This window comes from Blautia sp. MSK18_10, from assembly GCF_020553185.1.
In the GTDB taxonomy this organism is placed as follows: Bacteria; Bacillota; Clostridia; order Lachnospirales; family Lachnospiraceae; genus Blautia_A; species Blautia_A wexlerae.
The window spans coordinates 173,015-219,088 of the sequence record NZ_JAJCGT010000002.1 but is presented as its reverse complement, the minus strand read 5'-3'; the positions used below and the strand labels follow the sequence as shown (position 1 = coordinate 219,088).

At 40.7% G+C, this 46,074-nt stretch carries 41 protein-coding genes (1 of these 41 running past the window's edge); 5 read left to right on the top strand and 36 right to left on the bottom strand.

Annotation, left to right across the window (positions count from 1 at the left end; all coding sequences use genetic code 11):
* Positions 1-219, top strand: a 219-nt coding sequence (locus LI074_RS02130) for a hypothetical protein (RefSeq protein ID WP_207718427.1), incomplete at its 5' end; no start/stop codon positions are given.
* Between the two features lie 742 nt (positions 220-961).
* Here the strand turns inward: LI074_RS02130 and LI074_RS02125 are convergent.
* The 27 genes from LI074_RS02125 to LI074_RS01995 form a co-directional block, all read right to left on the bottom strand.
* A complete protein-coding gene (locus LI074_RS02125) occupies positions 962-2,419 on the bottom strand; it encodes a lipopolysaccharide biosynthesis protein (RefSeq protein ID WP_173697767.1) in 1,458 nt (485 codons plus the stop codon).
* Positions 2,420-2,428: 9 nt separating this feature from the next.
* A complete protein-coding gene (locus tag LI074_RS02120) occupies positions 2,429-3,223 on the bottom strand; it encodes a glycosyltransferase family 2 protein (protein ID WP_118521056.1) in 795 nt (264 codons plus the stop codon).
* Positions 3,216-4,430 (bottom strand): O-antigen ligase family protein, encoded by a 1,215-nt coding sequence (locus tag LI074_RS02115; RefSeq protein ID WP_265107629.1) that lies wholly within the window; start codon positions 4,428-4,430, stop codon positions 3,216-3,218. The genes LI074_RS02120 and LI074_RS02115 overlap by 8 nt, the downstream gene beginning before the upstream one ends.
* Entirely contained in the window at positions 4,427-5,326 is a 900-nt protein-coding gene (locus tag LI074_RS02110) for an acyltransferase family protein (protein ID WP_173697766.1), read from the bottom strand. The genes LI074_RS02115 and LI074_RS02110 overlap by 4 nt, the downstream gene beginning before the upstream one ends.
* A gap of 313 nt (positions 5,327-5,639) precedes the next feature.
* Complete coding sequence (locus LI074_RS02105) at positions 5,640-6,464, bottom strand: glycosyltransferase family 2 protein (RefSeq protein WP_173697765.1); 825 nt, start codon at positions 6,462-6,464, stop codon at positions 5,640-5,642.
* Between the two features lie 21 nt (positions 6,465-6,485).
* Positions 6,486-7,733, bottom strand: coding sequence for a glycosyltransferase family 4 protein (locus tag LI074_RS02100; RefSeq protein ID WP_173697764.1), 1,248 nt, complete (start codon positions 7,731-7,733; stop codon positions 6,486-6,488).
* Entirely contained in the window at positions 7,727-9,040 is a 1,314-nt protein-coding gene (locus LI074_RS02095; RefSeq protein ID WP_173697763.1) for a hypothetical protein, read from the bottom strand. The genes LI074_RS02100 and LI074_RS02095 overlap by 7 nt, the downstream gene beginning before the upstream one ends.
* A 13-nt stretch (positions 9,041-9,053) precedes the next feature.
* Complete coding sequence (locus LI074_RS02090) at positions 9,054-9,944, bottom strand: phosphotransferase (RefSeq protein WP_173697762.1); 891 nt, start codon at positions 9,942-9,944, stop codon at positions 9,054-9,056.
* Positions 9,945-11,126, bottom strand: coding sequence for a glycosyltransferase family 4 protein (locus LI074_RS02085; protein ID WP_173697761.1), 1,182 nt, complete (start codon positions 11,124-11,126; stop codon positions 9,945-9,947).
* A 10-nt stretch (positions 11,127-11,136) separates the two neighbouring features.
* The gene (locus LI074_RS02080; RefSeq protein WP_173697760.1) at positions 11,137-11,904 is read right to left on the bottom strand and encodes a WecB/TagA/CpsF family glycosyltransferase; all 768 of its coding nucleotides are present in this window, start codon (positions 11,902-11,904) and stop codon (positions 11,137-11,139) included.
* Between the two features lie 335 nt (positions 11,905-12,239).
* On the bottom strand, positions 12,240-13,694 hold the full coding sequence (locus LI074_RS02075; protein WP_173697759.1) for a sugar transferase: 1,455 nt from the start codon (positions 13,692-13,694) through the stop codon (positions 12,240-12,242).
* A gap of 84 nt (positions 13,695-13,778) precedes the next feature.
* A complete protein-coding gene (loaP, locus tag LI074_RS02070) occupies positions 13,779-14,153 on the bottom strand; it encodes an antiterminator LoaP (protein ID WP_265107628.1) in 375 nt (124 codons plus the stop codon).
* Positions 14,154-14,546: 393 nt separating this feature from the next.
* Positions 14,547-15,158: a phage tail assembly chaperone gene (locus LI074_RS02065; RefSeq protein ID WP_118338469.1), complete on the bottom strand. Its 612-nt coding sequence runs from the start codon at positions 15,156-15,158 to the stop codon at positions 14,547-14,549.
* A 98-nt stretch (positions 15,159-15,256) separates the two neighbouring features.
* The gene (locus LI074_RS02060) at positions 15,257-16,294 is read right to left on the bottom strand and encodes an LCP family protein (protein WP_226852964.1); all 1,038 of its coding nucleotides are present in this window, start codon (positions 16,292-16,294) and stop codon (positions 15,257-15,259) included.
* Between the two features lie 30 nt (positions 16,295-16,324).
* A complete protein-coding gene (locus tag LI074_RS02055) occupies positions 16,325-17,287 on the bottom strand; it encodes a hypothetical protein (RefSeq protein ID WP_226852962.1) in 963 nt (320 codons plus the stop codon).
* 63 nt (positions 17,288-17,350) lie between these two features.
* Entirely contained in the window at positions 17,351-18,061 is a 711-nt protein-coding gene (locus LI074_RS02050) for a polysaccharide biosynthesis tyrosine autokinase (protein ID WP_118338467.1), read from the bottom strand.
* Positions 18,062-18,082: 21 nt separating this feature from the next.
* Positions 18,083-18,862, bottom strand: coding sequence for a YveK family protein (locus LI074_RS02045; protein WP_118338466.1), 780 nt, complete (start codon positions 18,860-18,862; stop codon positions 18,083-18,085).
* Between the two features lie 140 nt (positions 18,863-19,002).
* Complete coding sequence (locus LI074_RS02040) at positions 19,003-19,749, bottom strand: CpsB/CapC family capsule biosynthesis tyrosine phosphatase (RefSeq protein ID WP_055052994.1); 747 nt, start codon at positions 19,747-19,749, stop codon at positions 19,003-19,005.
* A gap of 147 nt (positions 19,750-19,896) precedes the next feature.
* Positions 19,897-20,973 carry a 30S ribosomal protein S1 gene (rpsA, locus tag LI074_RS02035; RefSeq protein WP_055052980.1) on the bottom strand — a complete coding sequence of 359 codons (1,077 nt, stop codon included), beginning with the start codon at positions 20,971-20,973 and terminating at the stop codon, positions 19,897-19,899.
* Positions 20,954-21,832, bottom strand: coding sequence for a 4-hydroxy-3-methylbut-2-enyl diphosphate reductase (gene ispH / locus LI074_RS02030; protein ID WP_173697758.1), 879 nt, complete (start codon positions 21,830-21,832; stop codon positions 20,954-20,956). The genes rpsA and ispH overlap by 20 nt, the downstream gene beginning before the upstream one ends.
* 156 nt (positions 21,833-21,988) lie before the next feature.
* Positions 21,989-22,660: a (d)CMP kinase gene (gene cmk / locus LI074_RS02025; RefSeq protein ID WP_173697757.1), complete on the bottom strand. Its 672-nt coding sequence runs from the start codon at positions 22,658-22,660 to the stop codon at positions 21,989-21,991.
* A gap of 162 nt (positions 22,661-22,822) precedes the next feature.
* The gene (locus LI074_RS02020) at positions 22,823-24,187 is read right to left on the bottom strand and encodes an NAD(P)/FAD-dependent oxidoreductase (protein WP_173697756.1); all 1,365 of its coding nucleotides are present in this window, start codon (positions 24,185-24,187) and stop codon (positions 22,823-22,825) included.
* A gap of 216 nt (positions 24,188-24,403) precedes the next feature.
* A complete protein-coding gene (locus LI074_RS02015) occupies positions 24,404-25,816 on the bottom strand; it encodes an oxaloacetate decarboxylase subunit alpha (protein ID WP_008704465.1) in 1,413 nt (470 codons plus the stop codon).
* A 142-nt stretch (positions 25,817-25,958) separates the two neighbouring features.
* The gene (locus tag LI074_RS02010; RefSeq protein WP_008704466.1) at positions 25,959-27,107 is read right to left on the bottom strand and encodes a sodium ion-translocating decarboxylase subunit beta; all 1,149 of its coding nucleotides are present in this window, start codon (positions 27,105-27,107) and stop codon (positions 25,959-25,961) included.
* A gap of 16 nt (positions 27,108-27,123) precedes the next feature.
* Positions 27,124-27,492: a biotin/lipoyl-binding carrier protein gene (locus LI074_RS02005; protein WP_008704467.1), complete on the bottom strand. Its 369-nt coding sequence runs from the start codon at positions 27,490-27,492 to the stop codon at positions 27,124-27,126.
* A gap of 27 nt (positions 27,493-27,519) precedes the next feature.
* Positions 27,520-28,275, bottom strand: coding sequence for an OadG family transporter subunit (locus tag LI074_RS02000; protein ID WP_173697755.1), 756 nt, complete (start codon positions 28,273-28,275; stop codon positions 27,520-27,522).
* Positions 28,276-28,289: 14 nt separating this feature from the next.
* Positions 28,290-29,726, bottom strand: a complete 1,437-nt coding sequence (locus LI074_RS01995) for an acyl-CoA carboxylase subunit beta (protein ID WP_173697754.1) — start codon at positions 29,724-29,726, stop codon at positions 28,290-28,292.
* A 662-nt stretch (positions 29,727-30,388) separates the two neighbouring features.
* Between LI074_RS01995 and LI074_RS01990 the strand changes: the two genes are divergently transcribed.
* From LI074_RS01990 to aroD, 3 genes are read left to right on the top strand one after another with little or no spacing between them, the layout of a single operon-like run.
* Positions 30,389-32,389: an oxidoreductase gene (locus LI074_RS01990; protein ID WP_118616847.1), complete on the top strand. Its 2,001-nt coding sequence runs from the start codon at positions 30,389-30,391 to the stop codon at positions 32,387-32,389.
* A gap of 36 nt (positions 32,390-32,425) precedes the next feature.
* Positions 32,426-33,304 carry a shikimate dehydrogenase gene (locus LI074_RS01985; RefSeq protein WP_008704474.1) on the top strand — a complete coding sequence of 293 codons (879 nt, stop codon included), beginning with the start codon at positions 32,426-32,428 and terminating at the stop codon, positions 33,302-33,304.
* A gap of 45 nt (positions 33,305-33,349) precedes the next feature.
* Complete coding sequence (gene aroD, locus LI074_RS01980; protein ID WP_173697753.1) at positions 33,350-34,111, top strand: type I 3-dehydroquinate dehydratase; 762 nt, start codon at positions 33,350-33,352, stop codon at positions 34,109-34,111.
* A 152-nt stretch (positions 34,112-34,263) separates the two neighbouring features.
* Here the strand turns inward: aroD and LI074_RS01975 are convergent, their stop codons facing one another.
* The 5 genes from LI074_RS01975 to LI074_RS01955 form a co-directional block, all read right to left on the bottom strand.
* On the bottom strand, positions 34,264-35,652 hold the full coding sequence (locus LI074_RS01975) for a hypothetical protein (protein WP_173697752.1): 1,389 nt from the start codon (positions 35,650-35,652) through the stop codon (positions 34,264-34,266).
* 232 nt (positions 35,653-35,884) lie between these two features.
* Positions 35,885-37,084: an MFS transporter gene (locus LI074_RS01970; RefSeq protein ID WP_118633081.1), complete on the bottom strand. Its 1,200-nt coding sequence runs from the start codon at positions 37,082-37,084 to the stop codon at positions 35,885-35,887.
* A 20-nt stretch (positions 37,085-37,104) separates the two neighbouring features.
* A complete protein-coding gene (aroE, locus tag LI074_RS01965; protein WP_022381139.1) occupies positions 37,105-37,989 on the bottom strand; it encodes a shikimate dehydrogenase in 885 nt (294 codons plus the stop codon).
* A 229-nt stretch (positions 37,990-38,218) separates the two neighbouring features.
* Complete coding sequence (locus LI074_RS01960) at positions 38,219-40,144, bottom strand: oxidoreductase (protein WP_173697751.1); 1,926 nt, start codon at positions 40,142-40,144, stop codon at positions 38,219-38,221.
* 134 nt (positions 40,145-40,278) lie between these two features.
* Positions 40,279-41,121 (bottom strand): sugar phosphate isomerase/epimerase family protein, encoded by an 843-nt coding sequence (locus LI074_RS01955; RefSeq protein WP_022381137.1) that lies wholly within the window; start codon positions 41,119-41,121, stop codon positions 40,279-40,281.
* Positions 41,122-41,419: 298 nt separating this feature from the next.
* Between LI074_RS01955 and LI074_RS01950 the strand changes: the two genes are divergently transcribed.
* Positions 41,420-42,328, top strand: a complete 909-nt coding sequence (locus LI074_RS01950; protein WP_173697750.1) for a LysR family transcriptional regulator — start codon at positions 41,420-41,422, stop codon at positions 42,326-42,328.
* Positions 42,329-42,479: 151 nt separating this feature from the next.
* Here LI074_RS01950 and LI074_RS01945 read toward each other — a convergent pair whose 3' ends face one another.
* The 4 genes from LI074_RS01945 to scpB form a co-directional block, all read right to left on the bottom strand.
* Positions 42,480-43,268, bottom strand: a complete 789-nt coding sequence (locus LI074_RS01945) for a shikimate kinase (RefSeq protein ID WP_022381135.1) — start codon at positions 43,266-43,268, stop codon at positions 42,480-42,482.
* Positions 43,269-43,700: 432 nt separating this feature from the next.
* Positions 43,701-44,933 (bottom strand): D-alanyl-D-alanine carboxypeptidase family protein, encoded by a 1,233-nt coding sequence (locus LI074_RS01940; protein ID WP_227218190.1) that lies wholly within the window; start codon positions 44,931-44,933, stop codon positions 43,701-43,703.
* A 180-nt stretch (positions 44,934-45,113) separates the two neighbouring features.
* Positions 45,114-45,908 (bottom strand): zinc dependent phospholipase C family protein, encoded by a 795-nt coding sequence (locus LI074_RS01935; protein WP_119252691.1) that lies wholly within the window; start codon positions 45,906-45,908, stop codon positions 45,114-45,116.
* Between the two features lie 18 nt (positions 45,909-45,926).
* Positions 45,927-46,074, bottom strand: partial view of an SMC-Scp complex subunit ScpB gene (gene scpB / locus LI074_RS01930; protein ID WP_008704505.1) — the end only. 422 nt of this gene lie beyond the right edge of the window; only the last 148 of its 570 coding nucleotides appear in the window; its start codon lies beyond the right edge, outside the window; its stop codon occupies positions 45,927-45,929.

Below are 46,074 nucleotides of genomic sequence, written 5' to 3'. Positions count from 1 at the left end.
TTCTATGAGACTGGAATTTACTCTTGCCAACTGGAAGTTAAAAATACATTTAAGTATGATACCATCATATCAAAAATTTCGCAACAAAATATCGAACATATTTTCTTTTTTATAATGCTGGATACAGCTTTTTATAGGGAGAAATTGAATGAAAACCGTTTTGTTATTTTTATTTATTATGAGTGCAGATATGCACAGTTTGCGCTTTCATATCGGTAATTGAATTGCCGAGGATTCCCACTTATTATCCTAAAAATTCATATTATACTTTTTTTAGAAAGCTTTTAGGATATGTTCACTCATTTTATCGGTATTTCATAGAGTCTGACCCCGGAGTATTCACAGCATAATATCCTGAAAGGGACGTTATTGTTTCCCTCTCCAATACATACTTTGATATATTTTTTTACTTTCAGATTTTATTTACTCAACTTTCCCAGCTAATATCTCTAAATAAAGTCTGAATAAATGCGGCTTGAGATGCAATCCATTCACTTACCTATAAATGAGCAAGTTCGTGATTTTGCATAAAAGAAAGACACCTTGATTCCGTGTGTTGTATAATGAAAGTGCCTAAACAAACATTTGCAACATTTACGAAAGAAGGTGTCTCTCGCAAATACTATACATCATTCTACATTCATATACAACCAGCTTAAGAAATTAAACTTATGCAAATTTTATTCCAATCGAGTAATAAATCATCTTATAAGCATTCTGATCAGCATATTTCTTTTAGTGTGAACTCTGCAAAAAAGTTACACTAAATCCGCTACGCCGTATAAATACTAGATTTTCATGGATGATTTTAGTGTAACAGTTACACTAAAACCAATTTGGAGAAAATAACTTGTTTTCAAGCTTTTTAGCTATTTAGTGTAACTTTTATGAAAAGTTCAGATATATACCCTTAGCTGGACGCACGGTCAGATTCCAATGTTCCTCAACTGTGAAAGTAAAATCATTTTATTTTTTTCTTAACTATAGATAAAATATATTCAAATGATTCAACCTTGAATACATATGAGATTCCTACATAAATTATAGCACCAAATATAATCTGTACAGCAAACTGAATTATAACAGGCAAGGATAAATATGATATAAAATAAACACCGACTCCCATTATAACAGCGCTTATCAAAGCCGGAAAGATATCTAATAACTGTTCCTTTATAGAATAATCAATTAAGCTTTTATTTGGCAAAATGTTAATTACCATTGAAATAATTCCAAATATCGCGGCTGAAACGGCAATAGCAAATACACCAAAGTACATCGCAATAACCACCATTGTAATTCCTATCGCTTTTTTTAAAATTTCAAGCTTTAAACATAAGTCGCTTCTTCCAATAGCTTTAATGATTTGCCAATTTGTAGTCTGTATTGGCTGAGTCATCCAATACAAACACAAAATTTGCATGTAAATAATGCTATTGCTCCACTTATCTGTCAATAATAATAGAATAAGAGGTCTAGACACCACTATTAATCCGATCATTATCGGAAAAATAATATAAGAAGTTGTTTTCATAGCTCTTCTTCCTATAGCCTTCAGTCTTTCTTTATCTTCTGCTGCTGACATAGCAGGAAAAACTACATTGCCAATTGCTGTATCAATATTTGTAATTGCCAAAGATGGTATTTGATTTCCCTTATTATAATAAGCAAGATCTGCTGATGAATAAGAACGTCCAATAATAAGACTTCTCGATTCATTATATACTACATTAATTAAATTGGAAAAAACCAATTTCCATCCAAAATCCATCAATTGTTTTGCACGTTCAACAGAAAATATTAATCTTGGATGCCATGGCACAGTTTTCAACAATACCAATATGTCAATAATTGTATTTGTCAAATATTGAAACACAAGTGCCCAAACGCCAAAGCCAGAATATGCCAATACGATACCTAAAATTCCTGAAATAACAGTTCCTCCTAAAGTTGAAAAGAAAAATTTCTTAAATATCATTCTCTTCTGAACATACGCATGTTGCACTGTTGCTATTGATGATAATACAATCTTTATTGATAAAATTCTAAGCACCAAAATAATTTCCTTTGTGTGATAAAATTCGGCAATATATGGGGCTCCAATAAATAATATAATATAAATAACTATAGACAAACTTAATGTACAAAAAAATACGGTAGAAAAATCCAATTCATCTGCATCTTTCTTTTGTACAAGAGCCTCTCCAAATCCTGTACTAGTAAAGACATTTGCAATATTAATAAAAACCATTACCATTGCAATAATTCCATATTCACTTGGAAGCAAAATTCTAGCCAAAATTATTGATAATATAAAAGACACTCCCTGGGCTAGGATTCTCTCACCAAATGTCCAAAATAATCCTGCTAAAACTTTTTCTTTTGTACCGTTTATGCTTTTTATTTCATTATCGCTCATATTTTTTCCTTATTTCTTATATAAATCCTGAAGTAATATACGATCCTTTCGTTTTGTCAAACTTAATAAAGCATCAAAAATTTTTAATAACTTGGTTTTCACAAAGAATCTATATAGCATATTAAAATTGCCTACTTCAAAGTAATATTTTTCTTTATCACTGCTTTTTTGACCTTCATGTTGTCTAAAGCCTGATATTGTTGAATTCACTTTATATAAAGGTTCATATTTCGCAAAATTTTTCCATAACTGAAAATCTCCTGCCATTTTATAATTTCTAATTAAACTTCCTTTACTTTTTTCCCATAATTCTTTTGTCCAAAATGTTGACTCCTGCTGAATAAAAGGAAGAATTCTTCCATCATGTAATCCTGCTTTAATAGCCATTCTTGTATATGTACTAATCCTGAATTGACATCTGCTTATATTATTATCATTCCAATATGTAGGAAATCCCATACACCATTGAGCTTTTGTTTCACTTATCACTTTTTGCATCACTTCAAACGCCCAAGGCATTAACATATCATCCGAATTAAGCCAACACAAAATATCCCCTGTTGCTAACTCGAATCCATTTGCTATGGCATCATACATTCCATTGTCTTTTCTACTATAAATTTTAACATTATATAATTTTTCATATTTCTTAGCTATTTCAAGCGTATTGTCGGTCGAACCACCATCCATAATAATATGTTCAAAATTTTGGTATGTTTGATTCATAATAGATTTTATACATTCTTCAATGTATTTTTCTCCATTATACACGGCTGTAACTATTGTAATTTTTAATTCACTCATCTTTCTTCATCCTTCCTACCGGTCGTTTTTCACACATATATATATATGAAGATATTAATATAAATAAGTAAAGTGGTTCATACGGTGTAATTAAATCGGTAATCATTGCAATAAAATAACCCAAAATTGCAGCTGCAATAATATTTTTATAATTGTAATTTCGTATTTTTCGTGCAGACTTAATCATGCTATAGAAAAATAACAGAAATGGAATCAGACATATGATACCTCCATTTACTAAAACCTCCAGGAACTGATTATGTGCAACAAAATACACATCTTCAAGAATCTGCGTTTTATCATTCCAGTAGGTTTTGGTCAACCATCCATATTGATTCAATGCATATGAATCACCTTTTCCGTATAAAAAGTGTATGCCTATTAATTCAAGCGCTTGATCCCATAAATCTGTTCGTCCAGTCAATGTCGTATCTTTTCCAAATATTGTTCCAATAAATAGTCCTAATTTTTCCTGTACTCGAAACACAACAATAGCAACATCTGCAATAACACCAATAACTATCCCGGCTTTCATATTTGCTGGTTTCTTTCTTTTATTGCAGACAGTGCAATACCACATAAACACACCCAAAACTATCAACGCTGTAATTGCAGTCGAAGATTCCATCAAAAATACAGCTATAGTTGCCACACTAACCCCTGACAGAAATCCTTTTTTATGAATGTAATTTTCATTATATAAATAAAATATTATCACTAAATATACTATTGTAAGACTAATAATATGGTTTTTTGTACTCCAAAAATATATGGCAGTATCATAGGAATCTCTTGCTATACCTCTTCCGTATAAAAAAATAACTGACAAAAAGTTCAACCAAATAAAAACATTCACTAATCTATAAAAGAAAAGTATCGCTCTGTTTCCATATTCATATAAAAGAAAGGATACTACAAGTACAAAGACCCCCATCATAACCGCAGTCTTAAAATCATATAATATATCAAGTTTGTTTATAGCAGAAGCTATTATCTGCATTATGTACATTACAATTATAAACCACGTTGATTTTTCCAAACATTTTATTTTTTTTATTCGTTTAAAGATATAAATTACGCCACAGGCTACTGCACAAAGTTTCCAATAATACCATATAGAAGACAAACTTGTATCTGCAATGCTGCTTGGATAAAAAAAAGGCACTATAAGAAATATCCATACTATTGTTTCTTTCTTTATCTTCATATTTTAGCTTTCTTCTTTCTAATAACTATTTTTTCTACTATTCTTCTGACTTGAGTTGAAATAGAGTTGACTATAATAGCATACACATATATTCCGACTACGGCGACTACAAATGATAGAGGAAATGCTAAATGTTCCGCACATAAATCTATTACTACCATTTGTACTAGATAAATCTCTAATGTGATTTTGGCCAGAGAATCAGCAATTTTTGAAATAGCTGTTTTGTGTTTAATTTTAATAAAAAAGCTCTCAAGGTTTTCAAACAAATAAGTAATATAATAAATAAAAACAACTTCTTCAACATGAATAATAAACTGAAACGGAAGCAGGACAGTACATCGTTTAATAACGAATTGCAAGCCATAAAATATCACGAACATAGCACTACAAACAATTAATAAACTGACTTTATTTTGGGCATTACTCCTTTTCTTTTTCTTGCAATAAAAACCCAACATCATAACTGCAAAATAATAAATCCACTTAAATAAGCTATCCCTTTCTATGGATACATATGATTTATCAACACACAATACATATGAAATTGTATATATTATCCCAATTGTTATGAAAACTACTTTGAAACTAAGTGTTCCATTATCAAGCAATCTAACTGTAATATAATAGAGTATATACAAAACCAATATTGCTTGAACGAACCAGAATCCTACTGTCGGATTCACAATATTTCCTAATATCTCCTTTAAGTTAGGGGTTGCTATATGTATCATATATCTGTAGAAAGTATTTATTAAAACAGCAACCACGCATGGAAGATATATTCTCCACAATCTGTGCAAATACCAAGCCCCCCCCGTCCACGACAATTGACCCTCGGCTTTTAATATTCGAAAGACAAAACCCAGATACCCAAAAAAAGATACTATTACCAATACTTCCTCCCATGGACAATTGTGATATTGGATAAATGGTATCAAAATGCGAATTAGTTATTAATATTGTCGCAAGAGCTTTTAAATATATAACAAATTCAAACATTGTTATGACCACCCCTCCTATTCTGGCAGATTTAAATCTATTGATTTTACTGACTATAATGATTTTTTTCACCTTAAAAACAGAGCCAGGAATGATAGATATCATAATATCTATATTAGTCAAACTCCTAGTCCTAGCATTTTTAAAGTATTCCACTGTATTACCGGCAGTCAGTAATACCCGATAGTTTTTGTTTCATAGCAAAATTTATATAAAGTATTTTTTTGAACAATTTCTTTTATTCTTTAAAGTATACAAAAATCCCCATAATTTCTTTTGATTCTTTATGCCATTGATAAGTTTTAATCTGATCCCTTTATATTTTCCACGAAATACAGCGATTCCCCTTGGAACTCCATTTCTAGTCGCAACAATAACACCTTCTTCAAAGACTTTTTTTGCATTGGCATCACTTGCACCGCCAGCTGACATTGATACAATTACATTTGGTGTATATTTGAAATTAGCTCCCTTGCTATAAAATCGTGCCATTAAATCTTTATCCATTATGTATCTAAGATTAATATCAAAGCCTCCCCATTTTTCGTAAGCTGTTCTTCTTACAAAACATGTCGGATGCATAAGTACCATTTCATATTTTAATTTTTTCAATTGCATTTTAGACTTTCTAATATATTGCAGATTACGCTCAGCATCAATCCAAAGACAATCCCCACATACAATATCAACTGTTGGTGTAAAAGCATCTGCAATTTTCACTAATGCTTCATCCATAAGTTGATCATCTGAATTTATAATTCCAATGATATCTCCACTGCTCCTCTGAATTCCTTTGTTAAAAGCATCAGAAATACCATGATCTGGTTCCGATTTATAATTTACTTCTATTCCTGCCTTTTCTAATTCTGGAATATACTTTTTTATCAAGTTTATTGTTCCATCTTTTGATCCACCATCAACAAAAACATATTCCAATGGCCGATATGATTGCCCTAAAATCGAAAGAATCGTTTTTTCTATAGTATTTTTTGAATTGTATGAAATTGTAATAATAGAAATCTTTTCAGCCACTTCATTTTCTCCTTCAATTCTTTATTTTTCTGCAACTATTCTCCCATATATATCTTGTAACACTTTTGCATTATTCTCCCAAGAATAATGTGTTTCCAATCGTTTTCGACCAGCTATACCATGCTTTTCCATTAGATAAGGATTTTGTGCATACTGTTCAATTGCCCTTAGAAATCCTTGTTTTACAGATTCATAAGAAACAGGATCAATTAAAACACCCGTTTCGTCTGTAACAATTTCTCCAACGCCATGGTGATTAATTGCAATGACTGGCAGACCATGAGACATTGCCTCTAACACAACATTTCCAGATGTGTCTCGTAAACTTGTAAACACAAAAACATCTGCGTTGTCATATAAACTATTCACTTCATCATAGCTTAACGCCCCTAAGAAACGTACCTTTTCCTCAATTCCATATTCTCGCACAAGTCTTTCAGACGCTTTACGATCCTGCCCATCTCCAACAATGCTTAATGAATAATTTTCAAATTGGCTATTATGCAAGGCATCAATCAGAACTTTTAAACCTTTTCGTGGCCAAATACCGCCCACCCATAAAAGCCTAATCGGCCTCTTTTTGTTGATTGTTAAATCCTCATCATAATCTTTCACTTCATTCCTTTTCAGGTCATACCCTGTCTCTAGCAAGCGAACGTACTTTCTTGATTTCGGCATAATACTTTCTGTGGACTGATCTGCAATTAAAATAGTATTTGCCTTTTTAACAGCTGCTTTAATATCACTAGAGAATATCAAATAGAATCTATTGATAAAATTCCTTAATTTTTCTTTGTTGATATCTTTTCGACTAAAATAAGCGTCTTTGAAAATAGGATTATAAAACTGCCCGCCTCCAATTGGCCCCCAAACGAATGGCACTGGAAGTTGATACAGCTTTCCTGGTGTTCTAAATTCATTAAATGTTATATGGTGTACAATATCGATTTTCTCATCTTCAACAATTTTTCTTGCGATAGGTAATATTTCTTTTTGCCACATTTTATAGTAAACAAATATACCATTTGGCAATTTCTTCATTTTTCTTTTCCATGTAGCACAATCATGATAATAGAAATGAAGATGTTCCACTGGATGTTTCTGTAAAAATGTTTCGATAACTTTTCGATTGTTAGAGCGGGTTATAACATAAACCTCGTCCATTTTTGCCATTTGTAGTGCCCAATTCCAACCCACACCAGGTTCTGAACCCTTATTTGGTTCACATGCATACGCTGATATTAAAACCCGAATTCTATTTTTTACCATTTTCTTCGTTTCCTCATAATTGCATTGCATTCTTTAAGCATTTTATTAACACATTCATCAACTGTTCCTTCTGTAGTATCAATAAACACTGCTTTGGGATTATTAATGAATCTTTCATTCAATTTTCTCTTCTGTTCATCAATTTCATCAATTGTGATTTCATGTTTTCTATCCAGCAGTTTCTTACTATCACCAGTTAAAATAAATATAACATCTGGTTTTAAAACAAAATGTTCAAAAAACGAAAGAAATTTATCCGACAAATTCAAGTTATAACGCACTTTATCTATTGAATAGTCATAATAATATCTTTCAACCAATACCAGTGTACTTTTAATTTTTGCAATAGCAATCTTTACATTTCCAATTAAAAAATCCAGAAAATAATAGCCAAACTTAGCTACTGAAGTGAATTTTCCTGCTTTTTGCTTCTTTCCATGAGGATTTGATGCATCAATCGGTGTGGCATCTTTTTTTAACTGAGAAATATCTTTTAAAACACGCACTCTTGAATGATAATGATCAATTTTTCTAAATGCCGTAACATATCTAGCTTTTAAATTCTCTGCAATCGTTGTTTTTCCTGCGCCATCTACCCCTAGCAAAACAATGAAAAGACCTGTAGGATGAACAATTCTCTCAAATCTACGCTTCAAATCAAACACTTTATAATGCAGATTATCCGCAACATTGGAAGTTTTCTTTTTTAATAGCTGATGTGCTCGTTCTAAATCAATCAAGTTATATTGCGATGAATCAACACACTCAAGAATTTCATTAATCTGGTCTTCCGCTATGAATCTTTTCAGACCGGCTTTCGTTTCCTGCCTTTCTTTTTCGTTCATTGCTTTCCACAATGCAGTCAGCCGTTGCTTACTACCATCAGAAAAGACTTTCTTCAGTATTTTTTTTACTAAGACATATGTAAATTCAGTTTGTGGTTTTGGTATATAAAAATTTTTGTACATTCTCTTGCCATCTAAGAGTTCTTGTACTGAAATTACAACTCGACCATTTCTCTCATAATGTGTGCAAAAATCAACTTGAAGAAACTCATCATCATTCGAAATAACACAATCTGCTGCATAGTTTTCATGCCGCCAAAATTGAATTACTCTCCAGCCAGTTCCAACCAAGGTATCATCAAGCAACTTGATAGCGTCCTTTATATTCGGAACATTGATTGCTGTATCTATATCAGAGTCAAATCTATCCGGCAAATATTGATATGAATGAATAATAGCATAATCAATATTATTCGAATTGAAAGATTCAAATATATAATTAAAAACCTCTGTACAATTCATTTCTTTACTCTCCTCAACTGATCTGCGTTCTTAGTTTTTCAAATTCTTTTAAAAAGCCTTCTTTTTCTATGGCAAAATCTGGTAAAAACTGATGAATATTCTTCAATCCTTCATCAAATGCTTCCGAAAGTTCTTTACCATTCAATACCTTTTGCACAATAGTTGCATAATGCATAAGGTCAAATCCTGGCATCCTATAACCGCAATGCTCCCAATCAAATAACGTGTACTTATCACCATTTCTTTTTAAGTTCCATGGAGCAAAATCCCCATGTGAAAACTCCAAACCGTTCTTTTTATCTTTTGACAGTTCTTCGTAAATTTCTACGATTTCTTGTGTTAATATAGGCTCTACTTTGTCACCAACAAATTCCTTCGTTATTTGAATATTGAATGTTGCCCCGTCTGCTCTGCTGATACTGCCCAATAATTGCGGAATATCAAAAGTTGAATATACTCTCTTTTGTTGTAAAAAAGAAATCTCTGCATTCATTTCTTTTTCTGTTGCTGCATTTCCAATTTTTATAAAATCAGCATTTTCTGAAGCGTTGAAACACTGAAGAACTATTTTTTGTTTTTCATCATAAGTACCAACAATCATATTCCAGTGCTTTTTTTGAGCGTTCTGCCTACAAGTTTCTACTTCTTTATTAAGTTCCACTTTCGCAAAATATCCCAGTTTCATAAGGTTCAATATCGGAAACGGAATAATATTTATAAACTGCATCAACAGACTTAGTTTTTTTGAATATGTAGAAATATTTTCACTCAACCTTTTGGCTCCGCCATCCAAATCAATTAAATATCGCAAATGCAATCCACTGCAAAGTGCAAAATGCGTAGCCAATTTCCTATTTGTATTTTCAATTTTCATCACCTGTGAAACAATATTTGAGTCTTGCATTTACAACCCTTTCATCTGTATAGCCTTGTAGATCCTACCGATTAATTCATAGTTTTTCTCTACTGAATAATTATCTTTATATACTTTCTTTGTCTGACTACATAATCCATGACATCTTTTAACTGCTTGAATGATTTCATCCACCAAGTCAGCTGTAAACTTATAACCTGTTATTCCCTCTTCAACAACACTTCCAGCATTTCCCAAATCAGAACAAATGACAGGCGTTCCAACACTAAACGCTTCCACAATGCTCATCGGAAATCCTTCATACCACTGAGTAGGTAATACAAGTGCTTTGCTGTTTGCTATTATCTTTAGAGCCTCATTATTTGGCACAAATCCACGCATTTCAATGTTCACATCGTTTTCTCTAATGAACGACTTACACCAATCCTCCATTGGGCCGGTACCACAAACAATCAGCTTAGGCGCGTGTGCTCCCATACGCTTCCATGCTTCAAAAAGCAGGTCAATTCCTTTTAGCTTATCTAATCTTCCTGCAAAAACAAATTGATTCTTTCTATCCTTTTCTGGAATATATTCATTTTTGCATTCAACGAAATTAGGCTTTACAAATACCCTTTCCAGTTTAATTTGCTTTAATCCCAACAGTTTTTGCTTATTAAAATCAGTCAAGCAAATATAATTGATTTTTCCGTAAATTCCTGTCATTCGATGGAATGCAGTACTAAGTACACATGCCAATGTCTGAATTTTACTTCCTCGATAGCAACGGTGTTTTACTGCGCATTTCAAACCATACTCTACGCAATCTTCACAAATATGCCCATCTCTATAAAAAGTCGCACCGGGACAGAGTAGCCGAAAATTATGTATCGTCTGAACCACTGGAACCTTCATGCGTCTTGCCGCATAATAGACCGCTGGACTCACCAGATTAAGTGTGTTATGAACATGAACGATTTCTATCTTCTCATCTCTTATCAACTTCTTGATGTCTCGGTATGTTCTTGGATTAAACACTGTTGTAATTGGAAGAAAAACTTTCTGAAGTTTTGACATTTGCTTCAATTCTGCATTATTACGGCTGTATAAGATTACTTTATGGCAATGCTTCTCAAGCATTTTCTTTTCATTGGCAACAACTGTATCTTCTCCACCTGGAATCTGGTAATAATTATGTACAATCAAAATATTCTGTTTTTTCGCATTGTCCACAGTCATTACCTCACTTTCCCCTTATCATTGCATTCCAAATAAACTTCGTGTTAGTACTCCAATATCTCTTAAACAGTCTCTTCGGATCTTGTACTAATCGATATACCCACTCCAGATTATGTTTTTGCATCCACATCGGGGCACGCTTAATATTCTCTGCATAATAGTCAAATCCGGCTCCAACACCAAGCATCAGTCCATCAATCTTTCCCTGATGTGCTGCCATCCACTTTTCCTGTTTTGGAGCTCCAATCCCAACCCAGACAAAGTCCGGTTTTGTTTCATTAATTCTCTCTATAATTGCCTTATCTTCCTCTTCCGTCAGAGGTCTAAACGGAGGACTGTACATTCCAGCAATTTGGATTCCCGGATAATTACTTGTGAGTTTTTGATACAACAGCTCCAATGTTTCTTCTTTGCTGCCATAAAAATAATGGCGATACCCCTTCTTTGCAGAGATCTCAAAAATCTCTCCCATTAAACTTGGGCCTGTTGTGCGCTCCATATTCTTATGACCGCGTTTCTGACCAACAGTAGAAAGAGGACCGCCATCTGGAATTGCCATTAACCCGCCATTTTGAATTGCGCAGTAATCCGCATCGTCAAAACTGGTTACAGTTGTATGTACATTTGAGACACATATATAGTCTCCTTTTATTTCCGAAATATTTTTTTCGAGATAGTCTACCAACCACTCCATATTGATTGCCGCAATATTAACGCCCATAATATTGCAAGTTGGAATGCGTTTTTTATCAACCTTTCTCTTATACTCCATTTCTCGCACCTTTCCCTCTTTTTCTACTTATACGGAAGGCTCATATTGAGCCGAGCAATTTATATAAAACAGTGTGGTTATCATCCATGCCGGATAATCTATCGCACTGTGGTTATCATTTTTCTCACAATGACATCTATTTTTCCGACCGTCACTGAGTCTTTGATGTAGACCTGTCATGGGCTACTCACCTAACTTGTTGGCATATGAATTTTGTTAAAACTGTACACATCTTTCCATCCATTTTCTACAAGTAACCCCATCCACAATAACAACAAAATCCGCTCCACTTCATGCTCCTTTGCATTCCATGTGCGGACTTTGCCGAATTTTCTTCATACCGATCCTTCCCTCTTCAGAACCATAATTACTGTTTTAAACAGTATTTTAATATCCAACCCAAAATTCCAGTTGCTGATATATTCTGTATCCAGTCTTACAACTTCTTCGAAGTCAGTGATGTCGCTTCGTCCGCTTACCTGCCACATACCGGTGATTCCCGGTTTAATAGCGATTCGAGCCCTGTGATGTAATTCGTATTGACGCAGTTCGTCCTGAAGGATCGGACGAGTTCCCACAAGGCTCATGGTTCCATTTAGTACATTCCAGAACTGTGGAAATTCATCAAGGGATGTTTTCCTGATAAATTCGCCTATTCCGGTTTTTCTAGTTCCGTCCGGCAAAATCTTATTTCCGATTACTCGGGGATCGAAATCGAGTTTGAACATACGTCCATCACTCATTTTGTTCTGAGCCATCAATTCTGCTTTCCGTTCTTCTGCATCCATATACATACTCCGGAATTTGTACATCTTAAATGGCTTTCCGTTTTTTCCAATCCTTGTCTGTGAGAAGAAAATCGGACCCGGAGAACTGATGTAGATAGCCGGTGCTATGAAAATAAAAATGATTCCTGTCAGGAAGCAGCCCACCAGTCCCCCCAGAATATCCAATACTCTTTTGGCAAGTGCCTGTCTGTCTGTGGCATAGTTCATGGTGGTTGTCAGAACTGTATATCCGCCAATTGCCTCCACAAATTGTTTCTGTCCGGGAGTACTTCTGACTTTTGCCAGGTTTACATGAACCGGCATTCCCATTTCCAGCAACTCTTCTATCAGTTCCTGAGGGTATGGATATGTTTCATCTACATTTACAAAGACCTCATCTACCCACTGCTGACAGATAAAGGATGATGCGTTATTTAAGTCTGCTACTACCGGGACTCCTGCAATTTCTTTCCCTGTCATATCTTTATCAATGAGTATCAGACCATTGATGTTGTAGCGGTTATAATTGTGTTCTTTTACATTTTGGATTACTTTTGATGCAAGGTCATAATTGGTTACAATGTAGAGAGAATGCTCTCCACCTTCTGCCATTTTATGTAGCAGACGTTTTTTCCATATTATTCTTGTACAATAGGATAAAAGCACATAGAAAATTCCCATAAGATAAAGGATTATTCTTGAAAAGGCATGTCCGCCACTGACAGTAAACAGGTACAGACCACTTGCCAGTTCAATCAGGATCATCTGCCGGATAACAGAGCGCAGCTCCTGATAACGTCCTCTTCTCAGAACTCCTTTATAAGATTCAAACAAAATGATCAGGAACAGATCCACCAATATGACAAATATCATCACATTGCGATAAATTCCCAGTGTAAACAGGTTCCTGACAGAACCGTTTCGAATCAGATACGCCAGTATTAAAGCCATAAATAAACACGCAAGATCAATTAATATGAAATCTTTGTGTTTATACCATCCTCTTGATTTTTTCCTGTACATACGTTTTCCTAACCTCTCCTTCTTTTTTATTCAAAAAGGCATATTTACAGAATCGTTTTCCTGTAAATATGCCATCATTTTTTATTATTCTTTTCTTATAATTTCCAATCCCACCTTCATTTCTACTGTTCTTCCGAACATTTCTATTTCCAAATATGCTATTCTTTTATGTCTGTCTATCCTGCGGATATTGCCTTCCATTCCCATCAATGGACCTGACAAAATCCGCACTCTGTCGTTCTCAATAATACCTGATGACATCTCAACAAGCTGTTTGTCTGTACCTATTCTCATAAGCAATTCTACTTCTTCCTGCACCAGCGGGACAATCTGATCTCCAATTCCAATCAGTTTCGTCAACCCGATAACCTTTTTGAGTCCATTTACCAGACATTCCAGATTTTGAGCAATTAAAAAGACATACCCGGGAAAGAGGATTCTTTCCTGGATATGCCACATTCACCCTGAAATCGTTTCTTCTGTTGGTAATATGGGATAAAGCAGCGTTCTAAAACATTGCTGCTTATTAACCGCTGACACTGACAGCGGATGTTTTCTTCGGTGCCTGTGCGCACCTGCATCACATACCACATTGGATATCTTACCTCCATATTTTGGGTATGCTTCGCCATTCTGCCTGTGTTTCAAAGCAGACTCATACTTCAAGATATGTATTATCCATATCTTCAAACGCGGCAAAGCGACGATTTAAAGACAAAAGATTTACGTCGTGTTTTATTATAACTACATCAATAAAAAAATGCAACATATTTCTACAAAAAAACGCTTTCGCTGCTGCCAAAACATGACCAGTAGCGAAAGCGTTCATTGTATCTTCTTTTTCAGCTAAAATTATTCAGCTGTGTCTTCCTTTGCATCTGCAACGATTGTGAAGTAGCAAAGGTCATCTAATGCGACTTTGATTGTTTTTTTCTCTTTGTCTACATTGATCGGATCAACAATTGTCCATTCCTTTGTTTCTTCATTGTAGCATACAAGCTGAATGTTCTCCATGTCATCTGTGATGCTTGGAACTGAGAATTCAACTTCATATTTGCCATCTGCGTTCTTTACAGCTTTGACAGAGTCAAGAACTTTGAACTGTATGAAACCTGTAACGAAATCTTTTCCGTCCAGTTTCTCAATAACTTCTTCAATCGCAGCTTTGAGTGTTTCATCTGTTTCTTCTTCTGCAAGAGTCTTCAGAACATCTGCGAATCCGTTCATGTCCATCTCGCCTTTTCCAACTTTCTCAAAAGCATCTGCAACTGCCGGAACTGCTTCTTTCAGTTCTTTGAATCCATCAGTATCTTCGATCTTCTGAATGATCTCATAGACCTGGGAATCTTCCTGAACTACTGTAACATCCTTTGTACGGCTTCCATCTGCACTGACACCAAACGCACATCCTACACTGAGGACTGCCGCTAACGCAAGTGCCATGAATTTCTTTGCAATTTTCATAATGCACCTCTCCTTTTGGATTATAATTTATTTAGATAATAGCACACCTTGCACTATCTACCTCTTAATATAATAAAACAAAACATAAAGAATATCAATCAATTTTTGTTATAAAACATCGAAATAATCATATCCGTCAGTTCATCTTCATCTACATGGTATTCATCGAAGTTCTCTCCCTGTGTTCCTTCTCCTGGAACAGTTCGGGAATCTGTAATTTCATTCTGTGATGCTGTCAAAAGTTTTGCAAAAACATCATTTCCCATGTTTGTAACTGTATAATTGTCGATACTGTCATACAGACCTGTTACAAATCCGGCATCTTTGGATGCCTGCTCCTGTGCCTTCTGCAGAAACGCCTGAAGATATGTCTTCTGACGCTCCTGACGGACAAGAGCACTCTGACTCTTTCCTATGTCACGATAACGGACAAACTGTTCTGCATTCTCTCCGGTCAGCGTAACCACCGAGCCTTCTTTAAAATCCGGATTTATATCTTCCAGACTGTTATCCGGCACTGTGATCTCCACACCACCTACATAATCTGTGATTACAGAAATTCCATCCATATTCATGGCACAATATCCCTGAACAGGAAGACCATTCAGAAGGTTGGAAACTGCTGTTTTCATCAATTCACAGCTCTTCTGCCTGCCATCACCGTACGCATACTGAATATTAATATGGTCTGTTGTCATTCCCAGGCTTTTTCCCGCAGGATTAAAGACTTCTATTCTGGTCATAGAATCTCGTGGAATAAACAGAACCTTTATCTTTTCTGTTGCACGATCCATGGACACCAGGAAAATTGCATCTGCCTGCCCGGCATCTACCTGTGACTGATAAGTATCTACAGTTTCCCTTGTATCAATTCCCAGGAATAAATAATTGCTGAGATGATCGTTATATTTGTATGTCTCACCTTTATATTCCACGATATCACCGTTTTGGCTCAAGTCCGTCTGATTCCGGCTGTCACTGTTCTGACCGCCGTTTTGTGGCGATGCAGCATTTTTCTGGCTTAACAGATAATAACCGCCGCCAAGAACGGAAAGAACTATGATCAGGATAATAATCAAAAGCATACAGATCTTGCGCTGTCTGATGGCTTTTCTTGTGGTTTTTGTCATTTTCATTCCTTCAATCTCTGTATTTCAGTTATCTCATCAGTTTTTGCTGATGTAATTAAGCTCCTGCAGTTTCTGTAATATTGCCTCTGCCATTGCCTGCTGGGCCTCATAGGTAGAAGACGGCTGTGCAGTCACATTTGCAAGACTGATATAGTGTTCTCCCCATTTCTGGCTGAGTACCTGATCCAGTGCTTCAGAAGTTACGCTTCCGTCCATAGGGCGTGTTCCTACTACAATAAACTGATCTTTATTCTGAAATGTATTTAAAATCTGTTCCTGCTGGTCTGCCAGTTCTGCAGGATCATGATTCCAGCCGCCATAATATCCCATGAAGATAACAGGAATACAATCCATATCATTTCTTGTAGTCTGTTCTTCTGTCAAATCACGTATTCCGGTCTCTGTCACATTCAGCTGGGCACCGTTTGCAGCCTGCTGATGTCTGGTAATATAGCCCTGAAGGGTTTCATCACTTACACCAGCCATCTTCATCATGGAAAGAGTGCCGCCTCCCTGAAGTGTTTTATTGATTACTGTCATATTATAGCCATTATCGGTCAGAAGCTTCTGAAGTACTGTCATATAGGAATATGTATTGGATTCTTCCCCATTGATCAGATCATCTCCCCAGCACACAATGCCTGAAGCAGCTGTCGTCTTATCTTTTGTATCTTCTGTCTTATCTGCATCTTCTGTGTCAGCTGTATCCGTTTTTTCTGTGTCTTTTGTGTCTTCTGTGTTCTTTGATTTAATGTCTTCTGTATCTTCTGCTTCTTCGGAAGATATCTCCTCCAGCTCTTTTGCACGTTCTTTTACTGCTTCGTAATCTTCAATCCCACTCTGCTGGTCGTCTGCAATTTCTGACAGGTGTCTGGATTCCTTCTGTTCCGATTTATAACTGGTCACAAGAATAAAGCCCAGGAGAACTGCCAGAAGAATGCAGATAAAGCCCAGTAAGATATTCGTCTTTTTTATTTTTTTCTTCCTTATTTTGCTCACTTTTCCAAATTCTCCTTTATCATTGATCATGGTTTCTGTCTTACTGCCAGATAACTGCCCGTATTATTTAATCTGGGCTTCTTCGTCGCTTCTGCGATAATACTCTCCATAATGCTTATAATAGGAAGAATAATATTTGTCATCACTGGTATCTATCTTGTTCATAACAGCTCCAAGAATACGGCATCCGCTTCTTTCCAGCTGTTTAAATGCTTTCTGTGCGTCCCGGTACCTGACATTTCCCGGTTCAATCAGAAAGACTGCACCATCGCAGCATCTTCCGATCACTGCCGCATCAATTACTGTTCCGATAGGCGGTGTATCGATCAGGATATAATTATAATATTCTCTGATTTCCTTTAAGAATACCTTAAAGATATTCTCACTGAGAAGTCCTGACGGGTTCGGTGCACTTGGGCCTCCGAATATGATATCCATATTCGGAAAGTTTGTAGAATAAATAATCTCCTGTAATCCCACCTGACCGCTCAGAAGCTGTGAGAGACCTTTCACTTCCTCTTCCACACCCAGTCGTCCGGCATATGCAGTCTTCCTGATATCCGCATCCAGAAGGAGAACCTTCTTGCCAATGCTCCCAAGCTCCCGGGCAAGGCTGAGTACTACATCACTCTTACCTTCGTTTGGATAACAGCTCGTAACCAGAATTGTCTTTATGCTCTGACCCGACAGCTGAATATTGGTACGCAGCGTTTTGATCGCCTCACTGTAAAAATAATCCGGGTTTCTTTTATCTGTTAAATTGAGTTTCTTCATTGCTCAGATTCCTCCATCAGTTTAATGGTGCTTCTTATTCTTGTTCTTTGATTTCCTGTTCTTCGCATTTATAAAATCTTTTCTGTCAGGAACCTTGGCAAGAACAGAAACTCCCAGGTATTTCTCAATATCTTCCTCTGTCTTAATAGTATCATCCATTACAGCGTATACAACCACGATTGCCGCACATGCAAGGAAACCGAGTAAGAAGCCGAGTGCTGCATTCTTCTTTACACTTGGAGAAGTTCTTACAGTAGCAATCTTACCAACTTCAATAATCTTTGGCGGAATAACTTCCATTTTATCGCCAATATAGGATGAAGAAACATTCGCAATCTCATCTACGATCTTCTTTGCCATTTTAGAATCTGTATTATTGACAGTAATCTCAAGGATACGGGTATCTGTAGGATTATTGATACTTACGCTTTCTTTCAGTTGTTCTGCAGTCATATCCAGATTCAAATCTGAAATCACCTGCTCCATCACAGGAGTACTTGTGATCAGAACTGTATAATCACTGGTCAGGCTGGCACCTAACTGCAGATCCGCCAGTGATGTCAGTGTGGTTTCTTTTGAAAGTACAAGGATACTGGATGTGGAGCTGTAAATCGGTGTCATCAAAAACTGTGTATATGCTGCTGCAATACAGCCTCCGGCAAGAGCAACCATCAGTACCAGAAGGATTTTTTTCTTGAGCGCATAAAATATTTCCAGTAAGTCGATTTCGACTTCATCATCATTTGCATCGGGTCTCTGTGCTTTGCTGCTCTCAAAGTTACTGTTCAAATTGTCTAACATCTGATAATTTCCTTTTCCCTTTTTTCTTTATAGTTTTGTACATTACTGTTCACAGGTAATATTCTGTCTTATGTATTTCTGAAAGTAAACAGCAAAATTGACATAAACCGATTTTATTGTATATCAGCCAATAAAAAAAGTCAATCTGTAGCCTCATGTTTTTGTTTCTGTTTCAGAATTTCTGCAGGATTATGAATAAACAGTTCATCTGCATAGTCCTGCCCGAATTTCGCTGAAACCATACGATATGCCTCGCCAATCCTGCTGCTCCTCTTTGCACTGTTGTGACAGTCTGATCCAACGAAATGAAGGAGTCCGTCTTTCATGATTTTATTACAGTACCGTTTAGTAAAAAATCCGTCTTTTCCTGTGATGCTGTCTGCATTGATCTGCATATAGACACCCATATCTGCCAGTTCTTCCACAAAATCCAGACTGTTGCGTGTGGCTTCGTAACGTTCTATATGTGCCATGATCGGCTTATATCCTCCGGAGAGCAATGCACCGAGACGTTCCCGTATATAGCTTTCTTCCGAGTTATGGGAAAATTCTGTAAGAACATACCGCGAACCGGCCATTGTCATTACTTTCTGTTCTCTGAGCATGGGAAGCATCTCCATATTGGCGTGAAACTCACATCCCAGATACACATGGAGATCCGGGCTTATCTCTGATGCCGCTTTCTCCACCAGTCTGAACTGCTCTCTGACTTTCTCCGCAGGTGTTTCAAACATCCGAAAGCGGAAATGGGGAGTTGTAATAACCGTCCGCACGCCCTGTTCATATTCCATCCGGAGTAATTTTACGGTTTCTCCTATATCTGTGGCTCCATCGTCTACACCGGGTACAATATGACAGTGTATATCATAAATTCCTTTTATGGACATCCTATCATTCCTTCCTGACTGTCTGCAGCATTTCTGATGCTCCTGTAACTGCTGACCACATTCGTAATCTAAAAAAACAATCAACCGGCTCTGTATGATCATCCTCATACAAAGCCGGTTGCTGAATATTTATGAGTATTCTCTTAATTATTCTTCTGTAGCTTCCTCAGCCGGTGCCTCAAGAGCTTTCATGCTCAGGCTGATCTTCTTGTCTTCGCCGTTGAAGTCAACAACCTTAGCTTCGATCTCCTGTCCGATTGACAGTACGTCTGCTGGTTTGGCAACGTGCTCTCTGGAAATCTGGGATACGTGAAGAAGTGCATCTACACCAGGTGCAAGCTCTACGAATGCGCCAAAGTCTGTCATACGTGCAACTTTACCTTTAACTACGTTTCCTACAGCGAAGTCCTCAGCTGCTGTGAGCCATGGATTTGCTTCCGGGAATTTAAGGGAAAGTGCGATCTTCTCTCCGTTGATCTCTTTGATAAGAACTTTAACTTTATCGCCAACAGTGAATACTTTCTTCGGGTTCTCTACTCTGCCCCAGGACATTTCGGAGATGTGAAGAAGTCCGTCTGCTCCGCCCAGATCGATGAATGCACCGAAATCTGTAACGTTCTTAACTGTTCCTTCAACTGTGTCACCAACATGGATTCTCTCCATTAATTCTTTCTGTTTCTCTGCTTTCTCAGCAAGAAGAAGCTGCTTACGGTTACCGATGATGCGGCGTCTTCTCGGATTGAATTCTGTGATAACGAATTCAATCTCCTGATCTGCATATTTGGAAAGGTCTTTCTCGTATGTGTCGGAAACCAGGCTTGCAGGAATGAATACTCTTGCTTCGTCTACGTTTACACAAAGTCCGCCGTCAAGTACCTGAGTTACAGGAGCTTTTAATACTTCCTGATTCTCAAATGCTTCTTCAAGACGTTTATTGCCCTTCTCTGCTGCCAGTCTCTTGTAAGTAAGAGTAACCTGACCTTCTCCATCGTTTACTTTGAGAACTTTTGCTTCCATTGTGTCTCCAACGTGAACAGCATCTGTGAGTACAAGGCTTGCATCGTTAGAGTATTCGTTCTTTGTGATAATACCGTCTGCTTTATAACCGATATTCAGAATAATCTCATCTTCTTTAACATCGATGACAGTACCCTGTACAATCTCTCCATTTCTGATAGTCTTTACGGAATCTTCCAGCATTTGTTCAAAACTTAATTCTGACATGTTCTTGAACCTCCTCAATAATTTTGTTTGGGGTGGAAGCCCCTGCTGTAATACCTACATAACTACTGCATTGGAACATTTCAGAATCCAAGTCTACAGGTGTTTGTATATAGTAAGTATTTCCACATTCCTTTTTACATATTTCAAACAGCTTTTGAGTATTGGAACTATGCCGGCCGCCTACGACCAACATAGTGTCTACCTCTCCGGCTATGTTTTTTGCTTCTTTCTGCCGTTCTTCGGTAGCATTACAAATAGTGTTTAAAATATTGAGAATATTTAAAACATTATTATCATACCTCTTTTTGCAAAGAATTTCAACTAAATCTTTAAATTTGTTGTAATTAAATGTCGTCTGGGACACAATACTTATTTTTTTGCCTTTTGGGGGTACAAATACTTCGGCTTCTTCTTTGTTTCTGATCACCGTGTACGGTCCCTGACACCAGCCGCAGATGCCCTGTACTTCGGGGTGGTCTTTGTCGCCGATGATGATGATGTGGTTTCCTGCAAGGCTTTCTTTTTCCACGATCCTGTGGATTTTCAGAACGAAGGGGCAGGTCACATCTACATAAGAGATGTTTTTTTCTTTCAGCTTATCGTAGATGGCTTTGCCTACACCGTGAGAGCGGATGACTACTGTTCCGTTCTGCAGAGTGTCATCCGGGGAATCCAGGTCTGCTTCTGTGATAACGTGGACGCCACGGGCTTCCAGATCCGCTACTACACCTTCATTGTGGATGATCGGACCCAGAGTGAAGATTGGTTTCTGTTCTGTGTCTATGAGTTCGTAGACTTTGTCTACTGCACGTTTGACACCGAAGCAGAAGCCTGCTGTTTCTGCTACTTTAACTTTCATTACTAATCCTCTTAATTTATATTCATTGCCATTCTTCTGGAATTTATAGCAATCCTCTGAAATAATGCATCTTAATCCAGCTCATCAGAGCGTGAAATCCTGTGTCAGATATCTTTGCGTGTGTCATCTTCTGATGAACTACAGGCAGTTATCTGATCATTTCTGCATCTTTTCTTTATATACATTAAGAATTGCATTGACAACATCATCAATTCCCATTTCTGAAGAATCTACGAGCACTGCGTCATCTGCCTGTTTCAGAGGGGAGATTTCGCGGTTCATGTCTCGCTGGTCGCGCTCGATGATGTCTTTTCGGATCTGATCCAGGTCGAAAGGCTCACCTTTCTGCTCATATTCCAGTGCTCTTCTCTTTGCTCTGGTATCTGCGCTTGCTGTGAGGTAAATCTTTACTTCTGCGTTTGGAAGGATAGTTGTGCCGATATCTCTGCCGTCCATGACTACGTCGTTTTTCTCTGCCAGAGTTCTCTGAAGTTTCAGAAGATGAGCTCTGACTTTCGGGTTTGCGGAACTTTTGGATGCCATGTTTCCTACCTGTTCGGTGCGGATCATAGCATTTACGTTTTCTCCGTTGAGGATGACAATCTGTTCTCCGTTTTTGTATTCAATGGAAATGTCAGCGCCGGAACATACAGCCTCGATCTCTTCCTGATTTTCTCCGTTTACGCCATGGTTCAGAAGATATAAAGCCATTGCCCTGTACATGGCTCCTGTATCTACATAGATAAATGATAATTCTTTCGCTACTTTCTTTGCGATGGTGCTCTTTCCTGCTCCTGCAGGTCCGTCGATGGCTATGTTACATCCCATTTTCGTGGTTCCTCCTGTTTCTATTATTCAAACAGATTTTCTCTGTTTTATTATTGATTGATGTTTATGAATCGGTAAATAACGTATAGCTGAATCATATCATAGATATCATCCACCTACAAGGTACTCATCATCTGCTTGTTTCAGCTTACTGTATAGCCGTTACTGTGAACGGAGTGAACAGTAACGTATAGCCTGCGCTGCCAGATATGCGGTAGACCAGGCAATCTGTAAGTTATATCCACCTGTCACTGCATCCAGATCCAGTACCTCGCCTGCGAAGTAAAGACCTGAGATTTTCTTTGATTCCATTGTTCCGGGATTGATCTCTTTGACAGAGACGCCGCCTCTGGTGATGATGGCTTCTTTGAACTCACCCATTCCTGTGATTGTGAAGGGGAAGGCTTTGATAAGGTCAATGAAGTGCTGGCGTTCTTCTCTGGAGATGTCATGGATTTTCTTCTCTGCGGGGATTCCACCCAGTTCCAGCATTACCGGAGTCAGAGATGACGGGAAAAGTACGCCAATCACGTTCTTGAACTGTTTGTTTGGTCCTGCTTCAAATTCACGCAGGATCCTGGCATCCAGTTGTTCTCTGGTGAGTGCAGGCTTCAGATCCAGATATGCGGACAGTTCGCCGTTTGGTGCTTTCGCCAGTTTTGCACCGATGTGGGCACTGGCTGAGAGGATCATTGGACCTGTGACTCCGAAATGAGTGAACATCATCTCTCCGAAATCCTCGTAAAGTACTTTCTTGCCATTCTTTATGGTGAGACCTGTGTTCTTAAGGGAAAGTCCCTGAAGCTTAGGGATATAGTCTTCTTTTGTCTTTAATGGCACAAGGGAGGGAGCAATGTCCGTGACTTTCAGTCCCAGTTCTCTTGCGAAGCGGTATCCGTCACCTGTGGAACCGGTACTCTGATAAGAGAATCCGCCAGTTGCCACGATGACTGCATCGCCTTCCATGAAGGTTCCGTCTGTAAGGATGACTCCTGTGATCTTCTCCTGCGGTATGTCAGGTGATTTTTTCCCTTTTCTGCCTTTTCCTGCATCAGATCCTGATTCTGTTAATGTAGCTTCTGATTCCAGGGTATTTGCCGAATCTGTTACAGATTTCTTTACGATTTCCTGCACAGCAGTATGAAGATGAATCTTTGCTCCTGCTTTCTTCAGCTCACGCTCCAGAGCGCGGATGATGTCTGAAGAATGGTCAGACTGTGGGAATACTCTGTTTCCACGCTCTACCTTCAGAGGGACACCTGCTTTCTCAAAGAACTCCATTACATCCTGAGGGGTAAATGAATAGAAACTGCTGTAGAGGAACTTGGGATTGCTCATCATTGCAGGAAAGAGTTCTTCTGTGTCGCAGGCATTTGTCACATTGCATCTGCCTTTTCCTGTGATGAAGACTTTCTTTCCCAGTTTCTCGTTCTTCTCTAATATATGAACTTCATGATGGTTACGGGCTGCAAAAACCCCTGCCATCATTCCGGCAGCTCCGCCGCCGATTATTATAACTTTGCTCATGGAATATTCTCCTGTATTTATTTTACCCTGCAGATTGTCTATTTCATCATGGTTCCACGTCTCCGCTTCACTACGATCAATATAGATATGTACCACTGGCATCATATCCCCATTGGCACATTATATTCCCGGGTATCATATTCTTTCATAATAACGCAAAGGAGCCTGCTTACGCAAGCTCCTTTTTTCGTTTGGACATATTTAATTACTGATCAATTATACAGGATATGCTCCGTTCTTTTTGTCAGCTGCTTTCTCGTCAACTTTTGTTTTCTGAGCCTGACGGTATTTGAAGAAGTCCATAGCTACCTGTGGGAACAGTGCGTATGTTAATACGTCTTCATCCTGTTCCTTGTACTGAGCCATTTCGCTCTCAAGTTTCTCAAGCTCGTTGTCAAGAAGGTCTGCCGGACGGCATGTGATCGGTTTCTCATCGCCGATGCACTTCTTCTGTACTTCCGGATTAAACGGTTTTACAGTTGCGCCGTATTTTCCTAACAGGATATCTTTTGTTTCTTTTGTAACCATTTTGTATCTCTCGCCCATAAGTACGTTGAATACAGCCTGTGTACCAACGATCTGTGAAGACGGAGTAACAAGTGGCGGTTCACCAAGGTCTTTACGTACACGCGGAACTTCCTCGAGAACATCGTAGAATTTGTCTTCTGCGTGCTGTTCTTTTAACTGGGAAGTCAGGTTGGAGAGCATACCGCCCGGTACCTGGTACAGTAAAGTTTTGATGTTAACACCAAGGTTCTTCGGATTGAGCAGTCCGCTGTCAAGAGCTTCGTCACGGATCGGACGGAAGTAGTCAGCGATCTCGGAGAGAAGCTTCTGATCAAATCCTGTGTCGTATGGTGTATCCTTGAATGTCTCAACCATAACCTCTGTTGCAGGCTGGGATGTTCCCAGTGCAAATGGAGACATTGCTGTATCGATGATATCCACACCTGCTTCTACTGCTTTTAAGTAAGTCATGGAAGCTACACCAGAGGTGTAATGTGTATGAAGGTCGATCGGGATCTTAACTGTTTCTTTTAATGCTGTAACAAGCTCTGTAGCTTTGTTTGGAAGGAGAAGACCTGCCATATCTTTGATACAGATGGAATCAGCGCCCATATCTTCAATACGTTTTGCAATGTCTGTCCAGTATTCCAGTGTGTAAGCATCTCCTAATGTGTAGGAAAGAGCTACCTGTGCATGAGCCTTCTCTTTGTTTGCAGCGCTTACTGCTGTCTGCAGGTTACGAAGGTCATTGAGACAGTCAAAAATACGGATGATGTCGATTCCGTTTGCAGCAGATTTCTGTACGAAGTATTCTACAACGTCATCTGCGTATGGACGGTATCCAAGGATGTTCTGTCCACGGAAAAGCATCTGAAGTTTTGTGTTTTTGAAGCCGTCACGTAATTTACGAAGTCTTTCCCATGGATCTTCGTGAAGGAAACGAAGGGATGCATCGAATGTTGCACCACCCCAGCACTCTACTGCGTGATAGCCGACTTTGTCAAGTTTATCTACGATCGGAAGCATCTGTTCTGTGGTCATACGTGTTGCGATCTGGGACTGATGAGCATCACGGAGAATGGTTTCCACAATTTTAACAGGTTTTTTCTCTAATTCTGCCATTATTAAATCTCCTTTATAGTTCTGTTTAATCGGATATTCGCAATCCGCTTCGCTACTTGCTCATAACCAAATAGCTGCTCCGCAGCTTATCAGAAGGAGTTGCACTCCTCCTGATACAAGCAAGATAGCTTGCTTGATTTGGTTATACTCCGAAAATAGCCATGAATGTTCCGGCTGCTACGGCTGTACCGATAACACCGGCAACGTTCGGGCCCATTGCGTGCATCAGAAGGAAGTTTGTAGGATCTGCCTCTGCACCCACTTTCTGGGATACACGGGCTGCCATAGGTACTGCGGATACACCTGCGGAACCGATCAGCGGGTTGATCTTTCCATGAGTCAGTTTGCAGAGCAGTTTACCAAGCATACATCCGCCGAATGTACCGATTGCGAATGCAACAAGACCTAAAACTACGATCTTCAGAGTATCTGCGTTTAAGAATGCTTCTGCACTTGTGGAAGCACCTACGGATGTACCCAGAAGGATAACTACGATATACATCAGGGCATTGGAAGCTGTTTCTGTCAGCTGTTTTACAACACCGCACTCTCTGAACAGGTTACCAAGCATGAGCATACCAACCAGCGGAGCTGTTGTAGGCAGGATCAGGCAGACAACGATTGTGATAACGATCGGGAAAAGGATCTTCTCCAGTTTGGAAACCGGGCGAAGCTGATCCATTTTGATCTTACGTTCTTTCTCTGTTGTGCAGAGTTTCATGATAGGCGGCTGGATGATCGGAACCAGTGACATATAGGAATATGCTGCCACTGCAATCGGTCCCATCAGTGCAGACTGTCCAAGTTTACCTGCAAGGAAAATGGAAGTCGGGCCATCAGCACCACCAATGATGGAGATAGCTGCCGCTGCTTTTCCGTTGAATCCAAGGAAGATTGCAAGGAAGTAAGCTGCATAGATACCAAGCTGTGCCGCAGCACCCATCAGGAAGCTGATCGGGTTTGCAATCAGCGGACCAAAGTCTGTCATGGCACCTACACCCATGAAGATCAGGGATGGTAAGATACTCCACTCATCAAGGATGTAGAAATAATGAAGAAGTCCACCTACACCATTAGACATATCTTCCGGGTTTGCCATAATGTCCGGATAGATATTTACAAGCAGCATACCGAATGCGATAGGAACAAGCAGAAGCGGCTCGAATCCTTTCTTGATAGCAAGATAAAGGAATACGCAGGCTACTGCGATCATCAGGTAATTGCCCCATGTCAGATTAAAGAATGCTGTCTGGTGAATCAGGTTGGACAATGTTTCTGTTACATAAGACATTTGACTACCTCCCGTCTTAGTTCATTGTTGCTAAAGTATCTCCGTTTTCTACAGAGGCACCTTCTGCAACATCAATGCTTGCGATAGTACCATCCTGAGGAGCTACTACAGGGATTTCCATTTTCATGGATTCAAGAATAACTACGCTGTCTCCAGCTTTTACTGCCTGTCCAACGCTTGCTGCTACTTTGACAACTTTACCAGGTACAGAAGCAGTTACTTTCACTGCGCCGGCGCCTGCTGCAGGAGCTGCTGCTTTCGGAGCTGCTGCAGGTGCAGCCTTAGGTGCTGCTTTTGGAGCTGCTGCAGGAGCGGATACGCTTCCTGTTTCTTCAACAGTTACTTCATATGCTGTACCATTTACTGTAATTGTATAGCTTTTCATTTTAAAATCCTCCTAAATAAATGACAATTATCTTCTATTTCTTTTTACTTTACGGATGGAACGAACTACGAAGCCATCTGTTGTAGTTCCTTCTGCTGCTGCGATAGCTGCTGCGATAACAGCTACCAGCTCTCCGTCATCTGCAAGGTTCTCTTCTGCCTGTGCAGGTGCTGTCTGTGCGATGGCTGCTGCCTCTGCCTCTTTTGCAGCTTTGGCTGCTTTTGCTTCTGCTGCTTTCTTTGCTTCCGGATTCGGAATAAATCTAAACAGAGAAATCAGAAGGCTTAATAAAATCAGCATTACGAATACAGTTCCAATACCCATCAGAGTATTAAGACCTGCTCTCTGAAGAGTCTTGCCCATACCATACTGTACATCTACAGACATGGAAGTCGGTGTTCCCTGTGAGTCAAAGACATATACAAAGTTTGCTTCTGCTTTCTCAAATTTAAGAGGAACAGTAACTGTGTACTGATCATCTTTGAAAGTTACAGTAGTTTCACCATTGCTGTCCTTCTTTGCGCCAAGTTCATCCTTGGATGTCTGCCAGGACTGCATGGCACTTGTTGTAAAGTCATCTCCTGAACTCATGTAATTCTCGATTTCTTCATCTTTAAGCTGGACAATGGCATCTGTCAGTCCTTCTGCTGTAGTTACCAGTGTGGACTTAACAGTATCATCAACCTTATCTGCGGCAAATACCACAGAGGTGCTGCCGATCACCAGCGCAGCCATTATGAGAAATGTCATGAATACAGAAGTTATTTTTTTGATCATTTTCATATGCGTCACCCCGCTTAGACCGTTCCATGTTTCTTAGACGGACGATCTTCTCTCTTTGTGAACAGCATCTCAAATGCACCGATTACATATTTTCTTGTGTCAGCCGGGCTGATCACAGTGTCAACATAGCCTCTTGCTGCTGCGGAAGCAACACCATTCTGAAGCTCTCTGTACTGAGCAGCTTTCTCATTCAGTTCAGCAGCATCTGCATCTGCATACATGATCTTGGCTGCCAGGGAAGCATCCATCATACCGATCTCTGCGTTATCCCATGCATATACAAGGTCTGCACCGATAGATTTGCTGTTCATTGCCACGTAAGCTGTACCGTAAGCTTTGCCGATGATCACATTTACCTTCGGAACAGTTGCATCTGCGAATGCAGCTACCAGTTCACCTACGGATTTCGCCATCATCTTCTCGCTGCATAAGGTTGCCATGAAGCCTGTTGCGTTTGTAAGTGTAAGTACCGGAATATCAAAAGCGTCGCAGAATTTCACGAAATCTGCTGCTTTTCTTGCGCCTCTTGCAGAGATGCTTCCGTCAAATGTTTCTGTTTTCTTGCCTTCTGCGTCATATATTTCGCTTCTGTTTGCAACAGCACCTACTGTAGCGCCGTTTAAACGGATAAAGCCTGTAACCATGTCTTTTGCATAGTCTGCTTTTGTCTCGAAGAATTCACCGTTGTCAGCGATCTGGGAAAGTGCGATTGCTGTGTCACCTGCACAGTTTGCAAGATCTGCGCATACGCGGTTAAGATCATCTGTACACTCTGTGTAATTGTCTGTGTCTTCATTATTAGAAGGAAGAAGTGATACTAAGGAACGGATCTGGCCAAGAATCTCATCCTCTGTACCAACGCCATCGATCACACCTGTCTCTTTGCTCTGGAAATCAGCTGCTGCTGTGTCGCATTTGTCTGTGTTGTTTCCTTCCAGTGCGTTTGGTGTGTTGACGAACATTTTTCCTTTTTTGGATTCCATGAATGTGAAATCTGTCAGGGACGGGATAACTGCCATACCACCGCCGCATGTTCCGAAGATTGCTGTGATCTGCGGGATCACACCGGATGCCAGTGTCTGTTTCAGATAGATCTGTCCGAAAGCTTCCAGTGCGTCTGTTGCTTCCTGAAGACGGATACCTGCACAGTCAACAAGTCCGATAACCGGAGCGCCTGTTTTCATGGCAAGATCATAAAGTCTTGTGATCTTCTTTGCATGCATTTCACCAACAGTACCGTTTAATACAGATGCATCCTGGCTGTATACATAAACCAGTTTGTCATCGATCACACCATATCCGGTGATAACACCGTCAGATGGTGCCTTGTTTGCAGTCATGTTGAAATCTGTGGATCTGGCTGTTACACCCTGTCCGATTTCGACAAAACTGTTTGCGTCAAGCAAAGAAGTAATTCTTGTGCCTGCTAAGCTTTGTGTTGCATTACTCATTCTTGTTTGCCCTCCATCTTTATGAGAATATTTAAAAGTTAACCCAAAAATTTAGCCGATTTTAATTTTACCTTTTCCGGCAGAAAATTTCAACATTTATTTGTCATTTTCGTTAAAAATATAGCAGAAAAATTTGTCAGGTTTCTCCAAATTTTGTTTTTTTGAGTATTTCTTCCTATTTAATAGAGGGTATTACGGTTATTTTGTATTGTCCTGTATTTCACCCTCTCCCGCAAACCAGTGTGTCGACAAGTTGATTTCTCGAACAATCCTGCGTCTGAATTTCTTATTTCTATCCTGCAAGATTGTTTCAAGAATCAACTTGTCGGCACACCAGAGCGTGTTTGAGGTAACTATACCACTCACTTGTCTGCGAATCCGACTGCACAGGTATAAAAGTCTCAGCGCAGCTCGGTGAAAAATACTATAGCCATACAGGTTCAGCAGGATTTTCCCATGATGTGGATGCAGTTGCGAATGCTTTCATTCAGTACGCGGACAGTGCACGGAAAACCATAGATGTTTTTTATTATATAGCACGAATTATCAATTAGATTTATGGATTATCCCGTTATATAATTAACACATCAAAGAAATTCAGGCCACAGCTAAAGCACTGAACAATTATAGATCCAACAGAAAATTTCAGGAGGAAAGACGTAATGAAAAGCAATTACCAGCATATTTTCACACCACTCACAGTAAAAAATATGACTATCAAAAACCGTATCGTTATGATGCCTATGGGAACCAATTACGGGGAACAGAACGGCGAAATGAGTTTTCTTCACATTAATTATTATAAAGAGCGTGCCAAAGGCGGCACAGGTCTGATCATCGTAGAGAATGCAAGCGTAGATTCTCCGCAGGGTTCCAACGGAACTACTCAGCTTCGTATTGACCACGACAACTATCTGCCGCGTCTGTACAAATTCTGTGAAGAGATCCACAAATATGGTACCTGTATTGCGATCCAGATCAACCACGCAGGTGCTTCCGCTGTTTCCGCACGTACAAATATGCAGCCGGTTTCCGCATCTGATGTTCCGTCCAAAGAAGGCGGAGAAATCCCGCGTCCGTTATCAGTGGAAGAAATCCATCACATTGTAAAGAAATACGGCGAGGCTGCAAAGAGAGCCCAGGCTGCAGGTTTTGACGCAGTAGAAATCCATGCGGGACATTCCTATCTGATCAGCCAGTTCCTCTCTCCTCTTACAAACAAACGTACAGATGAGTTCGGCGGATCTGTGGAAAACAGAACACGTTTCTGCCGTATGGTCATTGAAGAAGTAAGAAAACAGGTCGGACCTTTCTTCCCGATCATGCTCCGTCTCAGCGCAGATGAGCTGATGGAAGGCGGCAACACTCTTGAGGATACTCTTGAATATCTGGAATATGTTCAGGATGAAGTTGATATCTTCGATGTTTCCTGCGGTTTAAACGGTTCTATCCAGTATCAGATCGATGCCAACTACATGAAAGACGGATGGCGTTCCTATATGCCTAAAGCTGTCAGAGAGAAATTCGGCAAGCCATGTATCTCCATGGGAAATATCCGTAACCCGAAGGTTGCCGAGCAGATCCTCGCTGACGGCGATGCAGACCTGATCGGTATGGGACGTGGTCTTATCGCAGAACCTGCATGGGTAAACAAAGTAGCTACAGGCAGAGAATGTGACCTTCGCAAATGTATCTCCTGTAACATCGGATGTGCAGGAAACAGAATCGGCTTTAACCGTCCGATCCGCTGTACTGTAAACCCGGCTGTTCTGGAAGGTGATGTTTATAAGAATCAGAAAGTGAACAAGAACTGTAATGTTGTAGTGATCGGCGGCGGTACTGCCGGACTGGAAGCTGCCTGTACAGCCGCAGAAGTAGGCTGTAATACCTTCCTTCTGGAAAAGGGTGAGACTCTTGGCGGTCTTGCTTCTGTGATTTCTAAAATCCCTGCAAAGAAGCGTCTGGCTGATTTCCCAAACTATCTGATCCACAGAGCAGAGCAGCTTGAGAATCTTTATATCTTCACAAACACAGAAGGAACACCGGAAAATATCCGCAAGTTCCATCCGAACCTGATCGTAAGCTCCACAGGTTCCGCACCACTGCTTCCTCCGATCAGGGGACTTCACGACCGCATTGACAAAGAAGGCAGCAAGGTTGCTTCTATCCTGGGAATGATCAATCACATCAATGACTATCCGGAAGATATGACAGGCAAGAAGGTTGTTGTTGTGGGCGGCGGCGCTGTTGGTCTTGATGTTGTGGAATTCTTTGCAGCAAGAAATGCTGAGATTTCTATTGTGGAGATGATGGATCAGATCGGACGTGACCTGGATCCTGTTACAAAGAATGACATGAAGGACCAGATGAAGAAACATCATGTGGCCCAGCTTACAAAGACAGCTCTTCAGGAAGTAAAAGACAGCTCTTTCCTTGTAAAAGATGCAGAAGGTGAACGTGAGCTTCCATTTGACTACGGATTCGTATGTCTTGGTATGAGAGCTCAGGGACAGCTTTTCGCAGAGCTTTCCGATGCTTTTGTTTCTGATGATGTTGAAATCCTGAACATCGGAGACAGCAAACGTGCAAGAAGGATCATCGACGGAACTCTGGAAGGAAGAAATATCCTTAATACACTGACTCAGATGGGATACCTTCAATAAAAACCTTTACAACAAAATACGAAAGGGGATATTATAATGGCTGAAAGAATTACCGGACATACTGAATTAATCGGTCTGATGGCTTACCCGATCCGTCACTCCAGCTCTCCTGCAATGCAGAATGAGGCTTTTGCAAAACTCGGGTATGACTACGCTTACCTTGCTTTCGAGGTTGGCGCAGATGAAATTGAGGATGCAGTAAAAGCAATCCGTACTCTGAAAATGAGAGGATCCAATGTTTCCATGCCAAACAAAACTCTGGTTGGAAAATACCTGGATGAGCTTTCTCCTGCAGCAGAATTATGCGGTGCAGTTAACACGATCGTAAATGACAACGGTCATCTTACAGGTCATATCACTGACGGTATTGGGTTTATGTCTGCCCTGAAAGATAATGATATTGATGTGATCGGAAAGAAAATGACTATCGTCGGTGCAGGCGGTGCTGCCACTGCCATCGAGATCCAGGCTGCTTTGGACGGTGTTGCCGAGATTACAATCTTCAACCGCAAGGATGAATTCTGGGATCGTGCAGTATCCACAGTAGAGAAGATCAACACAAAGACCTCCTGCCATGCAGTTCTTTATGATCTGGCAGATCTTGATAAACTGAAAGCTGAGATGGATGACAGTTTTATCTTTGTCAATGCTACAGGTGTTGGAATGAAACCACTGGAAGGACAGTCCGTTGTTCCGGACAAATCTTACTTCCGTCCTGAGCTGATCGTTATTGATGTTCCTTACTCTCCTCTGGAAACAAAAATGCGTTCCATGGCCAAGGAAGTTGGATGTAAGACTATGAATGGTCTGGGAATGATGTTATTCCAGGGTTCCGCTGCGTTTGAGTTATGGACAGGCGAACCAATGCCTATCGAACATATGAAAGAGATTCTTCACATCTCCTATGATGACTGATACCCCGGTTATTCTTAATATGATAAGAAATATGAGGATAAGAAAATGAACACAGTTCAGGTGAAAAACACTGTGATCGGTGAAGGCAGACCTAAAATCTGCGTTCCGATCGTTGGAAAAACAAAAACAGACATTCTCGAAGAAGCCAAAAAGATCACCACTCTTCCTGTTGATGTAGTTGAGTGGCGTGTAGACTGGTTTGATGATGTCTTTGCTACTGAGAAAGTATTAGAAACCGCTAAAGAGCTTCAGGAAGTTTTAAAGGACATTCCTGTTCTCCTTACATTCCGTACTTCCAAAGAAGGCGGTGAGAAAGAAATTTCTGTAAATGATTATGCTGCTTTAAATATTGCAGCTGCTCAGAGCGGTTATGTAGATTTAATTGATGTAGAAGCATTTACAGGTGATGAAGCTGTTAAGACAATCATCAATGCTGCTCATGAGGCAGGTGTAAAGGTAATTGCTTCCAACCATGATTTCTTTAAGACTCCGGAGAAGGAGGAGATCATCCGACGCCTCTGCATGATGCAGGAGTTGGGTGCTGATATCTCTAAGATTGCAGTAATGCCTACCTGTAAGCAGGATGTTATCACACTGCTGTCTGCCACTCTGGAAATGTCTGAGAAATATGCAGACCGCCCGATCATTACCATGTCCATGGCAGGAACAGGCGTTGTAAGCCGTCTGACAGGTGAGACATTCGGCTCCGCTCTCACTTTCGGTGCTGCTTCCAAAGCTTCTGCTCCGGGACAGGTCGGTGTGCATGAATTAAAACAGGTGCTGGATATCATTCACAGCAGTCTGTGATCTGTTGATGAATGATGTGATATCAGATGTTATTCTTGCCCATAGTCGTCTGGTATCACTCATCTCCGGCAACAAAAGATTGATTTGAATTCGAATAGTTTTGACTCCTTAAAAAATAAGAAGAACAACCCACGGCCGTTCTTCTTATTTTTTTATTTCATTTCTTCTAAATTATTCTCTTGTTCTTTTTTCTCAAGGGGATTCCAGTTGGACAGGAAGATATTCAGTCCGAAGCCAACTGCCAGTGCCCATGCAGATGCCCATGCGGTTCCCTGGGTTGCAAGGACTGCTGCCATAACGCCTGCGATCATCTTGTCTCTGTCGCTCTTGCAGTAATCCATACCAATTCTCGCACATACAAATGCCTGGAACATCAGAGTAATGGAAGAGCCTACTCCGAAGATGGGACGAAAGAAGCTTACTACAGGAATGATCAGCACACTTAAGAATGTGGCCAGTCTGAAAGAAGCCATCCCTCCGAGAAGGGACTTCATAGCTTTCTTTCCTTCTTTGTAACGCATGGATACGGATACAGTCATTCCAACCCATAACGGACCGGAAAGGGGAGGAAATGGTGCAATGATGGACAGGATCAGGTTTCTCAGACCGCTTACCAGATTGGAACGGCTGGAATTGAAATCAATATACTCATCATCTCTTGCCTGACGTGCCTCTGATACAAGGGTCTCTGTAGTGACAAAATCACCAAATGCAATAACATAGCACACCAGCGCCAGCGGCAATGCTTTGATAAACATAGATGCAGGAGGAATCCCTACGCCGAAGATACTCACCTGATCAATGATATCTTTAAACTGAGGAATCTTGATGAAGGTACCGATCTCCAGTCCCGGGGCATCCAGTTCGCCAACCAGAAGTCCTACTACCATTGCGATAAGATAGGGGAAAAGATTTCCGTATCTCGCAACAAGATCAAGAAACTTATTTGTTTTTCTCTTCTCCTGATATTTGTCAGAGAAGCTGATCAGGATCAGGAGACCTACACCTGCAACAATAGCCAGAGGATATTTGTGCATATTTCCATTCTCACCCAGCTGTCCTGCCATAACTGTAACAGGTGCTGCAAGAAGGATTCCGCCTTTGACAGAATTGGGAACTGCATGAACAAATTTATCCGCCAGTCTGGTCACACCCATAAAGATAAATACCAGACCTACCAGCATCTGCAGTGCGATCATAGCCTGTATTCGCTCTTTTCCCATGGGGAAGCCTTCCAGAAATACAATAGTCAGCGGCAATGTGGGTGTGATCCACCCCGGTACTACCGGATCGCCAAGCAGACTGTGAAGCAGATAAAGGAAGGTTTCAATAATTACACAGCTCCACGCCAGCTCATAAGGAAGCCCCAGATACTGCTCCAGATACGGAACAGCAGCCAGCGCAGTAACGCCCAGGATCAGACCCTGAATGAACTCAACAGATTCTATCTTGTAGTGTATAAATGGAAGTCTTATCTGAAATGGTCCAAAGGGGATGTAGGGCAGTTCATTTTCTCTTCTTTGTGTTCTTGTATGTGCCATACAATTTCTCCTTTTCAGTGAATTGTTAGATTACTTCTATATTTCAGCTTGTATATTCTATCTTTTTTGTTAATTTTTAGACAATCCAGATTTTAATAAAATCCAATCCGACCGGAAAAAATTTGAAGCTTGTAACGTCCAAACGTATCTTCAGTTAGATTGGATTTCAATATCACAGGATTTCTGTATCTTATTTATTTCTATCGCTTATTTATTTCTATCACTTACTGGCTTACTTATTTCTGTTCTTCTTTACAAAGAGGGCGAGCAGGATACCGACGATGGTCACTGCCATGTTCAGAAGAAGGATCATTCTCGGAGCACTGCTTCCGCCAACTTTGGTAATGTACCCTGCAAGGCTTAAGATTGTGTAGTTCGCGATGCTGGATGCGATCATTACCAGTGATGTTGCTGTTCCCTTATTCTCAGGGAAGAACTCTGCTGTGGTGGAAACTGCCAGCTGGAGAACACCGCCTGCACCTGCATATCCGATCACAAAGCCACCGATCAGGCAAATAAACGGGGCCTGGATAAAGTAACATAGGAGCAGCATGATAGTGGAGATTAACGGATAGAGGATCAGGACGTTAATCTCTTTCAGACCTTTTTTGATAAATGCTGCTGTTGCAAGGATGGCAGTTGCAGTTCCCAGGGCATACAGGGACTGGATCTTTGAAGGGTCTGCCATACCATAGGAACGGGCAAGTTCCTGATTACAGTTCAGCCATAACATAAAGGTTGAGGAGCTGGTGAATCCGATCAGAATTGCAGCAATCGCTGCAGGGGAAATCTTGTGTCCGGATTTCTTCTTATCAACTTTAGCCTGTACTTTCTTCTCTCTCGCCGGAAAAGGGAGGATCAGGATCAGGATTCCGTCAATGAGGATCGCAATACCTGCTACAATAAAGATTGTCTTATATGACATATTTGCAGATGCTACGATTCCGATCAGGAATGGAAGCAGAAACTGACTCAGGCAGATGGAAAATTTTGTAAACAGGTTGGCTACTGACGGGTTGTTTACATAGATTTCCATGCAGGTAGGGCTTACGCAGGTATCAAGGAAAGAGTTTGCGATTCCGCCGATCACTGCAAAGGCATATCCCATTGCCATGGATGTGGAATTGGCCATTCCAAAGAAGTATGCCACATAACAGAGCACACCGATAATTCCGCTCAGTTTTCTTCCGTATTTGTCAGACAGAGGACCGGAGAAAGGAAGGGAAATCAGACGTCCCAGTCCAAGTGCTGCAATTACAGATACTACCATACTTACATCCAGTGTGCCATCGGCCAGGGGCTTCGCACCCCAGGCAGCTGCAAACTCCGGTTTGTACTGCCCCAGGATAGAAGCACCGATTCCATGGATGAAATAAGTGAAATATGCTGCAAGGGAGGTGAAAATGAGCATTTTGTTTGTTTTCTGTTTCATTTTGGTCTCCTAGGTTATTATTACTTGTTTTCGTTTTCTTCCTGGAATTTCTGGTATTCAGCTGTTGGCATTTCCAGTCCTGTGTAGAGTTTGTAAGCTGCAGCTCCCTGCCATAACAACATTCCTTTTCCGCCGATTGCAAGCTTGCAGCCTGCTTCTTTGGCTTCTTTTACCATTCTTGTTTCAGCAGGATTGTAGACAACGTCTGCTACTACAAGGTCAGGGCGGAACATGGATTTATCTTTGATCAGAGTAAGCTCTTCGTGAGGTTTCATTCCTGCAAGTGTTGCGTTTACGAGGATGTCTGCGTTTGCAACCTCTTCTTTCAGTTTTGCCTCATCTGCCAGATCAAATACAGAAACTTTACAATCCGGTGTTTCTTTGCTCAGTTTCTCTGCTGTGGACTCTGCACGTGCAAAGAATGGGTCTTTCGGATTGAAGATAGAAATGGATTCTGCACCGTCTAATGCACACTGTACCTGGATTGCTGTTGCAGCACCGCCTGCACCGAGAACTACCATTTTTTTGCCTTTCACATCAACGCCATGTTCTTTTAAGTTGCGGACAAATCCGATACCGTCTGTGATATGTCCTACTAATTTACCGTCTTCATTAACGATTGTGTTAACTGCACCGATGATTCTTGCTGCAGGTGAAAGCTCATCCATGTGTTTTGCAACTTCGTTCTTGCATGGCATAGTTACGTTTGCGCCTCTCATTTTGAAAAGACGGATTGCATCCAGAGCAGCCGGAACCTGGTCTTCCTTGATGTCAAATGCCATGTAAGCATAGTCAAGGTTATGATGACGGAAGCTGAAGTTATACATTGCTGGTGATCCTGAGTGTCCTACCGGGCTTCCGATAAGTGCCATTAATCCTGTTGTTCCTTTAATTCTCTGTTCCATTTCCTGTTTGCCTCCTGAAATATTTTTGTAAAATCATTTTCAAGCTGCTGTCCGCTGATAATATCATACAGCGTCTCTTAACTGCAACTATAAAACGAATAAATTATAAGATTCGAAATTCGCTGATTTACTGCGTAAATCGCTACTTTCTCATGTTTGGCGGGTCCCAGGTTCAAAAATCTTATCGTGCAAGCACGAACGACTTTTTGAATTTTTGACCCTGATATCTTCATAATGTGGAAGCTACCTCATACGCTTCTTTCGTAGCATCAAGTGCTCTTCTTGCGCGGGTGGCATCGCCGATCACATAGGTATCCGGTACGATAGCTTTGATCTCTTCGCCGAATGGGTTGTAGTTTCTGAATCCCATGGAAAGGATGACAGAATCATATCCTCTGGATTCATGTCTCTGTCCGTCTGCTGTCTCGTACTCTACGCCGTCCTCATAGAATTTGCATACCTTTGCACCTGTGATCTCTTTGATCTTGTAATCTTCGAAATCCTTCATCAGGTAAACTCTATGCTCGTGGATCACGTCGGCACCTACAGTGTCTCTGAACTCAATGACTGTTACATCATGGTTCTGCTCACCGAGGAATGCTGCTGTCTCGCATCCCACCATTCCGCCACCTACAACAAGAACTTTCTTTCCTGCTGCTCTCTTGCCGTCAAGGAGATCAGAGCCATGGATAATTGCAGGATTGTCGATACCTTCGATTGGAAGGATCAGTGTTCTGGAACCGGAAGCAACAATTACGCTGTCTGGTTTCTCTTCCCTGATAAGATCCAGAGTTACTTCCTGATTCATTTTGATTGTTACGCCTGCTTTCTGGCAGCGTACGATATAGCTGCGGATCATGTTTGTGATGTCGCCTTTTCCCGGAGGATAAGCAGCAAGACGCATGTTTCCGCCAAGTTTATCACTTGCTTCATAAAGTGTTACCTGATGACCTTTTTCCTGTGCGATAAATGCAGCGCAAAGACCTGCAACACCGCCGCCGATTACCATTACTTTCTTAGCTTTTTCTGCAGGAGCAATGCCCTCAGCTTCATGTCCAAGGAATGGGTTTACAAGACAGCATACAGGGTTTCCTGCATACATGTTTGCCACGCAGCCCTGAAGACATGCGATACATGGGATCATATCCTCCAGTCTTTCTTCCTGCGCTTTTAATGGCATATAAGGATCTGCAAGGCTCTGACGTCCGAATGCAACCAGGTCACAGCGTCCTTCTTTTACCATTAATTCCGCAAACTGCGGTTCTGTATAACGTCCTACTGTGATCACCGGAATAGATACGGCACGTTTGATCTCTTCTACCTGAGAAGCGGAGAAACCGCCGTGTGTCACTGTCGGTGCCCACATAAATTCATCGCGGATGTGAACAGCTCTGGATACATGGATGGCATCCAGTCCGCATCCTTCCAGATATGCGGCGATCGCAGCACTGTCATGCACATCAAGACCGCCCGGTACTTCATCACAGCTGTTGATTCTTGCAAGAACTGCGATCTTTCCTTCGGTCATCTTCTTTACTTCTTCGATGATCAGACGGGAGAAACGCATTCTGTTCTCAAAAGAACCGCCGAATTCATCCAGTCTCTTGTTCGTTCTCGGAGAAAGGAAGGTACTTACCAGATAGCCATGTGCCATATGGATCTCAACTGCATCTACGCCTGCTTCCATGGCTCTCTTTGCTGCGAGGCCATAGCCTTTTACCAGTTCATAAACTTCTTCAGTTGTAACTTCCTTTGGTGTATCTCTTCCGCAGTCTGACGGAATACTTGTAGCTGCCTCGATCGGTGCACCTGCGTTCTTTGCATTTCCTTCAGGACCTGCATTCTGAAGCTGTACGGAAACCTTTGCTCCCTCTGCATGACAGGCATCTACTACCTTGCGGAAGCTTTCGATTGTGGAGTCATCATAAAGACATGGCTTGCGAGGGCCGCCCTTTGCGCCTTTATGTACTACTGTTGCTTCGATTGTGATCAGACCGAAGCCGCCTTTTGCTCTTTCACGATAATAAGCTGCGGACTGTTTACTCATGCTTCCGTCTGTGTTTGCAAAGTTGTTTCCCATTGGCGGAACTACGAAGCGGTTCTTTACTGTCATTGGACCGATGTTGATCGGCTGAAACATTGCATTAAATTTCATGTGACCTTCTCCTTTTTTCGAATTCTTTTCTATTAATTATTCATTCTCTATTTTGTGTTCATTCAGAATGCGGATCAGGCAGGTGTGGAGATTTCTGCCTGATCCTTTAATCTGTTGGTTTATCCGTCAGATACTTACTGAAGAACCTCCGGCCATGCTTCCTCAAGCACTTTCTTTGTGTTCTCATATGTATGGTTTGCAGCATATTCAAGTCCTTTTGCAAGGATTGCATCGCTGATGACTTCTACACCGATTGCGTTTGGTTTGATTCCTTTTTCTTTTACCATCTTAACGAACGCTGCTGTACATCCGATTCCTGTTCCGGGAGCAAGACGGTCATGCATGGATTCGTCTCTTAAGATCGTTGTTGCATATGGTCTTTCCCATACATCGTTGATCTGGATGGACACGATCTTGTCTGCAGGGATGTCTTCGATCACAGAAAGGTCAACCGGCTGATTTGCTCTTACCCAGTGCCAGGTATCCATGATCAGTTTTGCATTCTCGCAGTCAGCTGCCTTTACAACTGCCCAGCCTTTTTTCATATCCGGGATTCCGCTGTATGGCATTGGTTCAACACCGATGATGTATTTTCCTGCTCTCTGGCATAATTCTCTTAATTTCTGAGCAGTATATTCTACGGAGTAGTTTTCCATCAGACCGCAGTTGATCTGTTTTACGTCAAATAATTCACACATATGGAAGCAGAGCTGTTCTTTGTATTTCTGTTCGTAAGATCTGTGTTCTTCTGCCCACTGTACGATGTACTCAACCTCTGTTACTTTCATACCATGTTTGTCCAGAATAGCAAGAATGTCTTTGTCAAAAAGTCCCTCATTCAACGCATCTACATAAGTTTCTGCACGAAGGCCGATTCCTTCGTATCCTGCGTTCTTTGCAGCGATCACTCTGTCTTCAAATTTGCACTGATCTCCCAGTGTCCAGGAACTGATAGTAATTGGAAATTCTTTTGACATCTTTTTGTCCTCCTGATAAAATCGCATAATTTTTCTATTTATTTTGATAATATTTTGTATCTTTTTGATATAAGCATTATATATCTTTGTTAAATATAAAACAAATTAGTTCTATCCTTTAAATTCATAGATTTTTTCAATACATCATGATATAATCTACGTATATGAAAAATACAGCGCGGATTATTTGTGCAAGAGTGACTATAATTATAGTTTTCCGAAGCATTAAAGAACTATGAAAGCCTGCACATAAAATATAGTCACTTATAAAATACTTATCAGAGAAAGGAGTTTTTCTATGAACTTGTATCATCTGCGGTACTTTTCTACGCTGGCTCATATTGAACATTACACAAAAGCCGCTGATATTCTGGCGATCACCCAGCCTTCGCTGAGTTATGCGATCTCCACTCTCGAGGAAGAACTGGGCGTAAAACTGTTTGAAAAAAATGGAAGGAATGTTACTCTTACCAAGTATGGAAAAGTTTTCCTGAATGACGTGGAAGAGGTACTGAACCGTCTGGACTCTTCTGTGAACAGTCTGAAGCTGGCAGGTAAAGGGGAAGGCTGCATTGATGTGGTATTCCTGCGTACACTTGGAATTGATTTTCTTCCTAAGATCATGCGGGGATTTCTGGAGGAAAATCCTACTAAAAAGATAGATTTTAATCTGTATTGTGATAAAGTTTTAACATCTGATATTCTGAACGGATTAAAAGAGAAGAAATATGATCTGGGGTTCTGTTCCAAACTTGATAATGAGCCGCTGATCGAGTTTATTCCGGTTGCCAGACAGGAGCTGGTTGTGATCGTACCTCTGGATCATCCGCTGGCAGTAAAGGATGAAGTACGGCTGGAGGATACCATTCCTTATAAACAGATTATATTTAAGAAGAGAAGTGGTCTGAGACAGATCATTGACGGACTATTTGAATGTATCGGACAGACACCGGATGTGGCTTATGAGATTGACGAGGATCAGGTTGCTGCAGGCTTTGTCTCCAACGGCTTTGGAATCTGCGTAGCTCCCAATATTCCGATCCTGCAGTCTCTGAATGTAAAGATCCTTCCCTTAGTTTCTCCAAGCTGGCAGAGAAACTTCTATATGGCGATGCTGAAGAACGTATACCATCCACCGGTTGTGGAAGCATTTAAGAAATATGTGATCGAGCAGGCACAGAAGAAATGGGATTATAAGACCAGCTGATCTGACTTAATAAAATATCAGAATACAAAAAGATATGGGACTGTCCCGTCAGTCGAGACACCCCATATCTTTTTATAATAACCGATACATTCAATATTATGACTTGATATCCGGCACTTCTGATATCATAAACCAGATCTGTCATGTTATATTATTTTTCTTCATCCATGGTGCGGAGTCTGTGTACCAGTTCTTCGCAGATTTCCAGTTCGTTCTTGCCGTCTGTTTCGATGATAATGTCTGCTGCCGCCTCGTATTTGGCGCGGCGTTTCTCCATCAGATCTGCGATAAATGGAACAGTCTTATTGTTCTCGATCAGCGGACGGTCATGGTTATTTTTGACGCGGTCAAGGATTGTCTCCGGTTTTGCTGTGAGGAGAACAACACGGCCATTCTTCTTCATCTCTACTACATTGCACTCTCTCATTGGAGTACCACCGCCGCAGGAGATCACAACATTGCTGCGTGACTGCATTTCGATAAGCAGGTTTGTCTCAAGGTCACGGAAATACTGCTCACCGTATGTCTCGAAGATATCGGAAATACTCATTCCCTGTCTCTGGGCAATGATCTGATCCATCTCTACCACATCCATGGCAAATACATTCTTAAGGAAATCAGAAATTGTGGACTTTCCCGCACCCATGAAACCGATCAGCACGATGTTGTAGTTGAAGAGTTTTCTTGCCTGGATCCGTTTACTGTTTGTGCGGATGCATTCAAATACATCGGAAACCTCGTCCTTATGGCGTCTACCTTCCATTCTCTTCTCCAGCCATTCTTTCTGCTTCGCTTCCTGCTCAGGCTGTAAAATCTGGAGTCCGTTGGCTTCTTTATATGCCATAATGTCCTCCACGATCCTGTTACGCATGATAAGTGCATCCAGAATGATCTCATCACACTGGCCAAGACTCTCTCTGAGTATTTCTAACTGATTCATATCTCTTTCCTCTGTCTTTCCTATGTCAGTTTGCAGCAGACCGCAGATCAGTCACAAACTGCCATAAACTATTCACGAACGGCAATATATGAATGCCGACTGTTAAGATTTATTATATCAATATCGCTTTCGTATAGCAACCCTTTAAACCATTAAATTATTTCATCTGTTCGATAGTTTTTTTCTATGAATTCGACAGACGATTCTATGACAAGACTCTGATGACGGTTCTTTTATAGCAGTCCCAGTAAATAATGCATTTAAGACAGTTTAGCAGAGTGTGAAAGACAAGGAAGATATCTGCAGGCGTGCTGACGCACGGCAAAGATATCTGACGCAGGATTTCACACTCTGCTGAGCTGGATTAAGATGCATTATTTACTGGGACCGCTATAGGTTCCCATATAGCTATAGGTTCCCATATAAATGTATCTAATGGAAAAAATCATGAAATACTTTTTCAGTGTACCATTTAAAACTGATTTTTTCCACTGATTTCTCCGCATAGACCGGATAAAAATCTATCAGTTTTCCATCCAGGTAATAGGCAATGCGGCCAAGCTTCTCCCCCTTAAGAACCGGTGCACTGACTTTCTGTGGAATTTCTATTTTACAGGTTACAGTTTCCCCTTTTTTCAGAAGGACTTCTTTTTCCCTGTCATATGCGGTTACACTGCATTTACCTCTCAGATAGATTTTCGTTCCTATATCCTGACCATCTTCCACACCGTCTGTTACCAGGATTTTTCCGGTCTGTGGTTCTTTCCAGTAGGTTTCGTACTCATAGTTGTAATCTCCGAAGTCCAGCAGTTTCTCTGTGTCACTCCATTTATAGGTTTTGTGGTTGGGCCACCCACAGCCAAGGAGACTGACGATAAATGTTTTGCCCTCTTTTTCCCATGCACATACATAACAGTATCCAGCCTGGGAAGTATAGCCTGTTTTTCCGGCAAGAACTCCGTCTCTCATGTCAAGAAATGCGTTGGCATTATGTACGGAAAAGGTTCTCTTTCCTGTGATCTCAGAGAATGTATAGTCTCTGGTCTGTGCAATGTGCAGGAATGTTTCGTTTTTAACAGCATAGCGCATGATCAGTGCCAGATCTCTGGCTGTTGTGTGATGTTTTCCATTCGCATCCTCAGCATCCAGGCCATTAGGTGTGATAAAATACGTATTCTTACATCCTATCTGTTTTGCTTTCCGGTTGAGCATTCTGGCAAAGCCTTCCACGCTTCCCCCGCAGTGTTCTGCAATGGCAACCGCTGTATCATTGTGGCTTTTCAGCATAAGGGAATACAGAAGATCCTCCAGATAATACTGTTCTCCTTTCTGAAGTCCCAGCTTCACTTCCGGCTGGGATGCCGCATTCTGAGAAACCTGAACATAATCATCCCCCGGAGAGTTCTCCAGTGCCACAATACAGGTAAGCACCTTGGTTGTGCTGGCATTTGCCAGAGGCCGCTCTCCGTCCTTTTCATAGAGTACTCTGCCGGACTCTCCGTCCATGAGGACTGCTGATAATGCGTACAGTTCTGCCGGTTCTTCTGCAACAGGTGTCATGTCTACTGTCTGAGGTATTTTGTACTCCGCTCCCCGGGCGGAGGTGTATGTCTGCGTAAACAATAATACCGCCGTCACAACAATGACAGCGGCAATATGTTTCATTCTCATACTCCACCTCACATGCTGGCAATCCATGAATATCACTGTTCATAATTTACGGTTATTCACAGATCTGTTGTTTACAGGATATCTGCAGGATTTTGCTTCACCCTATAAGATAATTTATGCCTGCATGTCCGGAATATGACTGTCACAGTTCCGAAAAATATCGGGATATGCCCATTACCCGTTATAAGTCCGGTCCCATCTTTTGCTCAGATGATAAGCTCCCTCTCTTAAGGTATAAAGTTCTCCCAGATATTCCACAGCTTCAGGAACCGCCTCTCTGTAAAGCCTCTCAAGTTCAGGCATGGGAGCTTTTGCCTGCTCTACTGCTTCGGCAGTCATGAAATGTTCAATGACAGAGCCGATGGACTCTCCTCCCAGTCTCAGAAGTTTCCCCAGAATCCTGCGTTTTCTTCCATGGTCATCACACACCATGAAATTGGTAAGAATTTTCATCATCCTGACAGAAATATAAATGTTCATGGTTTTCACCAGAGGAATGGCCCTGTGGATGACTCTGGCATATTCCATCTTCGGCATGATTCCGCAGGCCGGATAATAATGGTCAGGATCTTTACCTGTCTCTTCCATAAGCACACGGTCAAATTCTTTCTCCAGAACAATGTGAGGAATAACTCCTTCTGCAGCCATCTTATTTACATAAGGATGACATGCGGAGTCCAGAATATAATGACAGCCAAATCCAAGAAGATATGCAAAGAGTGCCTCATCATCATTTCTTCTGACCTGCCGCATCCCTTCTTCAAAAAAGGCTCTTGCCTTCTCATGATGCATCTCAATCCCGAACTGGGTGACAGGATTCTTTGAAACCATATAGTAGAACAGGATATCCGGCCCATGTAAACCGATCCTGTACAGATCTCCATGTCTGCGGATCAGAGCTTTCATATCTGAAGGCAGTCTCTTATATACTTCTTTTCCAAATAAATCATGTGCATATGTGGTTGGCATTATTTTTTCTCCTTTATCTTACACATCCAGTTTCAGCTGGATTTCTTCCTCTGCCTCTGCCTTAAAGTCCTCTATCTGGACAGGGTCAGGGACAGGCAGGGATTCCAGATCCTGTACGCCGAAGCAGCGCAGAAACTCTTCCGTGGTCCCGAGCAGGATCGGACGT

Coding starts and splice junctions, on each gene's coding strand:
- loaP (WP_265107628.1), bottom strand. CDS start 14,153: ATGTGGCATATCCAGGAAAGAATCCTCTTTCCCGGGTATGTCTTTTTA.
- cmk (WP_173697757.1), bottom strand. CDS start 22,660: ATGGGATGTAACATAGCCATCGACGGACCTGCAGGAGCAGGAAAGAGC.
- LI074_RS01975 (WP_173697752.1), bottom strand. CDS start 35,652: ATGGCACATACAAGAACACAAAGAAGAGAAAATGAACTGCCCTACATC.
- LI074_RS02090 (WP_173697762.1), bottom strand. CDS start 9,944: ATGCAAGACTCAAATATTGTTTCACAGGTGATGAAAATTGAAAATACA.
- LI074_RS01955 (WP_022381137.1), bottom strand. CDS start 41,121: ATGTCAAAAGAATTTCCAATTACTATCAGTTCCTGGACACTGGGAGAT.
- LI074_RS01990 (WP_118616847.1), top strand. CDS start 30,389: ATGAAAAGCAATTACCAGCATATTTTCACACCACTCACAGTAAAAAAT.
- LI074_RS02095 (WP_173697763.1), bottom strand. CDS start 9,040: ATGAATTGTACAGAGGTTTTTAATTATATATTTGAATCTTTCAATTCG.
- rpsA (WP_055052980.1), bottom strand. CDS start 20,973: ATGTCAGAATTAAGTTTTGAACAAATGCTGGAAGATTCCGTAAAGACT.
- aroE (WP_022381139.1), bottom strand. CDS start 37,989: ATGGAACAGAGAATTAAAGGAACAACAGGATTAATGGCACTTATCGGA.
- LI074_RS02065 (WP_118338469.1), bottom strand. CDS start 15,158: ATGAAAATTGCAAAGAAATTCATGGCACTTGCGTTAGCGGCAGTCCTC.
- LI074_RS01950 (WP_173697750.1), top strand. CDS start 41,420: ATGAACTTGTATCATCTGCGGTACTTTTCTACGCTGGCTCATATTGAA.
- LI074_RS02040 (WP_055052994.1), bottom strand. CDS start 19,749: ATGTCCATAAAAGGAATTTATGATATACACTGTCATATTGTACCCGGT.
- LI074_RS02125 (WP_173697767.1), bottom strand. CDS start 2,419: ATGAGCGATAATGAAATAAAAAGCATAAACGGTACAAAAGAAAAAGTT.
- LI074_RS01960 (WP_173697751.1), bottom strand. CDS start 40,144: ATGAAATTTAATGCAATGTTTCAGCCGATCAACATCGGTCCAATGACA.
- LI074_RS02100 (WP_173697764.1), bottom strand. CDS start 7,733: ATGGTAAAAAATAGAATTCGGGTTTTAATATCAGCGTATGCATGTGAA.
- ispH (WP_173697758.1), bottom strand. CDS start 21,832: ATGAAAGTTAAAGTAGCAGAAACAGCAGGCTTCTGCTTCGGTGTCAAA.
- LI074_RS01935 (WP_119252691.1), bottom strand. CDS start 45,908: ATGCCAACCACATATGCACATGATTTATTTGGAAAAGAAGTATATAAG.
- LI074_RS01970 (WP_118633081.1), bottom strand. CDS start 37,084: ATGAAACAGAAAACAAACAAAATGCTCATTTTCACCTCCCTTGCAGCA.
- LI074_RS02020 (WP_173697756.1), bottom strand. CDS start 24,187: ATGAGCAAAGTTATAATAATCGGCGGCGGAGCTGCCGGAATGATGGCA.
- LI074_RS01945 (WP_022381135.1), bottom strand. CDS start 43,268: ATGAATCAGTTAGAAATACTCAGAGAGAGTCTTGGCCAGTGTGATGAG.
- aroD (WP_173697753.1), top strand. CDS start 33,350: ATGAACACAGTTCAGGTGAAAAACACTGTGATCGGTGAAGGCAGACCT.
- LI074_RS01985 (WP_008704474.1), top strand. CDS start 32,426: ATGGCTGAAAGAATTACCGGACATACTGAATTAATCGGTCTGATGGCT.
- LI074_RS02075 (WP_173697759.1), bottom strand. CDS start 13,694: ATGTACAGGAAAAAATCAAGAGGATGGTATAAACACAAAGATTTCATA.
- LI074_RS02060 (WP_226852964.1), bottom strand. CDS start 16,294: ATGAAAATGACAAAAACCACAAGAAAAGCCATCAGACAGCGCAAGATC.
- LI074_RS02115 (WP_265107629.1), bottom strand. CDS start 4,430: ATGAAGATAAAGAAAGAAACAATAGTATGGATATTTCTTATAGTGCCT.
- LI074_RS02010 (WP_008704466.1), bottom strand. CDS start 27,107: ATGTCTTATGTAACAGAAACATTGTCCAACCTGATTCACCAGACAGCA.
- LI074_RS02050 (WP_118338467.1), bottom strand. CDS start 18,061: ATGAAGAAACTCAATTTAACAGATAAAAGAAACCCGGATTATTTTTAC.
- LI074_RS02000 (WP_173697755.1), bottom strand. CDS start 28,275: ATGAAAATGATCAAAAAAATAACTTCTGTATTCATGACATTTCTCATA.
- LI074_RS02120 (WP_118521056.1), bottom strand. CDS start 3,223: ATGAGTGAATTAAAAATTACAATAGTTACAGCCGTGTATAATGGAGAA.
- LI074_RS02005 (WP_008704467.1), bottom strand. CDS start 27,492: ATGAAAAGCTATACAATTACAGTAAATGGTACAGCATATGAAGTAACT.
- LI074_RS02080 (WP_173697760.1), bottom strand. CDS start 11,904: ATGGAGTATAAGAGAAAGGTTGATAAAAAACGCATTCCAACTTGCAAT.
- LI074_RS02015 (WP_008704465.1), bottom strand. CDS start 25,816: ATGGCAGAATTAGAGAAAAAACCTGTTAAAATTGTGGAAACCATTCTC.
- LI074_RS01940 (WP_227218190.1), bottom strand. CDS start 44,933: ATGAAACATATTGCCGCTGTCATTGTTGTGACGGCGGTATTATTGTTT.
- LI074_RS01995 (WP_173697754.1), bottom strand. CDS start 29,726: ATGAGTAATGCAACACAAAGCTTAGCAGGCACAAGAATTACTTCTTTG.
- LI074_RS02045 (WP_118338466.1), bottom strand. CDS start 18,862: ATGTTAGACAATTTGAACAGTAACTTTGAGAGCAGCAAAGCACAGAGA.